This is a genomic window from Ruegeria sp. AA6 (genome assembly GCF_056542865.1).
The window spans coordinates 512,090-567,422 of record NZ_JBQGAN010000002.1 but is presented as its reverse complement, the minus strand read 5'-3'; the positions used below and the strand labels follow the sequence as shown (position 1 = coordinate 567,422).

The window sequence follows — 55,333 nt, the reverse complement described above, 5'->3', positions numbered from 1 at the left end:
ATCCAGACGGTTCTGGACGATATCGCCGCCCGAATGGCGAGCGAGACTGATCGCGGTGAGGCGGCAAGCTATATCCCGGAACTGGCGCGTTTCCCGCTGAACCGGTTTGGTATGACGTTTGCACCGTTGAACGGAGAACCGATCATTGCGGGTGACGCTGAGGTGCCGTTTTCCATCCAAAGCATCTCTAAAGTGTTCGCTCTGGTCGTGGCGCTTGGGCATGTTGGGGCGACGCTGTGGCGGCGCGTAGGGCGCGAGCCGTCGGGTGATCCGTTCAACTCGATCGTTCAGCTTGAATTTGAGCGCGGCAAACCCCGCAACCCGTTCATCAACCCCGGCGCGATTGTCGTCTCGGACGTGATTCTGGAGCATCAATCCTGCCAGGCTGCATCCCATCCGGTTCTTGAGATTTGCCAACGTCTGGCAGACGCACCGGATATCGCGGTCGACGAAGACGTCTTTGCCTCCGAGGTTGCGACGGGAGATCGCAACCGAGCCTTGGCTTACTTCATGCTTGCCGAGGGCAACATTCGTGGCGACGTAACCGAGGTTACCGAAAGTTATTTCCGCCAATGCAGCATCGAGATGAGCTGCTATCAGCTCGCGATGGCCACACGGTTTCTGGCAACCGGGGGGAAAGGCGCTGACGCCGAAAACGCGGGCGTCACACCAGAACGTGTCCGACGCCTGAACGCCCTGATGATGACCTGCGGCTGCTATGATGCCTCGGGCGAGGTGGCGTTTCGGATTGGATTGCCCTGCAAAAGCGGGGTCGGCGGGGGGCTTGTCGCCATTGTCCCCGGCGTAGGATCTATCGCCGCATGGAGCCCCGGGCTGGACAAGAAAGGCAATTCTGTTCTGGCTATTAAGGCCGTCGAAGAATTGGCACATCGGCTTGGCTGGTCGGTGTTCTGAACCTGATCAGCCATCTTGGCATGGGCAAGAAAGGATCGAGCGAATGAAACTCATCAAGGCGATCTCAGTTGCGCTGCTGTTTCTGTCAAACATCGCGCATAGCGCCGAGTATGAAGAGCCGCCCCTATTGTCTGCGCAAAAAAGCGTTCCGGACATTCCGCTTTCGACAGAGATTTATCGCATTGAAGAACAGGTTCCGACTGATGGGTTCATGGCGACCTACCGCATCGATACCGGGTTCGGACAATTTTCGGCTTCGGGCCCGGGCATGTTGCAGGCGCGGTTGACCGAAATCCGCGCTTTGGCCGCACTTGATCACATCCAGAACGATCAGCAGTTCATCAATGCAGCTGAGGAAACAGCCGGAGAAACCTTCGAAAACCTGCGCCAATTTGCCAAGCAGCCCAAGGAAACTCTGAAAGGTGTGCCAGAAGGGATCGGGAGGTTTTTTAAACGCACAGGACGGTCGGCCAAGACGGGACTGCAAAAACTGGGGGATGTCCGAGAGGGCAATTTGCCGGGCGTTGATCCCGAGAGCGTTTCCCAACTTCCCGGCGGCGCAGCGGATCAACAGGCCGGCCCGCAGGGCAGCTTTACTGAGAACGTCGCGCGCGCTGGCGGCGATGTTGCGGTCAATATCCTCGGGTTTGACAAACAACGCCGCCGGTTGGCCAAGGAATTGGGTGTCGATCCCTACACCACCAATCAATTGCTGGCCACGCGTCTGGACGAGGTCACATGGGCCGCCTTTGCCGGCGGGCTTGGCGTCAACGTATTGACCAGTCTTGTTCCGGGCGGGCTGATCCTGTCATCATCCTCGCGGCTGAGCGATTGGGTCTGGGACACCGCCCCCGGAGATCTGCGTGTGCAGGTTGGGGAAACGCTGTTGTCCATCGGTGTACCGCGCAATCAGGTCGACCGCTTTTTACGGCACAGTTATTACACGCTCAGTATGCAAGCCGTGGTGGCGGCTTCATTGCATTCGCTTGACGGCGTGCAGGCCAGGGCAGAAGTTCTTCCGTTGATCCTGAGTGTGGGTTCCGAAGGTCAGGCGCGTTTCCTTGTGCAGACGTTAGACATGTTCAGAACATATCATTTAACCAAAGAACCGCTGAACCGTTTGCAAGTACAGGGCACAATCATTGGCGTTGGCGGACATGGGAATTCTGTGGTCATGGCCCCGGTGAATTACCTGAGTTGGACTGAAACGCTGGATACATTCTCTGCAAATCTTACAGAGGTGAGCGAAGGCTCGGTCGCGCTCTATGTGTCGGGCGAAATATCCAGTTCTGCAAAGGACAACCTGATATCACGTGACTGGATCGTGGAAGAGACAGGTCTAATCACCCCGGACGCCTTCCCGCTGAGATGATCACAGAAATAGCTAATTGAACGTACCAAGAGCGCCCTTGTGCTATTCAAACAAAGAGCCCTGGATATGGTCCCCACCGCTCATCTGATTATGCAGGTACTCGTTCCAGTAAGGAGTCCATGACACCAGCGCCTTTCCGGTTCCTTCAAACAACCGCAGCCGGGTCTGACCGGAAATGAGGTTCCTGGGAAACCTCGCCGATCGCACGGACCGAAACTTCAACCCCGTGGTACGGCCCAAAACAAGGCGGCCCTGCACTTTGAGCTCTCCATCCGTAACCGAAATCTCTTCGACCGGTCCCGGCGCGTTGATCGCTACTTTGCCGGCACCGCGCAATGTTGTCTTCCAGGCGAATAGGCCATCACCGGCCCACCAGCTTGCCAGCATCGGGTCTCGGTGCAGGCCAAGCTTTACCGATCCTTCGCTCGCCCAGTATTCGCCGGGCTCCAGTATCCACTTCTCATCGGGCTGAATGTCGAACACGTGAAACCCGGCAAGCGATGGCTGTAAATGGATTGTCCCGGTCCCGCTGTAATATGGCCTGATCCGGGATTCACGGGCGAAGATATTGCGAAAAATATCACCCACCCCGGGCAGCCTGGGCGTAAAGGAGATGTCACCGCGAAAGTTCGACAACGCGCCCCGGGCGGCCTGAACCGTTTCCTCATCCAGATGCATACGCAACTGGCGCATCCCCTCAACATTTGTAACGTCGAATTTGGCCATGTCAGAACCTCTCGCCCGGGGGTTCATCCCAGACCATCAGGCGACTCCAGAGAAGCCTGAAGGGTTCAGGTTGCAGCGCCGCGCCACCGCGCAAGGGTCGGTCAAGCGTTACAATAACGAAGAGGATCACACCCAGAAAAACCGCCGTGATGCTGCCCAGAACAAGGTGCTGCCGGATCCTGATCCGAAACATGGTCATCAACAGAATGCTGATTACGGCACCTACCAGAACAGCCTGCCAAAGCACGTCGGGAATTGCCGTTCCAACTCCGGCCAATCTCAACTGCCGTGCGTCGGAAAAGTCCTGAAAGGATGACACAACTTCGGTGTGCACGATTTGCTCGGCCCCGGTCTCGGGGGAATACTCGGCCAGCTTGCGGCGAATAGCCTCTGCGCGATTGTAACCGCCGTTCAGAATCTGGCCTTCTTGGTGGGCAGGCCACTCAGTGTGGATGGTGTAGAGCACATAGTCCCGCATGATCAGCTTCACTTCGCTGCGGTAGGGTTCGGCATAGACGTTGAGCTGCGCATAAAGCGATCCGAGCGATGTTGCCTCGAGCAGGATGCTTTCCTTGGTGCGTTCGGAATTCTGGTAAGCCGCAACCGTCAACAGACCGAGCAAAAGGCCGTAAAAAAGGCTGAACCCGGAGGTCACGTAGTTAATTGATGAGTTGAAATCAGGGCCCGTTCCCAGAAGAATACGAAGAATGGGTTTGACGATAAACAACCCGACTACAACCGCAGCAAGAGCGATCAAAACAAACCATATAGCCAAGCTTCGGGTCGGGATGTCATAAATGAAATCAGGCATATCCCTGCCACTTGTTAATACCCTTTAAATAATACGATTGGTTCGGACAATGACAAAACGGTTATTCGGCTTTTTCCTGGGTATTTCCCTTTTTTTCCCGGGATTTTTGACCGCTCAAGAGGTCAAGGTCTTCAGCATCGGATCAGGAAACGTTGCGGGCAATTATTTCCCTGTTGCCAGTGCGATCTGCGACGCTTTCAACGCACGCGACGACTCCTTGCGAAGATGCAGTCCCGAACCTACTCCGGGCAGCGTTTACAACCTAAAAATGATGCAATCAGGTGAGCTGGATTTTGCGATCGCGCAGTCGGACTGGCAACAAGCTGCGTTCGAAGGCACGACCCTGTTCGCGGAAGATGGGGCAATGGACGACCTGCGCGTCGTTACCCCCCTGTTCAAAGAGGCGGTGACGATCTTGGCGGCACCAGGCTCAGGTATCCGGACAATTCGTGATTTGCGCGGCAAGGCCGTGGATATCGGGCGATCTGCATCCGGCAGGAACGCGTCTATTCGAAGCTTTCTTGACCAAATGGGGCTCGGGCTGGATTTGTTTGGCACGACCTACGAACTGGAGCCTTCCAATGCCCTGCAAGAGCTTTGCGAGGGGCGCATCGACGCAAGTATCTTTGTGCTGGGGCATCCAAATCAACTGATCCAACAGGCGTTGGACAGGTGTGAGGCGACAATGGTCTCGGTCGTGGGCCCCGGCATTACAGAGTTCCTCAACCAAAACCCGGTATACCAAGTGGTCGAGATTGACATGGGGCCATATGGGCAACCGGGTCGACAGATCTCAACGATATCTGTCGTCGCCGCGCTGGTGGCCCGTGATGGGGTTGAAACCCGCCTTGTCGCCGATCTGGCGGATGCGATCGAAGATGCGCACCAGAAACTGACCGCTGATCTTCCTGTACTGGACGCAGGTATCTTGAAAAATCCCGAGGTTCTGAACATGCCTGTACCTGAACATCCGGGGGTTTCTTTGATTCAGAACTAAGCTGTTGGAGTCGAAGCGTTTTGTCTTCGGCAGCCGATACCGCGTCGGAAACACTCAACAAGCATGAGGCACATGTATTCCTATGAGCAAATCGAAATGTTTCGGATGCCTGACGACTTGGATCATGGCGGCCATCTGCGCGTTTCCGGTGCCAAGCGCGAATGCCGGCAATGATGAGGAAGAACTGGTGTTCGAGATTGCCGCCGATAGAGTGCCGTGCGTCGGAGTTGCGCCCATGCAGTGTATGGTGGTCAATGGCGAATTTTTCTATGACAGCATAGTCGGATACAGACATATCGACGGACAGGCCGCGAAAATCTGCGTATTGCGCACAAAGCGATCCGAGCCAATTCCCGCTGATCTTGGAGCGTTCCTATTCACACGCGTGCCCTGCGAAGATTGAAACACACATGGTGTCATAGGTCCTTCAAATCAGGACCAGTGGTCATCGGCGTAGCGCTTCGTTTGAGAATTCATTGACGTAGTGATCACCCTCTTGGAATACGATCAAATTGTTAACCGCAGACGGAAATGCCATCGGGCGTGTCGGGACATCTTCCAAAACACCCGGAATTCAAACAACCTCACATCCATGAAGAGTACAAAGTTGACACCAAAACCTTGCTCTTGAATTACTTAAGCATTTGAGCATGATCCGCCATGAAAGAAAATCCAGAGACCAAAGATCGCCCGATTTTCCTTTTACCCTGGCGCCTTATCTTTATGCTGTTCGCTGCGCTTTGTCTGGTAGCGATTGCGACGACGGCAGCCACCGGTCCTTTTTACATCCCCGGAGCCGTATCTGGACTGATCCTTGGTTTCTTCGGAACTGTCTTTGGTGGACGAGTAAAAACAATCTGCGCGGTTGTGAGCGTTGGTCTCGCGAGTGCGGTCACTGTCTCAATCCCGGCTTGGCTAAGCTTCTACGTGTTGGCACCGGCTTTCGCGATACTTGCAGGGACGGAATTGGCACGTTTCGGCACAAGGGTCACCGTATTTGCAATCATGTCATGGATCACTCTGTACAGCCCTGTGACATTTGGAACTGAAGTACTTCCGTTGCTGCTCGTGTTTTCTGCATCAGCTGCCGTTGGAACCATCATGGCAGTGTTGCTTGGCGTAGAGGGGCGTATTGAGCCATCGGAAATTGAACGCGGGTACGCTATCACGCATGGAATTGCACTGGCCATTGGATTGGTTTTCGCACAATTGATCGCCAGTCAGTTCGAAAATGCACACTCACATTGGGTCGCATTGCTGTTCACAGCGCGGGCGCTGGATCCCCCTGGCAGTCATGTCGCGCAGGCGAGGCGGAAGGGGTTGGCGATGGTGCTTGGCGCGGGAATGGCATCTGCACTTGTGGCGCTTCCTCTGACGACTTTGCATTTCAAGCTTGTCGCAGTTGTGTTCTTGTTAATTGGCCTGCGGTATTTGCCATCGAGGAAGTCCGTTTCGCCAGCTTTGATATCGGCCGGGATCGTCCTGATGTCCTCTCCCACAACCGAGACGGCGTCGTTTCGGGCGGAAGCCGCCATGTTGGCTTGCGGGCTCGTTTTGCTGGTGTTTTTCGGAGCCCGCGTCATCCGCCAAGCCGTTTTTGAAAAACACGGCATTTGAACTCATGGAGATGGCAATTCCAAATGTAGCGGGTGAGTACCGCAACGAAGTTTGAAAGTCTGCTTTGAAGAATTTCACCCTCGCGACACTCCGAGCGGTGAACGGCTGGTTTGGGCCGTCTGCGTGATCAGCTGGCGGCCGGGCAGGGGCCTGTGCTGCAACGGCACAGAGGTCCGGAATGAGCCCCTTAGCGGGCATTGGCTCTGATCCCGCTTGGCATGGCCAAAGTTGCCTTTTCGAAATCAAGGTGCGACAGTTTTTTGGGCAGCGGTTGGGGCTATCTACTATGATCTCGGATGTTTCTTTTGTCTCCTAAGTGTCTGACGTGGCGGCATTCGAGGTGTTGTTGTTCGACTATTAAAGCGTCGTCCTTAAAGCGTTTGAAGCTGCCGGTGGACCAGTCCTGGCACCCGAAGATTTGGTGCGCAGTTCTATCGACAATCTTGAGGAGATGTTGCCACCAGATGGGCGTCTGGCGTTGGCTCGTGACCAAGATGGGCATCTGCTGGGCTGCGGTGCTATGCGCCGGATCAGGCAAGACGCCGTCGAGATGAAACGCATGTTTGTAAGGCTCGAAGTACAGGGACAGGGACTTGGGAGACGTTTGTTCGAGATGCGCATAGCAGAAGCCAAGGCCATGGGGTGTCGAACAATTTACGTGGATACAGCAAGAGGCAATCGCTCGATGCTCTCAATGTACGAGAAACACGGCTTTCAATACATTCCGCGCTATCCTGAAAACGCGAACCCCCCCGAGTTCGAACCATATTTGGTCTATATGAAGTACGACTTCTGATCATCGGTTGACTTCCCTCGATCTCCGGAATTTTGGCGTGAACGGTGCACCACCAGCGCACTCAAATGCCGGCTTTGTCCGTAGACTGTAAGTTCGACCGGCCCCCGTTTTAGCGCTCGCGGCGAATGCCTCCTCGGTCTTCCTGATCCGCAAGGATGGCACCACGGAAGTGTTCAACCATTACGAGGCAGCTTGATCGGCAACGTTAACGTATACTGCAAACGGAACCGCCGTGCGTTTGAATCTCTTTACGGTTGCCGCGAATGGCGGCGATTGAATCGTACCTCGAGATGTACAGTTGGTTGAGAATAGTTCGGTAAGTCATCAGCAAAAAAAGAAAGCCAAGCCGCTAAAATGTGTTAGTCGCCTTCTTTTTCTGATTTAAGCCAATACTGCTTTCCGCGGACTATAAGGAGGGCAGATAGGCAAACCCGGCAGAGCAGTCTTTCGAAGAGTGCTTTCGCCACGTTAAGTTGCTGGAGCGTGGAGATATGACGGTCGAAAGAAAGGAACACTGGGACGTCGTCTATGGCGAGAAGTCCGAGGCCCAGTTGAGTTGGCATCAGGATGATCCACGTCTCTCACTCGAACTGATCGAGATGTCTGGCGCAACTGCGAATTCATCAGTCATCGACATTGGCGGAGGAACATCCCGTCTTGCGAGCTCTCTACTCGCTATGGGGCTCCACGATATCACAGTCCTCGATATATCGCAGGCCGCCTTGGATACAGCCCGGAACCGGCTTGGACAGGCCGGTGAAGCAGTGAAATGGATTTCGGCAGACATCACTTCTTGGGTGCCTGATCGCCATTACGATCTGTGGCACGATAGGGCGGTGTTCCATTTCCTTGTCGATCCAGCGGAGCGGGTGGCCTATCTGAAAAGTCTACCAAGAGCGGTGAGTGTTGGCGGCCATGTGATCATTGCCACCTTTGCGGCAGATGGGCCGGAGAAGTGCAGCGGCCTGCCGGTCGTCCGATATAGTCCAAGCGACCTCGCCGAGATACTGGGCGAACGCTTCGAGATCGTGGCGCACCGCCATCAACTGCATCAAACTCCCTCTGGCAAAAGACAGTCCTTCCAGTTCAGTCTTTTCCACCGCCTCCGCTGAAGCCGCAGATGAAACTTGTCGAGAAGCGAACTACCGAAAACGCCTTCAGGACTTGGCAAAAAAACAACTTGCCAGATATGTGATCGGCAAGTTGCATTTGCTCTATTTCCAATTTTGAAAAGACGGAGGTTAACAATCGCTGGGGCTAAGCGAATACTCCATCAAATCCGCCCAATGGCTTCGAATTGAATGCTGTTAACATCCAGCCTTCTGCCTCTTCAAACACATAGAGTTTCTCGGGTGCCAAACGTTCTCGCAGAACGTCATAAATGGTTTGCATGAACTCCTGCGGCAAGTTGGAGTGTTCGACCGAGAAGTTTACAACTCCATCGAACCTCACTTTTTCAATCAAGGGCATCAGACCAGGGCGACCAAAGTTATCGCTCCAATCGCCGCGGAAACAAAGCAATCCCAAAACGGAACACTCGTTCATTGATAGCGTGAACCGAATGGTCCGGCCATCTTGGTCCAGGAGCAATGCTCCGTTGGCAATGGTATTAACCATAGATTTCGACAGGTACTCTTTTAAAGTCATGGGTTTCTCTTTGATTGCGGTTTGTCTCGTAAACAGGAAGTGGGATCAGAACTGGAAGCGAGAAGTAATTTTTTGAACATTTTTGCTCGACGGTTGTCAGTCCTGAAAAAATCCAAACCCAAATGGGCCGCAGGCCATTTGTTGATTTCCTGATTTCAGGCACTTCCAAGACTTCGTGGTCAGAAAATATGTTTATTGTCGTCAGCTTATAGAACCCTGCGTCGCATCGATCCGGGATGATTAAGCGATCCTCCGGGTGACCAAGATCACGCTCCGGGTCTCGCGCACCGTCGATCCGGTGTTTTCACACACCTATCAAACCGTCTTTGGAGCGGGCGTGTCGGTACGACTTGTTCGACATACGAAATACGGAGAACGACATGCCCGAAGACAATGGCCGCTTCATCATTTCTCGTCCGATGGCTGAATACATCAAACTATCGCCGCTGGGACCCAGTGCAAAAAAGCTGCTGATCGCGCTAATATATCTGCAGCATCTTGAAGAGGATGAATGGCCGAAGGTCGTGCTCTACGAGGAGCCGATCAGGTATGAATACGCAGACAAGTACCTTTGACGGCACTACCACACGGTGAATACATTTCGGAAATTGGGTTTTGCGCCAAAGTCCAAAAGTGCTCGTTTCCTCGACAATGCGATCCACGATCTGCAAATGAAGACGGATCTCTTCGACGTGTTGGAAGTTCAGGCGGGCAAACCAACAGTCCTTGTCTGGCAGTTTTCTATTTATGCCGCCGCAATGATGTCCACGCGAAGACCCTATGCACTCATGCACACCAAAGACATCGCCCGCATGAACACCGATTTAGAGCCCGGTTTCATCACCTTGTTGATACTGCACGAAAAAATGGATTGGCCGGAATTCTCGCTTTTTAAAGCGGTTCTTCACAATCGTGGTTGGGAAGGTTTTCGCGACGCTCCCATACCTGACATGCGAGGATTCAAGCCTAAACTGAAGCGGCTCCTGAGAAAGTGGAGCGCTCTCAAGTCTCATGAATACGCTGCCGTGATCTGTCAAAACGGTGAACGTCCGGGCGTCACCGATGTCCGCATCCGTGTTCGCCACGCAGGAACAAAGTGGTCCGAAAACAGTTTTCACAAAGTCTCCATCCGCGACGAGTTAATAAAGATCCCCATAGTTCCTAATTGTTAGGCACCGGTCTTCCACGGCGATTGGAGAAAAGGTTTCGGCAATTTTTTCCCAGATCGGCGTTGTGGACCCATCTGATCTTTATGAAGCGACTATCCACACTCAGAACCCACTCCGCCGCGCTGGCCGGTTTGCCAAGCTTGTCCCAGACCCAGGTATCGAAACGTTGGCAACTGCATTCGGACACGGTGCGCCGGGTACTGCGCGAATTGAGTATTCGTCCCGCGCCCGGGCCATGGAAGCGCCCGCGCTATGCCATCACGGATGTCTGGCGGGCCGAAGGCGTGCCTCATGCAGAGATGCTGGATCAGGATCTACATCTGGCGCTGCTTGAACCACTGCTGACAGGCAAAGACCTTGCTGCGGAACTCGGCTGCGTTCCGGCAACCATCCGCAATTACGCCCGCGATAACATCATTCCAAGCCTCCGGATTGGTGGCTCGATCCGGTTCCGGAAGCACCAGATTGAGGGGCTTTTTGATGCTGTGTGAGGCCGAAAACACCGCAATTCGCACCTTTGCCCGATTTGGAAAATATGAGGAATACGCCCACAAAACCTCACCTCAATACGTTTTGGAGCCCTTTTCCTCATTTCGTTTCCAGAGTGCCGAAATTCGAAAAAAGAACCTCAAAACGCATCTCAGAAGATCACCCGAATTTCCAAGAACAACCGCGTCACTAACGCCAAAAACAACACCAATGATGGAGGCACTAATGCAGATGACCCTCGAGCAAGCCGTCGAAAAACTCGACGCCGGAGATTACCCATATTCGCATGCAAACGCGAAAAAGATCCGGGGATCCGCAAACAAATGTAGGAAATTGCCAGCGTATAATTGTCCGCTGGCGATGATCCCGATCGATGTCGATGCCTTCGTCAAACGATGGTCAAGTCACATCGCCAACAAGGATGCGCCCGAAGGATTCGACACTTTCAAACAGTTTGAAACGTGGCACGGCAACGTAAAGAGCCTGATGGCGCACGCGTCAGGATTGCGCGCCGAGGAAAAGCGTTTGCGCGGGCTGGAGGACGACTGGTCACAGCTCCAGAAAGCTGCGACCGCTCTGATCCAACCGCGTAGAAAAGGCAACAACATCCAAACACCAGAACTTATTGCACTGACCGTTCTGACAAGCCTGGCAAGAAGCAAGGGCGTACAGCCGGCGCAGCTGAATATTGATATGTTGCACCTCTGGATGAAAGACTGTCACGATCAGGGCCGCAAGAACGCAATTCGTAAAGCTGCGCGTCTGCTGGATCGCCTGCATGGGTTCCCGGAGACTGTCGGACCCTCGCTTTTGCCATCTGTTATCGGTGAGATTCCCAAGGCCACACGTCACCGCGTGACACCAGATTTACCGGCCGAAGTCATCTTGGCTATTAGACAATACCAGGCGACGATGCGCCTCGGTCGACCTTATGATGGGCTCCTGGCAGGCCGCCGTCGCGCCCCGCTTTCTCCGCAGACTGTCAAATCTGCTGGGGAAGATCTGAACTGGTACTTCACCTGCCTTTGTGAACTCGGTCGATTGGATTTGAGCGGTGGCCAATCCATTGCGAAGTTGACCACGGCGGATAACCTGTTTGCGGCCTTCGATGCGGAAGTAGGCGGCGAATACTACTGGAAACCGCTCGGTGCCAGAACGCTCAAAAAGAATATGGGCACAGCATTTCGTTTCGCCCGTGAGTTTCACCCTGAACTCTCAAAAGTTCAAAAAGAGTTCTTTGAGACCGATTATTTCAAAAATTGGGACACCATGACGGAGGCAAACCAGGCGTTCTGCCGGCGCCTTGTCACGTCACCTCGGCGTGTCGAAAAGTTTCTGTCTCTCGCAGGTGAATTTCATAGCCAGGCTATGCCGCTTATCCAGAATTACCGTGATCTGTCGATGGGCGATCAGGCTCGTGCTGTAAGGCTGTCGCTTGCCGCTGCCATGGCCGCTGTTTTGACCTTTATGCCACTTAGGGTCGATACACTCGTCAATCTGTCAGTCACTGGCGAGAAGGCTAATGTTTCCTTCCCGATTGGTTCGCGAACCGTCAGCTTCGCCATTCCAAAGGAAATGATGAAAAACAAGAAAGCTCTGACAGCGTTGATCAAGAAACGCGGCAAGGTTGATCCTCGTTGCATCCTGGAATGGTGGCTAAACAAAGCGCGTCCACTCTTCATGAAGCGGCTTCACAACCCGGATCCACGTCTGCTGCTTGGGGGAGCCCGCTACAGCAACGCGGCTGATGCCTGGCGTTACGCCACCGCATCGGCCGATGCATACATGAAGTTGCATCAGGTGCGTCACGCCATCGCCTCGATCCTGATCAATCAGCCCGGCGCCGATCTGAACGTCATATCCGCACTTCTCAACAACTCTCCAGCCACGGTTTCGAAGACTTACGCATTCTTTGACCAAACTGCAGCCATTGAACGTGGCCAGGATGGATTGGATGCCGTCAACAAAGCACTCGCAAAAGGGAAAAACAGATGAAGTATCTGATCACGGAACAGGAATTGCCGCCGCCTATGCGTCGGTATCTCGCCGATGTCGATACCGGACGGGCCTATTATGCAAAAAGTCTTCACCCGAGTAGGCATGCTCTTTCCTCAGCCTTTCGCGGTCTCATCGAGACCGCGCGACATCATGGTTATGCGGAAAAGCTATCGCGGGAGACTGGAGTGGCTTTTTTTGATCGCCTGAGGGCGGACGGGTGGCAAGAAAACAGCCTGAGTAGTCAGGCAGGGCTGCTTCGGAAATACGCGTTTGAAACCGAAGAGGGCATGGAGTGGGCGATCGAGAGCGGCGCATTTGACCGCCGCCCACTCGAACTCGTCTTTCGTGCACCGCATTGGTCGCGATTTCTCGCAGTCCAATCGGAGTTGCAGGAGGTCTGCGAGCCTTCGCTGATCCGTCTTGCCGATCGCTGGATGCGCTGGCGTCAGTCGATGCCTCGACTTGATGATGCCACAATGCAAAGCTTCAAGGCAGACGCGCGTAACCTCGGGCTTCTGGCTGAATTGATGTCGGAAATTGATCCAGAGAACCCGGACACAATCTTCCTACAACAATGTCAACGCATACGTAGAACGGTTACCCGCCCAAAATCGCCTTCGCATAAGAAGCCCTCGTTTCATGACCTTCCGGAACCTTTCTATACGGAAATGGCTCGGATCGCCGCGCGGTCCGATAAGCCCAACGGGTTGTCCAGTGCCCGGATCGAATTGTTGTCCTGCGCTCTTCGACGCTTGGTTCGGATCACCAATAGCAGGCAAATGCCAGTGGAGCTTTCGATGGAGACGGCGAAAGCCTTCGCCGAAGACGTCTTCGACAGCGACATCAAAACGCGAAGCAAAGCAAATTACTGCGACGCACTCGCAGGCTTTGCAAAACACGCCAACTATCCCAGCGAAATTCGCGAGGCGCTTATGAAAACGCACAATGCATTGAAACTGGAATCTTCGTCTGATCTACGTCGGAAGGAGGTGGCGTTGGCGCAAAACCCATTGAATCTGGTTGACCTCGCAGAAATTGCCCATGCGCGACTTCGACAGGCTCCTCACCAGGATCATATCCGTACCCGTCGTCGTGACTACGCGCTTGCTGGCGCTATGGCTTTGTTGGCGAAACTGCCATTGCGCTCTCTCGACCTGCGGACCGGGCGGATCGGTAAGGAATTCCATAGAGATAGTGAAGGTTGGCGCGTGGAGATCGAGACGTCCAAGACCGGAACATTCATCAACGGTCGACTTGCAGATTGTCTGATCCCTTATCTGGATGCGACGCTACTAATGGGAGTCGGCGAAATGCATCTCTGGAGCGTCTATGAAGCGCGGATCGGAACGGCACTATTTGGCAATCCTGCTCGCGGTTGGAAACCTTTCGGTGACAATTGGCTATGGGAAAACATGCGGCGACTGACTGGCCACGGGCCACATATCGCTCGTAGTCTCACATATGATGCCGTGGTGGAGGACCCCGATCTGGATCTACGCGTCGCGCAAGCGCTCTGCGGTCACGCCCACGAGACAAGCCGACATTTCTATGAGCTGAACGCAGATCGCTACCGGCGATTGGAAGCGCAAGACATCCTCGCGGAAATTGCTGAATCGAGACCGAACAAAAAAGCCTTCGGCGCCTTTGTTGAAAACGCGCTTCTACAGCTGGATCGAGAATGCAAGACCCAAACAATACTAACGTAATCGCGATACAATTCACCGCGCCCCAGATTGATAACAAGTGCGGCATAGGAGGCAAGATCGACTCAATAGCTGCTGGCTACTCCTCACTTCGATCGGTCGCGTGTCCAATAGGGTGAGAAGTATCCCATCCCTGACTTCCTCTCATATTGCTACGTCTTTGTGAGCAGCAAGATGAGAGAAAGCTCAGAGCTCAGATCAACAGAAACTACGTGCAGGGTGAAAGGAGAGCGCCCCCGCCTGCGCGCTTGTCGTCCGATGGGGGCGGCGTAAACACAGGGAAATTTCCCATGAATAAAAACCAAATCCTGACCCAGGTCGGCGAATTCCTCGAATCTGCTGATCTCGATCTTCAACATGCAGTGTTGCTGCTCGGTGGATCCGCAGCCCTGATGCGACTACAGCGACTGCGCGCGTCGGTCGCAACTGCCAATGCCTACACAATCTGGCATCGCCGCGGTTTGGGGTGGCTGCACGACCTTCTCGCACTCGAACACGTCGGTGATTTGGACCGCGACGAGAGCGGGCATTTCGCCGAGATTTCACCGGAAGATCCGGCGGTGATGGTCATCTGCGGGCTGACTGACCAGCTGAAAGCTTTGATCGCCAGAATTGATGAACCAACGCTCACGCCTGTAGTGGCTGAGACTGAAGCGGCGGCGTGAGGAGATCGTGATGAGCTACACATACATTCGCCGGGAACAAACGCTCGAGGAGCTGGGTGCTTGCGTAATCTCGCAAGCGGCCGCTTTTGCAGACGACTGCGCGCGGCATGGGCCAATTCCGCGCGGGCTGATGCGGCGCAGCTTTTCGCATATGCTCGAGCGGCTGGAACGCGGCGACGTTCTCGATGAGCGGGACGATGCGTGTATCGCAATGATCGGCAAAGATCTCGTCTCCGCTGCAAACGCTCGGTGCGCGGGGTACGGAAACAAGGTTCTCGAGATGGACACTGAAGAAGATGTACTGATCGACAGCGAACTGGAGCGGCTACGTCTCCAAATTCTGGCATGGAGCCAGTTTCAGTTTCTCCGAAATCGCCTGAGAGCGCGAGTGAAGGCGCAATTGCTGATTGGTGCGTCGTCCTGACAAGATGCGGAGCGGCGTCGCGCAACTGCGCCGCTCGCAAACCAAGATAGAAAGTGGAGCGCGATCAAATGAACGGCAAAGTGACCAATTCAGAACAGAAACATTTGAAGGAAGAAGTTCGGGCATTGGAAAAGTTACTGTGGCAACTCCCCCGCAAGATAGTCATCGACCTTTTGCTCGAACAGCGTGATAAGCTGACCGATGCAGATGCTGACACCCTGGATAGGCATGTTTCAGAACTTATTGCGACGAAAGAAGATCGTATGAGAGACTGGCTCGAAGAGAACGCGCAATCTCTTGAAGAGTACGCGCAATGCCACCAAAAGAAGTCGGTTTAAGGTCTTTCCGGTGGAAATTGTTGGTCAGCATGAACAGGTGCGCAAAACCACCACGTGCCTAAACTGTAAATCCGATTTTTCATGTTCGACACCTATCAAGTGTGGAGGAACTAAGATGACGATTTGGGAAATCGCTCTTATTGTTGCCAGTGCCGGAGCGACAATCGCGCTTCTTCTTTTCGTGCGTCATCTTCTGAAAACCTACGGACGGGATCGCTTGAGTGATCCTGAACTCGTGCGACGGCTTCGGGACACCGCACCGTATCACCTCCTCGAGGATTTGTATGCACGCAAGAGGTGAACAACTACGTTTTTCCGGTCTGTTTTTTTCAACCTGAACGCTCGGTCCAACTTTGTTTCGGCTGATCCCATCACGCCGGGTGAGCTGAACCAATCCCAAAAGGCGACCAGCCTCCAGTGCAGTACACAAGCTGCTGAATCAGAAAATTACTGACGATCCCGAACACCGCGAATCCATCTTTGTGAGGTGGAATCGAACCAGTCGATTCAGTTTCGGTCTTAAAATAGGGATTCAAACCAATCTCCCAGCTTTGAGTTGCCGCGCCTAACTGCTCCTTACACGCAAACGAAGTTGCGAGGAGAAAATGAAAACTCGTTCATCAGAAAACACAAGAAATTTCGGGGCAGGGATGCCTGAAATGCAATTGGGCGTTCACCAGGAGATCGAAGCGGCTCCGCCAGATTGGTCATCTTGGCCGCAAGCTCTGCCGCTTCAACCTCTCAGTTTCCACTGACAGCACAGGACAGGGCCGTAAACAACAATAATGGGACATGAAAACAATGGCTAAACGAGCAGTCCGAAGCCCTGCTTCATTCGAAAACCTTGAGCTGATTGATGGGCTGGCCAACCGGCCTCCTCCCATCAAGACAGCAGTCGTCGCGCGCCTCAGCGGATTCTCCCAAAGGAAGATCACTGACCTCGCAAGCAAGCAGGAAATCCCTGGCGCCACAAAACGTGAAGGTCTCTGGCTTTTTGACCAACACGCAATTCACATCTGGCTCAATGAAGGAAACAAAAAATGTCGAGCAACATCTACAAGCAATCGGGCAGCAAAAACTGGCATCTCCGTGTCACGATCAACGGAGTCCGCCACAGAGAGTCGCTTCGAACAACTTCGAAGCGCGTCGCGGAAAAGAAGGCGAAAGACCGCATAAAGGAACTGCGGGCGAAAGCCGATAAGGGAGAAGACGATTGGTTGTTTCAGGTCGGTTACGTCAAGTTCTACGACGGAATGGGGCAGGGAGATACCGCCTGGTCGGACGAGACCGTCAAGCGCTACAAGACGAGCCTGCGCCAAATACTCAACATCCTCGATGAGCTTTGTGAAGATGAGGACCGTGATATTCGCGATCTCTTTGCAACGGATATTACAACGGCCGTGGTATCCGAGTACGTCGAGCGAAGGAAAGACAAAGGTGTCACTGTGTCTACGATCAACCGCGATCTGACCGCGTTCCGGCACCTGATGGCTGAGATGAAAAACCAAGGTTGGGTTAATGAGAACCCAGTCGTGTCCTATGAACGACAGGGAATGAAAGAGAATTTGCCAGACATTGAAATTCCAACCGATGAAGCAATCAGGAAATTGGGGGCCAGAGCACCGGGAACACTGGCGTTCTTTCCGGAGTTCCTAAACGAAACCGGGGGGCGGGTCACCGAAACGGCGATGCTCAAGTGGTCCGACATAAAGGGATTGGAGCGGCCGACTGAAGGCAACGTTAAGGTCACCTATCGGAATACCAAGGGGGGTAAGATCCGCGTCGTATTATTGCGACAAGCGGCGATCGACATCCTCCTTCGCATTCCGAGCTCCAATTCGTCTCCATACTTATTTTGGAACCGGAGCGATCACGGCTACTACAAGGATGCCTCGAACCTGTTCTGGGAATACGGGCAAGAAACTGGATTTGGCTCACGCCTGCATGATATCCGGCACAAGTTCGCGATCGAACGTCTGCAGGAAGGCTGGAGCATCTACCGGGTCAGCCGCTATATCGGCCATGTGTCGGTGAGGACGACCGAGCGCTATTACTTCCGGTATCTGACCCAGGAAGAGCAAGATGCCGCGAGTTCCGATGGGGACAACGGCTTCCGGTAAGTCTTCGCTGGCTCATGACCTAAAGACGGGCCTCGCAGATCTGTGGGGCCCGTTTCCCTTTGTCGATCTTCGATCAGCAATGGCTGTCTGAACGACGCATTTGCCGTGAAAATTGGATTGGACCGATGACATAGCCGGCGCAATCGGAGCTCGAAATGTGACATAGTATGTCAAGTTTCGGGATTGTAAGGTCTGGCATGGGCACCTGATGAGTCGCCGTGTTGGCGATAACTATTCTTACTTATCAGGGATATAGTGGCGGAGAGACAGGGATTCGAACCCTGGGTGGGCTTGCACCCACAACGGTTTTCGAGACCGCCCCGTTCGACCACTCCGGCACCTCTCCGCGGGGGTCTGTGAGGGGGGGATTTAGTGAGGAACGCGCAGGGGTGCAAGCAGAAATTTCCAGAAAATTACCAAGACTGGTTTTTCCATTGCCAGACGGCACAAATCGCCTAGGGTTTAAAGTATGACATATCACATCCGCTGCATCGCTCTTTCTTTTTCTGTCTTGCTGACTGCGCTGGCCATGATGACCACGTCATCCTTGGCCGCGGGGCGGGACCGGATCGAGGCATTTCTGACAACGACTGGTTTTGATGTCGCGCTTGAGAGTATCGCTCTGGCCTCAGCTTCGGCACCGCAGATGTTGGGAATCGATCCGGATGGTTTTGGCTCAGACTGGAGGCGTCTGACCGACGAAGTATTCGATACCGAAGATATGCACCAAATTGCCGTGTCTATTCTGGAGCAGACGCTGAGCGATGAGGCGTTGAACCACGCGGTTGATTTCTATGCGTCTGACTTGGGGCAGCGATTGGTCGAGGCCGAAAACGCCTCGCACCTGATCGAGGATGAAGATGCCAAGCAGCAGCAGGGGCAGGAGATCGTCGCCGATCTGATCAAAGAAGGATCGCAGAGGGTTGAGAACCTGAAACGGATGAACGCAGCAATCGATTCCAGTGGGACGGCGTTGCGGGCCTTGCAGGAAATTCAATTGCGGTTTCTGCTGGCCGCGAGCGCTTCGGGTGTGATCGATCTACAGCTGGATGCTGACGACCTGCGCCAGATGATGAAACGGAACGAAACTGGCATGCGGCAGGCGCTGCAACTGTCCGCGCTGGCCGGGGCGGCGTACACTTATCAGGACTTCTCAGACGACGATGTGATCGCATACGCCGATGCCTTGGAACAACCACTGATGCAGGAAGTTTATGAACTTCTGAACGCGATACAGTACGAAATCATGGCGATGAAATTCGAAGATCTTGCCGAGCGGATGGCCGATCTACATCCGGCCCAGGACATCTGATGCGACTGTTTGCGGCTTTTGCGGCATTGGTCTTATTGGCGGTGCCAGTACAGGCCGAGGAAAAGGTCGAACGCCTGATGCAGGCCCTCCAGATGTATGAAATCATCGACATCCTTCGCGACGAAGGCAAGGCGATGGGGGAGGAGCTGCAAGAGACTTTTCTGAACAATAGCGGCGGCCCCATATTTCTAGCAGAGGTCGATAGGATTTACTCGGCGGATACGATGCGCGAGCAGGTCGAGCTGGTGTTTGAAGAAAACCTCTCAGACAGCCAACTAGATCGCGCAATCCTGTTTTTCGAAAGCGATCTGGGACAGACCATCGTGTCGCTTGAGATTTCAGCCCGCGTCGCACTTTCTGATGATGCAATCGAGGAAATGGCCGAAGAGGTCTATAGAAACAGTGACCGAGACTCACAGCTGTTCCAGTTGGTCGATGAATTTATCAAGGTCAACAACCTGATCGAAGAGAATGTTCAAAATTCCATCAGCTCGGATTTCAACTTTTTTCGCGGACTGAATCTCGACATCGGAGGCGATGATACTGAGTTGCTAGCTCAACTGCTTTCGCAAAAAGACAGCATTACGGAAGATACCCGAACGTGGTTGTATTCCTTCTTTTTGATGGCTTACCAGCCGCTCAACGACGCTCAGATGCGCGAGAATATCGCGTTTTCCCGAACGGAAACGGGAAGGGCGATCAATGACGCGTTGTTTGAAAGCTTTGACCTGATGTTCGATACGATCTATTTCCAGCTTGGTCAGGCGGTCGCCCAGGTTTTGAAGGGGTCGGACCTTTAGGTCGGCATTTCATGTTGACATTCACGTGCAATATTTGGATAAGCGCGCATCCCGGCCGGAATCTCCGCGCCGGGTATCGTTATTATTGACCCATCGGGCTTGTCCCGGGGTCGTCACACAGCCCGAAAAGGGCGCGCTGTTCGAGGTGGCCTAGGCCAGCAACTCCCAGACGGGGACCACAGAACGCGGTTTGGAAAAGGAAAGACGCATGTTTGCGGTCCTCAAGACTGGCGGCAAGCAGTACAAGGTTCAGGCGGGCGACGTGCTCCGCGTTGAAAAACTGGCTGCCGACGCAGGTGAAAAAGTTCAATTCAACGATGTTCTGATGCTGGGCGGTGACGCTCCGGTTGTTGGCGCACCTTTCGTTGAAGGCGCAGGCGTACAGGCCGAAGTGATCGAACAGGTCAAAGGTGACAAGGTCATCAAATTCGTCAAGCGTCGTCGTAAGCACAGCTCGAAGCGTACTGTTGGCCACCGTCAGAAACTGACCTTGGTCAAAATCACCGACATCCTGGCGTCGGGCGCTGATAAATCGGGCATCAAAGCTGCAACCGGTTCTGCTCCGGCTGGCGAAGCGGCACCTGCTGCAAAGCCTGCTAAGAAAGCTGAAGCCAAAGCAGAGGCACCCGCCGCTGCAGCTGCCGCTGACGATCTGACCAAGCTGAACGGTGTCGGCCCTGCCGCCGCCAAGAAGCTGAACGAGGCCGGTATCGAGAGCTTCGCCGCTCTGGCTGCCTTGTCGGACGAGCAGATTGCTGCTATCGACACCATCAAAGTGAAACCCGAATGGGTTGAGCAAGCCAAAGAGCTGGCTCAGGGCTAAGGAGAGAGAGAATGGCACATAAAAAAGCTGGCGGTTCCTCCCGTAACGGTCGCGACTCAGCTGGTCGCCGCCTTGGCGTGAAACTGTATGGTGGCCAAGCAGCCATCGCAGGCAACATCATCGTACGTCAGCGCGGCACCAAGTTCTGGCCGGGCGAAGGCGTAGGCATGGGCAAAGATCACACCATCTTTGCAACTGTTGATGGCGCCGTGAAGTTCCACAAGGGACTCAAAAACCGCACCTTTATTTCGGTCCTGCCAGTGGCGGAGGCCGCAGAGTAAGCCGAAACCCATAAGGTTTGAAAATTCATGGGGGACCGGCAGAAAATGCCGGTCCCCTTTCTCGTTTTAACGCAGTTTTGATCTATGGCACCGATGACAAGCGCAGCAAGCATAATTCCTTCCCTGATTCAGGGACGGATCGCCCATGCGGTTGAAGATCGTATGGGCCGCAAATATCTGACGTGGACGTTATTTAGTTTTTCTTTGGCGTCCTTAATTTACGTGTTGTTCGGAGGAGGAACGAACTCATGAAACTGGAGACAATCATCAACCAGCCGGTCATAGAAACCGAGCGGTTCGATCTGCGCCCACTGCGCCGGTCGGATATGGGTCTCATTGAACATTATGCAGGCGATGAACGCGTGGCGCGTATGACCACGTCGATCCCACACCCTTTGCCGCCCGGCTCGATCGAGGCTTACGTGACCCGGTCAATGGCCGAAGACCGTGACGAGGATGTGTGGGCAATGGACGCCACCAAGGATGGCGGACCCGAGTTGATCGGCCTGATCTCGTTGACCCGTCTGGACCGCAACCAGACCGAGGTTGGCTATTGGGTTGCGCCTGTCTATTGGAATACTGGCATCGCCTCGCTGGCGGTGGAAACACTTGTCACCGCGAACCCGCTTGAGAACGCAACTATGTTTGCCAGCGTGTTCCAGGATAATCCGGCCTCGGCCCGCGTGCTGACCCATTGCGGGTTCCAATACCTTGGTGATGCCGAAAGCTATTCGGTGGCGCGCGATGCAAACGTGCCCACCTGGACGTACAGTAAAAAACTCTGACTTGTGGCCGATGGGGCCTTTGCAGTAGGGGACAGACCATGAAATTTCTCGATCTTGCAAAGGTCTACATCCGGTCCGGGGCCGGAGGTGGCGGCTGCGTCAGCTTTCGGCGCGAAAAATACATCGAATACGGCGGACCCGATGGTGGCGACGGCGGTAAAGGCGGGTCCGTCTGGGTTGAGGTTGTGGACAGCCTGAACACCCTTATCGACTTCCGCTATCAGCAGCATTTCTTTGCCAAAAACGGCCAGCCCGGCCGTGGTCAGCAACGCACTGGCAAGGATGGCGATGACATCGTTCTGCGTGTTCCGGTTGGCACTGAGGTTTTAGACGAAGACGAAGAGACCGTCATTTGTGACCTGACAGAGGTCGGCCAGCGGGTCTTGCTGGCCAAGGGCGGCAACGGTGGTTTTGGCAACCTGCATTTCAAATCAGCCACCAACCAGGCGCCGCGCCGGGCCAATCCGGGGCAGGCGGGGATCGACCGCACCATATGGCTGCGGCTGAAGCTGATCGCCGATGTCGGCCTGCTGGGGATGCCCAATGCGGGAAAGTCGACCTTTCTGGCCGCTACATCGAACGCACGCCCGAAGATCGCAGATTATCCCTTTACCACACTGCACCCCAATCTGGGCGTTGTTGGCGTCGATAATGTGGAGTTCGTCGTGGCCGACATTCCCGGCCTTATCGAAGGCGCGCACGAAGGCCGCGGGATCGGTGACCGGTTTCTCGGACATGTGGAACGCTGCGCGGTGCTGCTGCATCTGGTTGATGGCACTTCTGAGACCGTAGCTGACGATTACCGAACGATCATCCACGAACTTGAGGCATACGGCGGTGAGCTGGCCGAAAAGCCCCGCATCACAGTGCTGAACAAGGTCGATGCGCTGGATGATGAGGAACGCGATCTGGCCAAGGCCGAGTTGGAAGAAGCTGTCGGCGGTCCCGTCATGACTATGTCCGGCGTGGCGCATCTGGGCGTGACCGAGGTGTTGCGCGCTCTGCGCGCTCAGATCGACGAAAACCGCCTGCGCCAAAAACCCGCCGAGGAGGCGAAGACGTGGCAACCCTGACCTCTGCCAAGCGACTTGTGGTCAAGATCGGGTCCGCTTTGCTGGTGGACCGAGAAACTGGATTGTTGCGGTCGGATTGGCTGCATTCACTGGCACAGGACGTGGCGTGGCTGAAGGGGCAGGGGACGGATGTCATTCTGGTCTCGTCCGGGTCAATCGCCCTGGGTCGCGGCGTCTTGGGTTTACCGATGGAGGCATTGGCGCTTGAAAAATCTCAAGCCGCAGCTGCCGTGGGGCAAATTCGACTGGCCCGCGCTTATGAAGAGGCGTTGACCCCACACAGGATAACCACCGCTCAGGTTCTGGTCACACTGGAAGACAGCGCGGACCGTCGTCGCTATCTGAACTCGCGCGCGACGCTAGAAACATTGCTGAGCCTCGGTGTCGTTCCAATTGTCAACGAAAATGATACAGTTGCGACCGATGAGATCCGTTATGGCGACAATGACCGTTTGGCAGCGCAGATCGCTGTGACCGTTGGCGCCGACCAACTGATCTTGTTGTCGGACGTTGATGGTTTCTACACCGGCAACCCGAACGAAGACTCGTCCGCAACGCGCTACGACGTGATCAGCGAAATTACTCCTGAGATCGAGGCGATGGCAGGGGACGCGGGATCAGGCCTGTCCAAGGGCGGCATGAAGACCAAGCTGTTGGCCGCTAAGATGGCGACAGCGGCTGGCTGCGACATGGCGATCACCGAAGGTTCACCACTGAACCCACTGAAAACGCTTGAGAATGGCGCAAACTGCACATGGTTTACGGCAACACTGGACCCACATGCAGCCCGGAAGCGTTGGATTTCGGCCATGAAACCGCGCGGCGAAATCGTGGTAGACGCGGGCGCGGCACAAGCGCTCGGCAATGGTAAAAGTCTGTTGCCAGCGGGTATCGTCGAAGTGACCGGAGATTTCGGTCGCGGCGATCCCGTGGCGATACTGGACCCATCAGCCCGTCGTCTGGCGCAGGGGCTAAGCCGCTATACCGCGCAAGAGGCGGATGCGATCAAAGGCCGTAAATCCTCGGAGATTGAAGAGACTTTGGGCTATCCGGGACGGGCCGTTTTAATCCACCGGGACGATTTGGCGCTGTAACCGCGCAATGCTACAAACACTAAGACCGACCGAAAGGCACATGAGATGAAGGATTTCGACAGCATTCCCACACTGATGGCCGATCTTGGAAAGCGCGCCAAAGCAGCCTCGGCCGATCTGGCTTTTGCCAATGCCGAGCGCAAACACGCCGCGCTGATCGCGGCGGCGGATGCAGTTTGGGCGAACCGGGCTGACATTATCGAAGCCAACAAGAAGGACCTAGAGTTCGGCCGCGAAAAGGGGCTGAGCCCGGCCATGGTGGACCGCCTGATGTTGGACGAAGCGCGCGTTCAGGGCATGGTTGACGGTCTGCGTGCTGTGGCAGATCAGGCCGATCCGGTGGGGGAAGTGCTGGCGGAATGGGATATGGCGTCGGGTCTGAACATCCAGCGAGTGCGCACACCTTTGGGCGTGATCGGCGTGATTTATGAAAGCCGCCCCAACGTGACTGCAGATGCTGGTGCGCTTTGCCTGAAATCCGGCAACGCGGTAATCCTGCGCGGCGGGTCTGAGAGTTTTCATTCCTCCAGCGCCATCCACGCCTGTCTGGTCGAGGGGCTGAAGGCCGCGAACCTTCCCGAAGACGCGATCCAACTGGTTCCCACACGGGACCGCGCCGCCGTTCAGGAGTTGCTGACGTTGACGGACTATGTCGACGTTATCGTGCCCCGTGGTGGCAAAGGTCTAGTCGGATTGGTGCAGCGTGAGGCCCGCGTGCCCGTTTTCGCACACCTCGAAGGCATCGTGCATATTTATATCGACAAGGATGCCGACCCTCAGAAAACGCTGGATGTGGTGCTAAACGCCAAGACACGTCGCACAGGTATCTGCGGCGCGGCTGAGTGTCTGCTTATCCATCAGGACATTGCGGAAACGCTGGGGCGGGACGTGATCGCCACGCTGCAAGCCGCCGGTGTTGAGGTTCACGCCGAAGGGGCTTTGGCGAACGCAAACACTATCGCCGCAACGGTTGAGGACTGGGGCAAGGAATACTTGGACAGTATTATTGCTGCCAAGCCCGTGGCCGATATAGACGACGCAATTGCTCATATCCGTCAGTACGGCTCGAACCATACCGACTGCATCCTGACCGAAAACACAGACGCCGCCGCTCGTTTCTTTGAACGGCTGGACAGCGCGATCCTGATGCACAACGCCTCAACTCAATTCGCAGACGGTGGCGAGTTCGGTATGGGCGCCGAGATCGGCATTGCGACCGGCAAGATGCACGCCCGTGGCCCGGTGGGTGCGGCGCAGCTGACCAGCTTCAAGTATCTTGTACGCGGAAACGGGACGACCCGGTCCTAAAACCGGATCACCACGCGGGTTGAGGTGGTCTCTGCCGCAACCCGCCGCCCCATCGAAGACGCAGCCTCTGGTAGCAGGGCGAATTGCACCTGTGCTGGCGTTACCTTGTTGGCAAAGCGCCCCCTTGGCAGGTTGTTCCACAGATCAATGTCCACGTTCAGCTTGTCGGCCGAACCTGTGATGGTCCAGCTTTCTCCGAATTGGTCAATCGTGACCTCGCCCCCAAAAGGCATCGCACTTTCACAACACATCAGGGCCAGAAACGCCAGTTTGACCTGATTGCGCGGCACCGCCCCGGTCAGATGCCAATTGACTCGCACGCGACCCGCGCGCTCCACGTCTTTCAGCAATTCCGAGACTTCGGTACGCCCCAGAGGCTGATCACTAGCCGAGCCGAAAGCCACGCGAAAGAAGCGAATGCGCGCGCCCGCACTTCCGACACTGCCTGAGATCAGTTCCATCTCGGGGCCTTGGACCGCGCCAACCATGTCCAGCAGCTCAAGACCATTGGTGATCGCACCAATTGGACTAATCAGATCGTGTCAGATCCGGGAACCGATCAGCTCGGCCAGGTTGACTGTGGTGTCGCTCATGCGTACCTCCTGCTGTATCTGCCACCGGACCGGAGCCCCTGATGACAGACCTCAATGCTATTTTTGCACCGGGCATGTATGTCCGCCACCCCGATTTCCCCGATTGGGGCGTTGGACAGGTGCAGTCCAACATCGGGGGCAAGATCACCGTGAACTTCCGCGAGCAGGGGAAAGTGGTGATTGACGGAACACGCATCGCCCTGATGCCGGTCTTTGATCCGTGAAACTGGTTTAGGAAAGGTTAACAGCCCCGCATATCCGCTCTTGTTGCCATCCCACTGAAAACTGCGGTATCAGCACGCAAACAAGAACGGAACCAACAATGCCGGATGCAGGCCCTTCTTTTACCATCAAACTCGCCGAGACAGACGACGAACTGCGTGCAGCCCAGCGTCTGCGCTATGACGTGTTCGTTCGCGAACTGGGCAGCGGTGGTGAGATGGTCGATCACGAGGCTGGGCTAGAGCAGGATAAGTTCGATCCGTATTTTGACCACATGCTGGCAATTGACGACCGGACGGGTGAAACTGTGGGTGTTTACAGGCTGTTGCCGGGCGAACGTGCAGCGGAATTGGGGCAGTTTTATTCCGAGGATGAGTACGATCTGACTGTCCTGAAACAAAGCGGCCGCAGGCTGTTGGAATTGGGCCGGTCCTGCCTTCATCCCGAATATCGCGGCGGCACGGCGATGTACCATCTGTGGAACGGTCTTGCTGCTTATGTCACCGAGCGCGGGATCGAAGTTCTGTTTGGCGTCGCCAGCTTTCACGGCACAGATGTTCAGGAATTGGCGCAACCTTTGTCGATGTTGCATCATAACCATCTGGCACCGCCCGATCTGAGGGTGAGGGCGCAGCCTGAAGTGTTTGAATCCATGGATCTTGTCGCACCGGAGGCCCTGGATCGTCGCGCGGCGATGGTGCAGGTTCCGGCTCTAATCAAGGCCTATCTGCGCCTCGGGGGGTTCGTGGGCGAGGGTGCCTTCATCGACCATGCCTTCAACACCACTGATGTATGTCTAGTCCTTGATACCGCCCGCATGAACGAGCGGCAGAAGCGTATCTATGGCGGAGCGTGAATACGTGAGCGACGCGTCCTGGCACAGTGAAGACGCACCAGATCCTGTAAACCTGGGTCTGGTCGGTTGGGTTCTGGTCCTATTACGCGGGCTGCCTCTGGCCGTGTTGGTGTTCGGAGGCCTGATCATCCTACTAGCCCTTCGGCTTTTAGAACGACCCTTGTTTGGTGTAAGACGCCCTATAACACCGTTCATTTCGCAGTTTGTGTGCCGAAATGCATTTCGTATCCTCGGGATGGGCTTTCGAACCTCTGGCGAATTGATGCAGCAGCGGGGAGCCGTGGTTGCGAACCATACATCTTGGCTGGACATATTTGCGTTAAACGCGCGGAAACGGGTCTATTTCGTATCAAAAGCTGAAGTTGCGAAATGGCCTGGCATCGGCTGGCTGGCCCGCGCAACCGGCACAGTATTCATCGAGCGGGACCGCAAGAAAGCCAAAGAGCAAACCAAAGTGTTTGAGACCCGCTTGAAAGCTGGCCACAAATTGCTGTTTTTCCCCGAAGGGACATCGACAGATGGCCAGCGGGTTTTGCCATTTAAAACAACGCTCTTTGCCGCGTTCTTCGCAGAAGAACTAAGGGACTTCATGTATGTGCAACCAGTCTCGGTGATCTTTCACGCGCCTAAGGGTCAACCCGACCGGTTCTATGGCTGGTGGGGAGACATGGACTTCGGTCCACATCTGCTAAAAACTCTGGGTTCCCGCAGGCAGGGGACTGTAGAGTTGATCTATCACGCCCCGGCCAAAGTCAGCGACTTTGAGAACCGCAAGGCGCTGGCCGCACATTGCGAAGAGGCTGTGCGTCATGCGCACAGCTTGGCGCGACTTGAAAAATAAGGGCGATTGGCCCTTGCGCTGCATCTAAACCTGCCGTATACGCGCGCCATTCAAACCCGCAGGCGGGGTTTGGCCTTTTTGAGGGAGACATCCTCATCAAGACCGCCGGTTGGAGCATCCGCTTCTTTCACCCCCGCCGAGGCGTAAACCGGAAAAGGAAAGTAAAGCATGGCTCTTCCCGAGTTCACCATGCGTCAGCTGCTGGAAGCTGGCGTTCACTTCGGTCACCAGACACAGCGTTGGAATCCCCGCATGGGCCCGTTCATCTACGGCTCGCGCAATGGCATCCACATCATGGACCTGACCCAGACCGTTCCGATGCTGGACCAAGCTCTGCAGGCTGTTCGTGACACCGTCGCAAAAGGTGGCCGCGTTCTGTTCGTTGGTACTAAGCGTCAGGCCGCTGGTCCGATTGCTGAAGCCGCCGAAAAGTCGGCTCAGTACTACATGAACCACCGCTGGCTGGGCGGGACCCTGACCAACTGGAAAACCGTTTCCCAGTCGATCAACCGTCTGAACCAAATCGACGAAGCCATGGAATCGGGCGCCGAAGGCCTGACCAAGAAAGAGCGTCTGGGCATGGAGCGTGACCAGTCCAAGTTGCAGGCTTCGCTTGGCGGTATCCGCGAGATGGGCGGCGTTCCTGACCTGCTGTTCGTCATTGACGTCAAAAAAGAAGCACTGGCCATCGCCGAAGCCAACAAGCTGGGTATCCCGGTTGTGGCAGTTGTCGATACCAACTGCTCGCCCGACGGCGTTGACTACATCATCCCCGGCAACGACGACGCAGCTCGCGCAATCTCGCTGTATTGCGATCTGGCCGCACGTGCTGCGCTGGACGGCATGACCGCTCAGATGGGTGCAGCAGGCGTTGACCTGGGTGCGTTCGAAGAAGCTCCGGTTGAAGAAGTCGTTGCAGAAGAAGCCCCAGCCGAAGCAGAAACACCTGCCGAAGCGTAAGCTGCCCGTCACGTAAATGACATATGGGGCAGGGTATGACCTGCCCCAATTCCGTTTGAATTGAGGAGAGCCAAGAGATGGCAATCACAGCAGCAATGGTTAAAGAACTGCGCGACCAGACCGGCGCAGGCATGATGGACGCAAAAAAAGCGCTGACCGAAACCGAAGGCAATATGGACGAAGCCGTTGACTGGCTGCGCACGAAGGGCCTGGCTAAAGCGGCCAAGAAATCGGGCCGTACCGCAGCAGAAGGCCTGGTTGCTGTTCACGTCAACGGTGGCAACGGTGTTGCTGTCGAAGTGAACTCGGAAACCGACTTCGTTGCGAAAAACGCTGAGTTCCAGGAAATGGTCGGCAAGATCGCATACGCTGCTGAAGGCGTCGACAACGTCGAAGCTCTGCTGGCTGCTGATCTGGGCGGTAAGAACGTTGCTGATACCCTGACTGACAAGATCGCCACCATTGGTGAGAACATGTCGGTTCGCCGTATGGCTAAACTGTCGGGCGACACCGTTGTGTCCTACGTCCACAACGCGGCAACCAACGGCATGGGCAAAATCGGCGTTCTCGTTGCTCTGTCGGGTGGCGACGAAGCCATCGGCAAGCAAGTTGCGATGCACATCGCTGCAGTGAACCCAGCAGCTCTGTCCGAGGCCGACATGGACCCGGCTGTTGTCGAGAAGGAAAAGCAGGTTCAGATGGACATCGCCCGTGAATCCGGCAAGCCGGAGCAGGTGATCGAGAAGATGATCGAAGGGCGCATGAAGAAATTCGTCGCGGAATCGACACTGCTAAACCAGCAGTTCGTTGTGAACCCAGATCTGACTGTTGAAGCAGCAGCCAAAGAAGCAGGCGCTACCATCACCGGCTTTATCCGTTTGGAAGTTGGCGAAGGCATCGTGGTTGAAAAAGAAGACTTCGCAGCCGAAGTCGCCAAAGCCGCTCAGGGCTAAGCAGATTTTCCCGGACATCATGGTCCGGGATACTTCTAATAAACCGGTCGCGCGCTGCGTGGCCGGTTTTTTTGGCTCTTCATACTGACAGGTACAAAAAAAGGACGCGATCGCGTCCTTGCCTCCCTTGGTGAAGTATGAGGGGCCCCGCATGATGGGGATGGTCGAGGCCCCTCAAATTTCCAGCAACCAGACGCGGACAAATAGACGCCTAGGTGTCAGAACGATCGGAGAGCCCTGTTATTGCAAAGATCCGACCAAATGTTCCCTGGCTAAAGCCACCACTCACGGAACAATATCACTTTGCAACTACAGCCCTAGATTCGAAAGTCATGTTTTCCTTACCTGGGGTAAATTGACGCAAGTTGGCGTCAAATTCTTGGCAACTATGCCTCCATGACGAACATCTGGTTCTGCAATGAAGCTTTCAGGACTGCCTGAGCTGTGGTCTCAACAGAAAGAGATTCACGGGCGAGTCGCAGATGCTTTTCAACCGTGGCCGCGGTCAGCCCCATCAACAACGCAATATCCTGTGTGGTTTTGCCGTCGCCTACCCACTGAAGAGCCTCACGCTGGCGTTTGGTCAACGCCCTGTTTGGCGCGTTGTAGGGCAGGGTAAGAATTTTTAGATGCGCCATGTTGTTCATCAGCAGAATATCATCACCGTGCTCGGCCCAAATTTCGTCCACTTCCGCTTGAGTGGCAGCTCCACCAGCGGAAAGCGAAATCGCTCCTTTCGACCTCATAGAGACTGATGTGAAGCTAACGGTATAGCCGCAGGAAACGCCATGCGATTTGTTGAACTCAAGCACCTGCAGCTCTTGCGCAGTTAGTTTTCCGTTAGCCACCATATTCCGCGCCACACTCCAACTGGCCGCGCCTTCATTGTACAACGCCCATTTCAACATAGGAGCGTGAAAATACAGGCCATCGCGTAGGAAACCGTCTAAGTACGGCTTGTCGTGATTAGTAAGGATCAGAAAGTCCTCGGGGTCTCCGAGGGATGTTTCCGTACGGTACTGCGTGTGCCCGTAAATAAGGCGGTCGAACCCGTATTTCCCCATTTGGCGGCAATGGGCATCCCAAAGCTCTTCCAGAGTTTTGGTGTAGCTGAGAAAATGTAAGTATTCGATCAGCTTCATGCAGTGGACTCTGATTTTAGATGAGCTGCCAACGCATCCAGTGCCAACACATATCCTTGGGCACCAAAGCCACAAATCTGGCCGACCGCGACCTTGGAAATATAGGATACGTGCCGAAATTCTTCGCGCGCATGAATGTTGGACAAGTGAACTTCGATCATCGGCAAGTCTACGGATGCGATCGCATCCATGAGTGCGATGGATGTATGCGTAAAAGCACCTGCGTTCAGGATTATGCCATCCTGATCCTTTTTTGCGCCATGAATTGCGTCAAGCAGAACACCTTCATGATTGGACTGAAGGCACGAGACCTCAACCCCTATGGATGCCCCGTGGCTTACACATAGGTTCTCCACCATCTCCAGCGTGGTGCTGCCGTACACTTCGGGTTGCCGTGTTCCCAGCAGATTCAGGTTCGGCCCGTTTAAAATCAGCGCTTTGTGCATTAATTCACTGTCCCTTTAAAAGGTTCATAAACGCGAAAGGGTGGGAATGTCCACCGGCCAATGCGCGCTTAGGGCGAGCCGCAGTCTTCCCATCAGAAGGTTTCGGCCCCTGTGGGCATAGTTACCACGGTTTTACCTAGCGCCGACCGGCTTGCCAGATGGATCAGTGCCTCGTCCGCGCGATCCAGGGTATAGCTTGCGCTGATCCGCGGCTTTATCTGAGAATTCCCGTATAGCTCAATCAAATCGCGAATGTTTTCCTTATGGCCTTCAGGATTGTGTAGAACCGACGCACCCCAGAAAACACCAACGATCTGACATCCTTTCAGCAACGGCAAATTCAGTGGAATCTTCGGAATGCCCGCAGGAAACCCAACCACGAGATAGCGACCATTCCATGCAATGCTGCGCAGTGCCGGTTCGGCATAGCTTCCACCCACCGCGTCATAGATCACATTCACACCAAGCGGGCCTGCCAGTGTTTTAATCTCGTTGGTGAATGCCTTCTGACCGTCTTTGTCTATTTCTTCGGCATAAAGCACGGTTTCATCGGCCCCTAGGCTCTTACAGAAATCTGCTTTTTTTTGGGAAGAAACCGCCGCAATTACCCGCGCATCCATCGCTTTTCCTAACTCAACCGCAGCCGAACCAACCCCTCCGGCAGCCCCGAGCACCAACAGCGTTTCCCCGGGCTGCAATGCGGCGCGGTCCTTTAATGCGTGATACGAGGTGCCGTAGGTAAAGATGAAGCAGGCGGCATCCTCGAACGGCATGGTAGATGGAAACTTGATGGCTGTTGCTGCGGGCAGTGTCACATGCGTGGCAAACCCGCCGTGGCCTGTAAGCGCCATGACGCGATCACCAATGGCGAACCCCGCGACACCTTCCCCGACGGCAAGAACTTCTCCGGCGATTTCGCCACCGGGCGCAAAAGGCCGGGGAGGTTTGATCTGATAAAGGTCTTGGATGATCAGGGTATCGGGAAAATTGACTCCGGCTGCCTTAATGCCAACCAGCAATTCGCCCCGTCCTGGTTGCGGGTCTGGTAGAGTGGTCAGCTCTAAAGTTTCCGGGCCTCCGGGCGCGACGCTGAGTAAAGCTTGCATATCAGCCTCAATGTCCATGTTATTCAGTCAGTAGAAGCTTTGGCGCCGCAGCATGTGTTGTCAAGAAACCAACGCGCGCCAAGGACGAACGGAGTGAGGATCAGACTATGACGCCCGACACATTGTTCTCTTTGCAGGGAAAGACCGCACTAGTGACAGGTGGTGCGACGGGCATTGGCCGCATGGCTGCCGAGGCGCTTGTGCGGGCTGGCGCGCGCGTTCTGATCGCGTCCAGAAAGGGCGAAGCGTGCGAAGTCGTGGCAGCAGAACTGAACGCCATGGAGGCTTCAGGTCAAGCAGAAGGTTTTGGCGGCGACGTTTCCACCCAAGAAGGAATTGATGCGCTTGTGTCCGAGATTAACAACCGCACAGAAAGCCTAGATATTCTTATGAATAATGCGGGGATATCCTGGGGTGCTCCGATGGGGCAGTTCCCGCATGATGCCTGGGACAAAGTGATGTCGGTCAATGTCGCAGGGCTGTTTGACCTGACGCAGAAACTGTTGCCCCTGCTGGTGAAATCTGGCTCGGCAGAAGATCCGGCAAGGGTGATCAATGTCGGGTCGGTTATGGGAGAGGTTCCGATGGGCGATGGTGCTTACAGCTATTCGGCTTCGAAAGCGGCCGTGTTGCACCTGACCAAGATCATGGCCAAAGAGTTCGCGCCTTTTCATATCACGGTCAACGCACTGGCTCCGGGGCCATTCGTATCCCGTATGACGGCGTTCGCCACGGCCGATGAAGAAACACGCGAAAGGGTCGGCAAGTCTGTCCCTTTGGGGCGCGTTGGTCGAGACGACGACATCGCAGGCTGCATGCTGTTTCTGTGCGGACGAGGCGGAAGCTATGTTACCGGAGCGATCATTCCGGTTTCAGGTGGCATCAACGTGGTAACAGCCGGAAACATCTTTGCCGAAACCTTGTGAGGACGCAGCATGACGAATTCGAACTTGGACCTAAGCGCCATTGATGCGTACCTTAGTCAAAACTTGTCCGGTTATCGCGGCCCTTTAGAGGCCGAAAAGTTTGCCATAGGCCAGTCCAATCCGACCTATAAGCTGCAAACACCTACCCAAACCTATGTGCTGCGCCGAAAGCCGCCCGGTGTACTTCTCAAATCGGCCCATGCAGTCGATCGCGAGTATCGTGTCCAAACTGCGCTGGCCGATAGCAACGTGCCGGTCCCCAAGATGTTTATTCTCTGCACCGACGACAGCATCATTGGATCAGAGTTCTATGTGATGGAACATCTCGAAGGGCGGGTCTTTCTTGAACCAACAATGACCGGTGAATCCAATGAAACACGAACTGCTGTCATAGGTGAAATGAACCGCGTTCTAGCCGCGCTGCATATGGTTGATATCGAGCTAGTCGGCCTGTCGGACTACGGTCCAACCGGAAACTACTTTGAACGGCAGATTGCACGTTGGACCAAGCAATACCGCGCCTCCGAAACTGCCCAAATTGCAGAAATGGACGCGTTGATTTCCGCGCTGGCGCAAGTCGTTCCGGAAGATGACGGCCAGCGAACACTGGTGCACGGCGATTATCGCATCGACAATCTTATGTTCGAAAAGAACGGCACGCGCTGCATTGGCGTTTTGGATTGGGAGCTGTCAACGATCGGGCATCCCTTTGCCGACCTCGCAGCCGTCATTATGCAATGGAGGATGCCTCCGGGAACCGAGGGGCGCGGCCTGCATGGTATCGACCGAGACACTCTGGGATTGCCATCGGACCAAGCTTTCATCGACCAATACTGTCATCGGCGCGGTCTGTCTGGGATCGAGAATTTTGGGTTCTATCTGGCGTTCAATTTCTTTCGAATGGCCGGCATTTTACAAGGTGTCTATAAGCGAGCCCAAGACGGCAATGCATCAGACCCAGAGCGCGCTGTGGCTCTTGGCTCATACGTTCCGATGTTCGCCAAGCAAGGGCTGGCGGCACTAGAAGATTAGGACGCTTTCGACAGTTCCAGCCCCAGGTTTCCCATACTGTTTTTGCCAAAGAACATCTCGGTGCCCACAAACATGCTGGGTACACCAAACACACCGCGTTTTACGGCCGCTTTGGTTTGATCCTTGAGTTGCTGCTTGATCTCAGCACTGGTCATTGCCTCTCGGATTTTTCGCACCGGTAATTCGTGTTCGTGCAGTATCTCGGTTAAAACGCCAATTTCATCAACCTTTTGGCCATGCACCCAGATCGCATCAAAAATTGCGTCTATATATCTGCTTTCCCATGGTTTTTCGGATGCGTATACAGCACCGCGCATGGCAAACCGAGTGTTGACCGGAAAATGCGGGCTCATATGAAAACTTAACCCTCGCGCGCGCGCAAACCGGTGAAGATCATGCGTCAGATAGGCGGTTTTCTGACGGTTCTCTGAAAACGCCTGAAATGGACTTTGGTTGTTGGTCACTTTGAAGATCGTGGACAGCTGCACGGGCATATAACTTACGTGTACGTCGTGTTTTTCCGCCAATGTCGGCAGTGTCTTGTAGGCAAGAAAAGCATTCGGGCTGCAGAAATCGTATACAAATTCAACATGTTGCGCCATAGTGCTCCTCCTGAATATGGACAATCAAATCTGTACCAACTCGTGACAAGCGAATCCGCTACACTCTAATTGTAACAGCCAGTTCGGATATCACGCAGCACCGCGGTCGATTTCCCTGTTATTTCAGCGTGTAAATTCGCAAAATCCGGCTGAGAACCAAAGGACTGACCTGAAATGACCAAGTTCGATCCTGCGCGATTACAGCGTATTTCCACCTGGATGCAGCGATACGTCGATGAACGGAAATACGCGGGCAGCTCATTGCTGGTAAAACATCAAGGATCTGAGGTGTTTTTTGCTTCTTGCGGCCAACAAAGCATCGAAAACGGTCTACCGTTTCAGCGCGATACAATTGCCCGTATCTACTCGATGACAAAGCCCATCACCACAGTCGCGTTGATGATGTTGGTCGAACGCGGTTTGTTTCACCTCGACGCGCAAATATCTGATTTCATACCTGAGTTTTCTGACATGCAAGCCCTGATACCGGGGGCGCAGCGGCTGGAACAGACTGAGGCGGCACCGACGCCAACGTTGCATCAATTACTAACACATACCAGTGGTCTCAGCTATCCGTTCAATCCAGGGCTATTGCCAGCGGCGATGGACGAACAAGACCTGATGTTTAAGCCAAACCAAGGTCTGTTGAAAAACCGCGTGGAAGATCTGGCGCAGTTACCGCTGGCATTTCAGCCTGGATCGCGGTGGGAATATTCCGTTGCCATAGATGTCATTGGGCGCGTGATCGAGGTTGTATCTGGCCAAACGTTGGACAAGTTTTTCGCACAGGAAATTTTTGAGCCACTCGGGATGCGCGAAACAGGCTTTTCGGTGCCATCAGGGGCAGGGGACCGGTTTGCGTCCCTCTATACGCCTTTGGCCGGTGATGCGATGGCCTTGAATGCGGCAAGGACCGGAGGAGAGACGCTGCGGTTAGTCGATCAGGCCGGAGGGTCTCCATTCGAATCCACCACCACATTCTCGGGCGGTGGCGGTCTGGTCAGCACCATCGACGATTACTCTCGATTTTCTGAAATGCTACGAAATCGGGGGCAGGGCAATGGACACCGTTTGTTAGGGCCTAAAACGGTAGATTATATGCTTTGCAACCACTTACCGGGCGATATTGCTTCGATGGGGCCACAAAGTTTCGCCGAGCAACCGATGGAAGGCACCGGTTTCGGATTGGGCGGTGCAGTCATAACGAACCCGGGCAGAACACGCGTGCCGGGCTCGCTGGGTGATTTTAGCTGGGGCGGTATGGCGTCGACTTTTTTCTGGATCGACCGGGTCAATGATCTGACGTCTATCTTCTTTACTCAGTTGTCGCCCTCCAGTTCTTATCCCTCGCGGGCGGAACTAAAAGCACTTGTCCTTGGGGCAATGATTGAATGATGCCATATCAGGCTGATCGGAGGCCGAAGATGACAGATGCTGAACGTATCTTGCTGGAACTTTTGAACATCGAAAGGCTCGAGCTTGACCTGTTTCGCGGCACTGGATCTGGCGGAGAAACACCAACGCGCATTTTTGGCGGCCAGGTTATTGCGCAGGCTTTGGCGGCCGCATACCGAACTGTCGAAGATCGCCTATGCCACTCGCTTCATGCTTATTTCATCCGTGCAGGCGACCCTTCTATTCCCGTTATTTATCAAGTTGATAGAGCACGGGATGGAGGTTCTTTGACAACTCGGCGCGTCGTTGCGATCCAACATGGAAAGCAAATATTGAATATGTCGGCGTCCTTTCATGTTCAGGATGAAGGCTGGAGCCACCAACACGCTATGCCAAAAATAGAAGCCCCTGAAGTCTATCCAGCCAGAGAAGAATTGAGAAATAGATACGTTGATCTGGTCCCGGAAAAGGTTCGCGGAGAACTTTTGCGCGAACGACCAATCGAAGTTCGTGAGGTTAACCACCTGAACCCATTCCGCCCAGATAAATCAGATGATCGAAACCAAATCTGGTTTCGTATGAAAGCCGCAGTCGAAACCGACCCCGTGACGCAGCATCTTATTTTGGCGTACGCATCCGATATGTATCTGATGTCATCCGGCATGCGGCCACATGGGATCAGTTGGTTTACCGGGAACGTCAATGGCGCCAGCCTTGATCACGCATTGTGGTTTCACGCACCGGTAAACCTTGGGAACTGGCATCTTTACTCGATGGATTCACCTTGGAGCGGACAAGGTCGCAACTTTAACCGAGGGTCGATCTACGCAGAGGATGGAACTTTGATTGCTTCGGTGGCGCAAGAAGGCCTAATGCGCAAATCGCGCTGATAGGCCTTGCTGCATGTCAAAGTTTCATCGCAAGCCGTTGATAAACATAGGTAAAGCTGTAGTTTTCAGCCCTATCTATTTACCATAATACAGATTACACGATTAACTGGTGACATTAATAAAACGCCTGCAATCCAGTCTGAGCCCGCCCCAAAATCAATGCGTGAACGTCATGAGTCCCTTCGTATGTGTTCACAGTTTCAAGGTTGACCATGTGGCGAATAACTTGGAACTCAAGTGAAATACCATTGCCCCCATGCATGTCACGCGCCATCCTGGCAATGTCCAACGCTTTACCGCAGTTGTTGCGTTTGACAATTGAGATCATCTCGGGCGCGGCATGGGCTTCGTCCATCAAACGCCCAACGCGTAAGCTTGCTTGCAGCCCCAAAGCAATTTCAGTTTGCATGTCCGCCAGCTTGCGTTGGAACAACTGTGTCTGCGCCAAGGGTCGATTGAACTGTTTGCGATCCAGTCCGTATTCGCGCGCGGCGTGCCAACAGCCTTCAGCAGCGCCCATAACGCCCCAACTGATGCCATACCTGGCGCGGTTCAAACAACCGAACGGGCCCTTCAAACCCTGAACATGAGGAAGCAAAGCGCTTTCATCAACCTCGACTCCTTCCAGAACGATCTCACCGGTTATCGAGGCGCGAAGGCTCAGTTTGTTCTGAATTTTCGGAGCACTCAGTCCTTTCAGGCCCTTGTCCAAAACAAAGCCTCTGATTTTATCGTCATGCGCGTCGGACTTTGCCCAGACCACAAACACATCCGCAATTGGCGAATTAGAGATCCACATCTTGCTGCCTGTCAAACGGTAGCCACCGTCGATCTTTTCCGCGCGCGTCTTCATTCCGGCAGGGTCCGATCCTGCGTCGGGCTCAGTTAGGCCAAAACAGCCGATCCACTCACCGCTGGCCAGTTTCGGAAGGTATTTTCGGCGCTGTTCCTCGCTGCCATAGGCATAGATCGGGTACATCACCAACGAGCTTTGAACCGACATCATCGAACGATAACCGGAATCTACACGCTCAACCTCGCGCGCGACCAAGCCGTAGGATACGTACCCTGCCCCAAGGCCCCCATACTCCTCGGGGATTGTGGTGCCCAGCAAGCCCATTTCGCCCATCTCCCGAAAAATCTCGGGGTCGGTTTCTTCGTTTTGAAACGCCTCGGCCACACGTGGTTGCAGTTTGCCCTGCGCGTAAGCCTGCGCGCTGGCCGCAATCATGCGTTCGTCTTCAGTTAGCTGATCGGACAGTCGAAACGGGTCGTCCCAAGCAAATTGCCCCATGTCGGGCGCATCTTTGGCGCGCAATGCGGGCTTGGTGTCTGGGGCGTTCATGGTGCATCTCCGCTTAATCAGCTTCGACGCAACCTAACCCGGCCCCATACTAAAAAACAGTAAGAGTTTCGCATCTGACCATGAGCAAAACTCATACCCCTGCCCCTGATTTATCCCAGAGCGTACCCTGCTCCGCGGACGGTGCGAACCGGGTCTTCGCCGCCATGCTGAGTCAGCGCTTTGCGCAAGCGACCAATATGGACATCTACCGTGCGCGTATCCACATATATATCCCGGCCCCAAACACGGTCGAGCAACTGTTCGCGGCTCCAGACCCGTCCCGGTTTTTCCATGAAGGTACTAAGCAGACGAAACTCAGTCGGACCTAGTTTCAGGGGTTTGCTGTCGCGGCTGACCTTATGCGTTTCCGAATCCAAAATGATATCATCAAACTCAAGACGCAGACCGACGGTTGCCGGACGGACCCGGCGCAACTGGGTACGCACGCGAGCCATCAATTCCACGACCGAGTAAGGCTTGACCACATAGTCATCGGCACCGGTTTCCAGCCCCCGCACCTTGTCCACCTCTTCAGTGCGCGCCGACAACATGATGATCGGGATCGACCGTGTATCGGGGCGTGATTTCAGCCGCCGACACACCTCAATTCCGCTGAGGTTTGGCATCATCCAGTCCAGCACGATAATGTCCGGGTGCTCTTCATCGACCAGCAACAGGGCTTCGTCGCCGCTGCCTGCCTTGGACACGCGAAACCCTTCGGCTTCTAGGTTGTAGGCCAGGACTTCGCGCTGTGCCGGTTCATCTTCAACGACCAGAACGGTAGGCTGATCCGCAGACATTGATCAGATCTCCTGAGGGGTATGCGAGGTTATATCCGCTTTCGGTCGCGCCTCGGTCGGGCGTTCACCGGTGACAAGATAGACAACCTGCTCGGCAATCGAGGTGACGTGGTCGCCCATTCGCTCGATATTTTTGGCAATGAAATGCAGGTGCATACAGGACGAGATGTTGCGCGGATCCTCGGCCATGAAAGTCAGGAACTCACGGAACAGACCGTTATACATCTGGTCCACCTCCTCATCGCGATTGATGACATCGGTGGCCAGTTCGGCATCGCGTTGAATATAGGCATCCAGCGCATCGCGCAGCATCCTCTCAACCTCACGCGCCATTCGGCGCAGGGCTGCGGCGCTGCCGTTGATTTCGCCCGCATTTACGAGAACCGTTGTCCGCTTGGCGATATTCTTGGAATAGTCGCCAATCCGTTCAAGGTTGCCCGACACTTTCAGAACCGACAGGACCAGACGCAGATCGCTAGCGGTGGGTGCCCGCAGCGCGATCAAACGTGCGGTTTCTTCGTCGATCAGCTCTTCCAACGCGTCGATCGCCTTGTCGCCCTGCCGGACCTGCTGAGCCAGCTCTTCATCGCGGGATTCCAGCGACCGCGCGGCGTTCATGATCGCCGCCTCGACCAAACCGCCCATTTTCATAATATGGGCCTGGACCGCTTCGAGGTCGCGGTCGAATGCCGATGCAATATGTTGTTCGCTCATTTTCAAAAACCTGTCCTCAACCAATACGGCCAGTAATATAGCTTTCCGTGCGGGGATCTTCGGGGTTGGTGAAGATTTGCCCGGTCTCGCCGAATTCAACCAGATTGCCCAAATGGAAGAATGCGGTTTTCTGGCTGACCCGCGCGGCCTGCTGCATCGAGTGGGTCACGATCACAACCGAATAGCGCGAGCGAAGTTCGTCGATCAGTTCCTCGACCTGCGCTGTCGCAATGGGGTCCAGTGCCGAACACGGCTCGTCCATCAGCAGAACCTCGGGTTCCGTGGCCACGGCGCGCGCGATACACAGGCGCTGTTGCTGACCGCCCGACAGACCAGTGCCTGGGGCATCCAGACGGTCTTTAACTTCGTCCCAGATCGCGCCGCGACGCAGAGATTTTTCAACGATCTCATCCAGTTCTGCCTTATTCTTGGCAAGGCCGTGGATACGCGGACCATAAGCGACGTTGTCATAGATCGACTTGGGGAACGGGTTTGGTTTCTGGAACACCATCCCCACCTTGGCACGCAACTGCACCGGGTCGACGCGTTTGTCATAGATGTCCTCGCCATCCAGCAGAATGTCGCCCTCGACTCGGCAGATGTCGATCGTGTCGTTCATCCGGTTAAGGCAGCGCAGAAATGTGGACTTCCCGCAGCCGGACGGGCCAATGAAGGCGGTGACCGTTTTGTCTTCGATCTGAACGTCCACGTCTTTGATGGCGTGGGTTTCACCGTAGTAGACCTGTACCTTTTTCGCGGCGATCTTAATGTCTTTGGAGTCCACGGCTCTCTCCACTCGTGTCATGTCATTCATCATAGGCCCCTCTTACCAGCGGCGTTCAAAGCGGCGGCGCAAGATGACCGCAATGGTGTTCATTGTCACGAGGAAGATCAACAGTATGATAATGCCCCCCCATGCGCGTTCATAAAAGGCTGGGTCGGCGCGCTTGGACCATTCGTAGATCTGCGCCGGCATGGCCGAGTTCGGTGACAGGAAGCCAGCAACGATCCCGTCGGGTGGGTTTGAAGCGATAAAGCCCACCATCCCGATCAGCAGCAGCGGGGCGGTTTCACCCAGCGCCTGCGCCAGACCAATGATAGTACCAGTCAGGATGCCAGGCGCGGCCAGTGGCAGCACGTGATGGAACACGGCCTGCATTTTTGAGGCCCCTACCCCCAGCGCAGCATCGCGGATCGACGGCGGCACAGCTTTCAGCGATGCACGGGTCGAGATGATGATGGTCGGCAAGGTCATCAGCGTTAGCACCAGACCGCCCACCAGCGGCGCCGAAGTTGGCAGGTGCATATAGTTAATGAACACGGCCAGACCGAGGATACCGAACACGATGGACGGAACAGCGGCCAGGTTCGAGATGTTCACTTCGATGATATCCGTCAGCCGGTTTTGTGGCGCGAACTCTTCCAGATAGATCGAGGCGGCCACGCCAATCGGAAGGGCCAGCGCCAGCACCACGAACATCATGAACAAAGAGCCCAGCATGGATACACCGATCCCCGCAGCCTCGGGCCGCTGGTCAGAGGCATCCGAGCCAAATATGAAGTCCGGGTTGAAGGTTTTGTACAAAACTCCAGCGTCCCGTAGCTGGTCCACAAAATCCAGTTGTTCGGCTGTGATGCTCTTGTCGTTGGCAATGGAGTCACGCGTTACACGGCCCTTCATGTAACCATCGACGCGACTGTTGACCAAAAAGCGGAAGCTGACCGTTTTTCCGATCTCGTCAGGGTTCGAGATGACATAATTCCGCAGCTCGGCCTGAGCTGCCTTCGACAAAATGCCGCCCATCTGTTTGGGTGTCAGCTCTGTCTGGATACCCAGCTTAGCAACTTCGCTTTCCAGTGCCGACGCGATCAAAGGAGCGTAACCGAAGGTCGAGACTTTCTTGATATCGTCGATGTTTCGGTTGCCGTTTTTGTCCAGCTTGTCTTCTTTCAGTTCGACATTCAGCTCGATAAAGCTCTGCTGGAACGCACCAAGGCCAGCCGTCACGATATTGGTGACCAGAACAATCAGCATCAGCAGGCCGATACCGATGGCCACGATGCCATACATTTTGAACCGGCCTTCGGCGGCGTTGCGGCGCTTGGTGCGCGCGTCTTTCTCGAACAGCGATCCTTTTTTTGGCTTCGCAGCAGGAGCAGCGCCAGGGGTTTGGGAAATATCGGTCATTCGTACTGCTCCCGGTATTTGCGTACGATGTAGAGGGCGAAGATGTTCAGCCCTAGTGTGATGACGAAAAGCGTCAGACCCAGAGCAAAGGCAACCAGCGTTTCGGGACTGGCAAAGTCGGTGTCGCCGGTCAACTGGCTAACGATCCGCGTGGTGATTGTGGTCATAGCCTCAAACGGGTTCAACGAAAATTTGGCAATGGCGCCAGCGGCCATGACAACGATCATCGTCTCGCCAATGGCGCGGCTCGCCGCCAGTAGGATCGCACCCACGATACCCGGCAAAGCAGCCGGCAAAACCACCTGACGCACGGTTTCGGAATGTGTTGCACCAAGCCCCAGCGACCCATCTCGCATAGACTGCGGTACCGCGTTGATAATGTCATCGGACAGCGAAGACACAAACGGGATCAGCATGATACCCATAACCAGACCGGCAGTGAGGACCGCGTTGGAACTGGCCATCCAGCCAAGACCCAGTGCGCCACCGTCTCCAAACAGAGACACCAGCGCCGGGCCGACCGTCAGCAGGGCAAACAGACCATAAACGATGGTCGGAATACCCGCGAGAATCTCAAGCAGCGGTTTGGCGACCGACCGAGTTGCGCCAGAGGCGTATTCCGACAAGTAAATCGCTGCAAACAGGCCAATCGGCACAGCAACCAACAGCGCAATGAGCGAGATATAGAGCGTACCCCATAACAGCGGCAGGATCGACAGTTCACTACCGCCGCGGAAGTTCGGAGCCCATGTCGGACCAAAGAAAAAGTCCTTCCACGAGTGCAACTGGAAGAAGTTCATGGTCTCGAACAGCATCGACAGTACGATGCCTACGGTTGTCAAAATGGCGATCGACGCCGCCAGCAGCAACAAGGCCAAAATACCCTGTTCCACCACATTTCGGGCGCGGAATTCTTTGTGCGTGCGAATGTAAGCGAACGCCGCCCCCAACAGAGCAACAGCGAGAACCGCGATTTGCATCATAACCGTACCAGCGGCGTTCATCACACGGTACTGCTGTGCGGCACGCAGAACTGGCGTTGTCACGTTCTGGGTAATGACCTGACCGGCTTCCTTCAAACGGGCAGTCATGTCAGTTATGTCTGCACGGGCGCTGCGCGCAAATTCCTCGGTCATGGCACCGGCGGCAACCGCACCGTCCAAACCATCTGCGACTCTGCGAACTTCGCTCATCAGCAGGCCACGGGTCGACCCCTCGGGGATCGCTGTGTCAGGGATCATACCGGACGCAGAGTTGTTCACGACCAAAGGCTGCACCAACAACCAAATGATCAGCAGCATCAGGGCCGGAACCAACGCCATCATTGCAACGTTGTAGCCATAGTAAGAAGGAAGAGAATGCAGATCGCTTGCGTTGCCATTTGCGCTGGCCAATGCGCGGGATCTACCCACAAAATAACCGATAACAGCAAGCGCCAGCAGGATGAGCAGCAGCCAGGATAATGCCATGGGAACTCCGTCGAGCGGCAGGAGTAGAATCAATAGGAACCGGGGCGCAAATCGCGCCCCGGTTCAATAGCGTCAGCTATTAGGAGCCACCACCCAGAACGGTTTCGTTGGCAACAGCTTCCTGAACTTTGCCCAGCTCAGGATCGGAAACCAGACCATAGGCAGCCAACGGACCGTCGGGGCCTGCGATCTCGTCAGCGACGAAGAACTCAGCATATTCTTTCAGGCCGGGGATCACGCCGATGTGGGCTTTCTTCACGTAGAAGAACAGCGGGCGCGAAACCGGGTATTCACCCGAAGCGATCGAGTCGGTCGAAGGAACGATGCCCGACATGGTCGCGACTTGCAGCTTGTCAGTGTTGTTCTCGTAGAAGGCCAGACCAAAGACGCCGATGCCGTCTTTGTTGCTGTCGATGCGTGCCAGAGTTTCGGTGTAGTCGCCGTCGATGTCGACCGAAACGCCGTCGGTACGCAGAGCGATACATGCTTTCTCAGCAGCTTTCTTGTCGTCGCCGTTGGCAGCTTTGTAAACGTCGAAGTCGCCCAGGTGCTCACAGCCAGCGAGGATCACTTTGTCTTCAAACACTTCACGGGTGCCGTGCTTGGTGCCCGGAACGAAAGCAGCAATCGGCTGCGCTGGGAAGTTCGGGTTTACGTCGGCCCAGGTTTTGTTTGGGTTGTCGACCAGCTCACCGTCTACAACGATCTGAGCGGACAGAGCTTTGTACCAGTCTTCCGGCGTAAACTCGAACGAGTTGCCGTTGATGTCGGATGCGAAAACGATGCCGTCATAACCGATCTGAACTTCGATGATGTCGGTCACACCATTTTCTGCACAAGCTTTGATCTCTTTTTCGCGGATGGCGCGCGATGCGTTTGCAACGTCGATGGTGTTCTCGCCAACGCCTTCACAGAAACGCTTCAGACCAGCCGACGAACCGCCCGATTCAACAACCGGTGTCGGGAAGTCAAAGTTTTCACCGAAGGCTTCTGCAACGATCGAAGCATAAGGCAGAACGGTCGAAGAACCGGCAACCTGAACCTGGTCACGAGCGGAGGCCGCGGTGGCCGATACAGCAGCGATAGCGATTGCCGAGGCCGACAGTTTTACAAAAGACATTTCAGTCTCCCTGAAAAGGATAGTTTGTGATCACCCCCATGATGATCTTGCGGGCACCTCTAAGGTCCGTGCGTAAGCCTTTTGTGACAGGTTTGTAACAGCTTTATGACAGTCGTTAAGAAACTGGGCTGACGTGGCGCAAAGCAGCCATGCTCTTGTTACATAGGTGCGGGTGTTAAAGAGCCTAAATGATGGGTTCGCCCGATTATCGCGGCAAAATAACCGTAAATACCGTGCCTTTTCCCAGAACGCTTTCCACACGCAACCGACCGCGATGGCGGTTGATAATGTGCTTCACAATGGCCAATCCCAAGCCCGTGCCACCCAACTGGCGCGATCTGTGGCTGTCTGCGCGATAGAATCGCTCAGTCAGACGTGGCAGATGAATGGGATCGATTCCCGGCCCCTTGTCGATCACCTGAATTCGCACCGCAGGACCACGCGTCGCCGAATCCCGCTCGGATGAGGACACTCGGACCTCAACAGTGCCACCGCTGCCACCATACTTGATGCCGTTTTCGACCAGGTTGGTGAAAACCTGACGCAGTTGATCGCTATCGCCCGTCAGTGAAACCGGGTCATCGGGCGCGTTTAGGGACAGTTCGACCTTGGCATCCTCGGCCAGCGGACGCAGAGAGTTCAACGTGGACTGCAATAACCCCGTCAGTTCCAGCTGCTCCTTCGGGCGCACACGCTCTTCACTTTCGACGCGGTTCAGTGACAGCAGATCACCAACCAACCGGTTCATACGATTGGACTCATCAGTCATAATCTGAAGAAACCGGTCCCGGGCGGCGGCATCGTCTCGCGCGGGGCCACGCAGTGTTTCGATGAACCCCATCAGGGCGGTCAGCGGGGTTCGCAATTCATGGCTGACATTGGCCACGAAATCCCGCCGCATCTGGCTGGCCTGTTCCACATGCGTGACGTCCTGAAAAGTCGCCAGCATCGCGCCACCTTCAACCGCCCCGACCCCGTTCATATAGCGGCATTCCACCTCGAATGTGGTGTCTTGTGCGCCATCGTTCGACAAGTGACGTGTCTTGGAGGGACCCTTTGTGTGCAGGCTCTGTTCAATCGCGTCGATCACCTGCGGCTGTCGCAGGATCGTTGCAAAATGGCGGCCAACGATGTTTTGCGCCAACAGGGTTTTGGCATCAGTATTGGCGGCGATGATCCGCTCGGTCTGATCGATCATCAAAGCCGGCATAGGAATGGCCGAGACAAACTCGGCTAGCAGGTCGTCAGACATTCTTTTGATCTTTCTGAACGCTTCAGTACACAGGCATCATCTCGTTACGAAACCGGCGCATGTTCTGCTGGTAGTGTAGCGCGCTGAGCGTAATTTTCTGCGCTGCGGCCTCATCCAGTTGCCGCACGACCTTGCCCGGCGAACCCATGACCAAAGAATTGTCAGGAATTTCCTTTCCCTCGGGGATCAAGGCCCCTGCCCCGATCAGGCAGTTTTCTCCGATCTTCGCACCGTTAAGAACGATGGCTCCCATCCCGATCAGAGTATTGTTTCCAATCGTACACCCGTGCAGCATCACCTTATGCCCGATCGTGCAGTTCTTGCCGATGGTCAGAGGGAACCCTGCGTCTATATGCATGATACATTCTTCCTGAACATTGCTGCCCTCGCCCACACGGATCTCTTCATGGTCCGCGCGGATGGTGCTGCCAAACCAGACCGAAGCGCCCTGCTCAAGCACCACTTTTCCGATCAGGTTAGCGTCTGGTGCAACCCAGGTATCTTCATGGATTTGCGGCGTGTGATCCCCCAAAGCGTAAATGGTCATGACAGCCCCTCGAATTCGTTTTGCAGAGTGCGGACGTGATTTTGAAGCTTGGGCTGCTGGATACGTCGCATCCGCTCGGCGCTGACAATCGTCTTCAGCTTTTCTTCGGTCGCGTCCAGATCATCATTGACCAACACATAGTCGTAATAACCCCAGTGGCTGATCTCATCCCAGCTTTTCAGCATCCGCTTGGCGATCACGTCTTCGCTGTCTTGACCACGGGTTTCCAGACGGCGTCGCAGCTCGGGGATCGAGGGCGGTAGGATAAAAATGGACAACGCGTGTTTCCCCAGATCCGAGTTCCTTATTTGCACTTCACCCTGCCAGTCCACATCAAACAACACGTCACGACCCGCATCGATCGACTCGCGCACAGGTCCCGCCGGAGAGCCATAGAAATTGCCAAAGACGTGGGCATGTTCCAACATTTGCCCCTCGGCGACCTGCTGTTTGAATTCGTCTTCAGACAGGAAATAGTATTCCCTCCCGTGCTCCTCGCCCGGACGAGGCGCGCGGGTTGTGGCCGAGATTGAAAACTCAAGACCTTCGTCCCATGCCATCAACCGACGGGCCAGTGTGGATTTTCCCGCGCCGGAAGGCGAAGACAGGATGATAAGTAGGCCGCGGCGGTCCGCCATGTCAGTTGTTCCCTTAGTCACTCAACGTTTTGCACTTGCTCGCGCATCTGGTCTATTACGGCCTTCAACTCAAGCCCTACCGAGGTCAACTCGGCGCTTTGCGCCTTGGAACACAGCGTATTGGCCTCACGGTTGAACTCTTGCATCAGAAAATCCAACTTGCGACCAACGGCCACGTCCTGTGACAGCAGATCACGCGCGGCAGAGACGTGTGCTTTCAGACGGTCAATCTCTTCGGTGATATCCGATTTCACTGCGAGCAGTGCCAGTTCCTGCGCGACGCGGTCCGGGTCCGCGCCTTGCGCGTTGTCCAGCACCCGCGCGAGGTTTTCACGCAATGCTTCGGCGGTCTTTTCCTTGCGCTGTTCAGCCAGTTCAGCGGCCTGCGAAGTCAGGGCCGAGACCTGCGTGAGTTGACCGTCGAGGATTTCCGCCAAAGCCTGACCTTCGGATTCGCGCATTTCAATGAATGCGGCCAGAAGGTCGGCAAATTCGTTCGTCAACTCTCCAACCAGCGGCGCGGGATCATCTACGTCGTTGCCTGCATCCAACATGCCTTTGATGGCAATCAATTCGGCTGCAGTCGAAGGTGCCAGTGTAACACCACTGGCGGCAGCCATTTCCTGAGTTTTCAGCAGCGCGGTCAGCGCCGCAGTCATCGCGGCCTCATTCAGAACCAGATCAGGTGCCGTTTCGTCGCGACTTAGGCGCAAGGACAAAGTGACATTGCCCCGGCCAAGCACCTTGGTCATTTGGCCACGCAAGGCGGCCTCAAGCCCGGTCAGCCAATCTGGCACGCGCAGGCGCATATCCAGCCCCTTGCCATTCACACTGCGCAATTCCCACGTCCAGCTATGAGGGCCAAACGCCCCTTTGCCCGAGGCGAAACCGGTCATGGATCTGATCATGGTGAATGTCCTTGTCTGCTGACTTGCAGCACCTAAAGCCATCGGCAGGCGCAGGGCAAGAGCTTGCTGACTTTTGACAAGCTCTCAGGAAGTTAACCATTCATTAAAGAATTCCTCCAAAATTGACTAAACCCGTGTCAATTTGAACTTGGTCAGGGCCGGTTGGGAACAAAAACCCGATGTTCGGCATTTTATGAAAATCGCGATCGATTGACGCTAGGGTGATGAAAATGAAAACCTTTTTCGGGAACGGTTCCGGGTCAAACATTGGAAAGATCGTCGCAATGGATCGTTTTACCAGCGGGCGCAGCCTGTCACCGCTTCGTCAGGCCGAGGCATATTGGACCGCATTGCTGACTGGCAACGGTGTGCCGATGCGGTCGCAAATCGATCCGCGCGGACTTGAGAATATTCTGGAATACACTTTCATTCTGTAACGCATCGCCCCCGGTCTGGCACGGTTTCGACTGGCAGGTAGTCACCTGAATAAGCTGGCGGGTATGGAAGTACGCGGCATGCCCCTGACTGCATTTTTTGAACCAAGCGCCCGTGCAGGCGTCACGGATGTTTTGGAGCAGGTTTTCGCGAAACCCTCTGTCGCCGAGCTTGGCATGGTGTCTGCAGGAAAACTGGGTCGAACCCAATTGCAGGCGCGCATGATCTTGCTGCCGCTGAAAAGTGATCTGAGCGACGTCAGCCGTGTGTTGGGTGTCTTGGTCAGTGATGGTGCGGTCGGAGCAACCCCACGCCGATTCTCTGTTCCAGAAGTAAAAGTACGCCCAGTGTCCGAGGTTCAGGCACCAAAAGAGTCGACACGTCGGGCCTCTGCCGGTTTTGCCGAAGATCAAAGCGAATTCAAGACACGCGGATCGCATTTACGATTGGTTGCGTCACGTGACGACTAACAAAAAAGGCGGGCCAAATTTGCCCGCCTTTCTATTTTGTTAGCTCCCGACTTTAGCTTGCCGCGCGCTTATTACGGTCACGACGCAGGTTGGTCAGTTCCTCAGCCACGAGGAAGGCCAATTCAAGCGACTGCGATGCGTTCAGACGCGGGTCGCACGCGGTGTGATAACGATCCGAGAGATCCTCTTCGGTCACAGCACGCACGCCGCCGGTGCACTCGGTGACGTCCAGACCGGTCATTTCAAAATGCACACCGCCGGGGATTGTACCCTCGGCCTGATGCACACCGAAGAAGTCGCGTACTTCACGCAGAACCGAATCGAACGGACGGGTTTTGTACCCTGTCGCCGACTTGATCGTGTTGCCATGCATCGGGTCACACACCCAAGTCACCTTCGCGCCTTCTTCCTTCACGGCTTTGACCAGACGCGGCAGATGCTCGCCGGCTTTGCCTGCACCGAAACGCGCGATCAGGGTAAGACGCCCTTCTTCGTTCTCGGGGTTCAGCTTGGACATCAGAACCTTGAGGTCTTCGGCGGTGGTCGTCGGACCACATTTCAGACCAATCGGGTTCAGAACGCCGCGGCAGAATTCAACGTGAGCACCGTCCGGTTGACGTGTACGATCGCCGATCCAGATCATATGGCCCGAACCCGCCAGCCAATTGCCCGAGGTCGAATCAAGGCGGGTCAGCGCCTCTTCGTATTCCAGCAGCAGGCCCTCATGGCTAGTGTAGAACTCAACGGTCGAGAATTCATGCGTGGTGTCCGCTGTAATGCCAGCCGCGCCCATGAAGTCGATGGTGTCTTGGATACGGTCGGCGATTTCCGAGTATTTCTGCACGTCCTGTTCGTCGGTGAACCCGAGGGTCCAGGAATGTACCATGCTCATATCGGCGAAACCACCGGTCGAGAACGCGCGCAACAGGTTCAGCGTGGCCGCCGCCTGAGTGTAAGCCTGCAGCATCTTGCCGGGATTCGGAATGCGGGCTTCTGGGGTAAACGCCAGCTCGTTGATGATGTCACCGCGATAGCTGGGCAGCTCGACGCCATCCACCACCTCGGTCGGGGCACTGCGCGGCTTGGCGAATTGGCCCGCCATACGGCCAACTTTGACCACCGGCACTTTGGCACCGTAGGTCAGAACCATCGCCATCTGCAGCATCACCTTGAACGTGTCGCGGATCGCGTCCGCGCTGAACTGTTCAAAGCTTTCCGCACAATCCCCGCCCTGCAACAGGAAGGCTTCGCCGCGACCAGCGGCACCCAGATGTTGCTTGAGACGCCGTGCTTCGCCCGCAAAGACCAGCGGGGGATACTGCGAAAGCTGCGCCTCGACTTTGGCCAGCGCGGCCGAGTCGGTATAGTCTGGCATCTGAACCCGGGGCTTGTTGCGCCAGTTCGTTTTTTGCCATTCAGTCATAGCTTTGATCTCCGCTGAAGTATTCAGGTTGCCTCTATACAAAAAGCATTGAAGACTGACCATATACGATTTGCGACCCTTGACGTCGGAAACAAGCTTTGAGCATGTTGTCGGCTACAAACTTCGCTGTGTTCGCACAGCAGCCAACGAATCAAGGACAATTCGCCATGCAAGAGCAACGCCAAGTTGTCACGGTGGAAGACTCAGCGGGCAATCCCCGTAATTTTGTGTTTGTCCTGCTGGACAAGTTTTCACTGCTATCCTTTGCGTCCGCGCTGGACAGCCTTCGGATTGCCAACCGCATGGCTGACAAGAAACTTTATTCTTGGGCGCTTATGGGTGAAGGCGGCGAAACGGTCACCTGTTCCGCAGGGACAACCTTCACGCTTGATTCGGACTTGATCGAACTTCAGCGCGACGATGTGGTGCTGATCTGCGGCGGTGTCGACGTTCAAACGGCGACGACCAAAAAAGTGCTGAACTGGGTGCGTCGTGAGGCGCGTCGGGGTCTTCGGATCGGCGGGCTGTGTACGGCGGCTTATACTCTTGCCAAAGCCGGGTTAATGGACGGCAAACGCGCCACGATCCACTGGGAGAATGCAGATAGTTTTGTCGAGGAATTCGACGAGGTTGAACTGACCAAATCCGTCTTCCAGATTGATGGCAACCGTATGACCACGGCGGGCGGCACATCATCCATCGACCTTATGTTGAAGATCATCGCTGATGACTATGGCGAGGACCTCGCGAATGCAGTCGCCGACCAGATGATCTATTCCTCGATCCGCACTGATCAGGACACTCAGCGTTTGTCGACCCCGACGCGGATTGGCGTGCGCCACCCCAAACTCAGCCAAGTCATCCTGATGATGGAAAAGAATATCGAAGAGCCGATCTCGCCTTCGATCCTCGCCAAGGATGTCGGCATGTCCACCCGACAGCTTGAACGCCTGTTCCGCCGTTACCTGAGCCGCTCCCCCAAGCGTTATTATATGGAGTTGCGTCTGCACAAAGCGCGCAACTTGCTGATGCAGACGGATATGAGCGTGATTAACGTGGCGTTGGCCTGTGGCTTTGCCAGCCCGTCGCATTTCTCGAAATGCTACCGGGCGCATTACAATACGACGCCTTATCGTGAGCGCGGCGCACAGGGCGACCGCCTTTCGGTTTGAGTCGGGTCTAGTTGCCGGGGGTCATTCGATACACGGCCCCCTGACCCACCGAGATAAACCAGATAGATCCATCGGGCGCTTCGACGATATCGCGCACGCGCTCGGTTTCAGGTCCTTTGATTTGCTCGACCTCCCTCAACGGAGAACCAGCCAGCCGGGCGATATAGTCAAACTTGAGCGAACCGACAAAAATATCGCCCTTCCATTGCGGCCACAGCTTGCCGGAATACACCAGCAACCCCGACGGCGCGATGGACGGGTCCCAATAGTGCTTTGGTTGTTCCATGCCGGGTTTATGGGTCCCCTCACCGATTTTTTGGCCCGAGTAATGCTTGCCGTAGGAAATGACCGGCCAGCCATAATTCCGGCCGGGCTGAACCAGATTGACCTCATCCCCGCCTCGCGCACCGTGCTCGGAAACCCACAGTCGCCCACGAGCATCCAAACCGGCCCCTTGAGGGTTACGGTGACCATATGACCAGATTTCCGGACGAGCTCCGGCTTCCTGAACAAACGGGTTGTCGCCAGGCACCGAACCATCGCGGTTTACACGGATCACTGCCCCCATATGATTTGACTTGTCCTGAGCCGAGGGCCGATCCCCTCGATCACCTATCGTCAAAAACAAAGTGCCATTATTGGCTTCTACTACACGTGAACCGAAATGGCGGCCCCCTGAACCTCCGGGAACAGCTTCGAAGATCACTCGCAGGTTTGTAAGTTTGCCCCCATTCTCAGACAATCGCGCCACCGCAAGTGCTGTCCCTGCGCCGCCCTGTTGTCGTTTTGAGAACGTCAGGAAAATCTCTCTGGTGCGGTCAAAATCTCGCGCGACAGTAACATCCAGCAGACCGCCCTGTCCGTTGGCCACAACTTTCGGAACTCCTGAAACACGTTTTATCTGACCATTTTCGATGTGCCGAAGCGTTCCATCGCGCTCGGTCACCAGAAAACCACCGCTGGGCAAAACCCCGATCGCCCAAGGTGTATCCAGCCCACCAACCATTTCGGTGAGAGTTACAACACCCTGTGAGGTCTGCAAGTTTTCGGCCCAACCGATCCCCGCCCACATTAGGAACACCGACAAAACTGAGCGGATCATACCTGTCCTCCGACGTTTTCGAACCTGCTCTTCAACCATATTCCGCTATCAGACCAAATAGAGCTCTGCGCCGCAAAGACACTTTTTCGTTAGGACTTTTCATTTTCCCAAAGCTTGCCTAGGGTCGTGCCCAGATCAAAGATCACTTCAGGGAGTAACCACATGAAAAAGCTGCTTACTGCAACCGCAGCAACCGCGCTGTTGGCTGGCACAGCGATGGCCGAAGACGTCAAGTTGGGCATTATGTTCGGCTTCACCGGCCCGATTGAATCGCTTTCGCCCGCAATGGCCTCCGGCGCAGAACTCGCGATGAAAGAAGTGTCGGATTCCGGCAAACTGCTTGATGGGTCCACTGTCACCCCGGTGCGCGCCGACACCGGCTGTGCTGACAACGCGCTGGCCACCGCAAACGCCGAGCGTTTGGTTGCCGAAGGTATCAACGGCCTTGTTGGTGGCGACTGCTCGGGTGTTACCGGCGCAATTCTGCAAAACGTAGCTGTGCCGAACGGTATGGTGATGATCTCGCCGTCGGCGACGTCGCCGGGTCTGTCGGTGATGGAGGACAATGGCCTGTTCTTCCGCACTTCGCCGTCGGATGCGCGCGAAGGTGAAATCATGGCCGACATTCTGAAAGAGCGTGGCGTGAATTCGATTGCTCTGACCTATACCAACAACGATTACGGCAAGGGCCTGTCCGAGGCGATCAAGTCATCCTTCGAAGCGCTGGGCGGTGAAGTGACCATCGTTGCAGCACATGAAGACGGCAAAGCAGACTACTCGGCAGAAGTAGGTGCTTTAGCCTCGGCAGGCGGCGACATTCTGGTTGTTGCTGGCTATTTGGATCAAGGCGGCCTTGGTATCATCCAGTCTTCCCTCGATAGCGGCGCGTTCGACACGTTTGGCCTGCCGGGTGGTATGATCGGAGACTCGCTGCCCGAGAACGTCGGCCCCGATCTGAACGGCTCCTATGGTCAGGCCCCGGGTTCGAAGAGCGAAGCCGCCGACGCGTTCTTTGCAATGGCCGAAGGCGAAGGATTTGATGGTTCCTCAATCTTCGTTCCTGAATCCTACGACGCCGCAGCCCTGTTCCTGCTGGCCATGCAGGCCGCAGGCTCCAGCAACCCGGCGGACTATGGCGGAAAGATCATGGATGTCGCCAATGAGCCGGGAGAAAAGATCTATCCGGGTGAGCTTGCCAAAGGTCTGGAACTGCTCGCCGCCGGCCAAGAGATCGACTATGTCGGTGCCTCCGGTGTTGAGCTGATCGGCCCCGGTGAAAGCGCTGGTGCATATCGCGAGATCGAGGTCATTGATGGCGAAATGAAGACGGTCAACTACCGCTAACCAATCGCCAGACAGGTCGAAACCAAACAGCCCGGGCCTTGTGTCCGGGCTGTTTCAGTGACAAAAGGCTGCACCTCTGTTTTCGCGGATTTGACAAGGGAAAACCATGATCGTCGTTGAGGACGTGCACAAGCACTTTAGCGGTTTCCACGCCGTGGACGGAGCATCGCTTGAGATCGAAAAAGGCTCGATCACCGGCCTGATCGGGCCGAACGGCGCTGGCAAGACCACTCTGTTCAACGTGATCGCGGGCGTCTTGCCTCCGACCAGCGGCAAAGTCATCATGGATGGCGAGGATATCACTGGCTTGCCCCCGCATGAGTTGTTCCACAAAGGTCTGCTGCGCACGTTCCAGATCGCGCACGAGTTTTCCTCGATGTCCTGCCGCGAGAACCTGATGATGGTACCCGGCGCGCAATCGGGCGAAACGCTGTGGAACACGTGGTTCGGTCGCAAGCGTATCGCAGATGAAGAACGTGCCCTAAAGGCCAAAGCGGACGAGGTTTTGGAGTTCCTGACCATCGAACATTTGGCCGACCACAAGGCCGGTCAGGTCTCGGGCGGGCAGAAGAAACTGCTGGAGCTTGGCCGCACCATGATGGTCGACGCCAAGATTGTGTTTTTGGATGAGGTCGGCGCGGGCGTGAACCGTACTCTGCTCATGACCATCGCTGACACAATCCTGCGCCTGAACAAGGAACGCGGCTATACCTTTGTGGTCATTGAGCACGATATGGATTTCATCGGCAAAATCTGTGACCCGGTCATCTGCATGGCCGAAGGCAAGGTTCTGGCCGAGGGCACACTGGACGAAATCAAAGCCAACGAGCATGTGATTGAGGCTTACCTCGGCACCGGCCTGAAGAACAAAGACAAGCTGGAGGCCGGGGCATGAGTGACAATCCCTATCAGGATGACCACGGCAACAAGGACGCCACGATCACCAACACCCACGGCGTTGGCACCATGACGCCTGCGCATCCGACCAGCGGTGAGACCTATAAGGTCAGCGGCGGCCCTTTTCTGATCGGCGACACCATGACCGGCGGCTATGGCAAAGGGCCGGACATCCTGCACGACTGCACAATTGCCGTCGACAAGGGTGAAATCGCCGTGATCGTCGGCCCCAACGGTGCTGGTAAATCCACAGCGATGAAAGCCGTGTTCGGGATGCTGGAC

59 protein-coding genes, 1 tRNA gene and 1 pseudogene (2 of these 61 cut by a window edge) are annotated in these 55,333 nt (G+C 55.2%); 39 read left to right on the top strand and 22 right to left on the bottom strand.

Going from position 1 to position 55,333, the window contains the following annotated elements; all coding sequences use genetic code 11:
- Together ACR0LN_RS05815 and ACR0LN_RS05810 are read left to right on the top strand one after the other, a co-directional pair.
- Positions 1–915, top strand: the 3' portion of a protein-coding gene (locus tag ACR0LN_RS05815; protein WP_480428337.1) for a glutaminase. 27 nt of this gene lie to the left of the window's left edge; the window shows 915 of its 942 coding nt (coding positions 28–942); the start codon falls outside the window, past its left edge; it ends in the stop codon at positions 913–915.
- A 43-nt stretch (positions 916–958) separates the two neighbouring features.
- Positions 959–2,287, top strand: a complete 1,329-nt coding sequence (locus ACR0LN_RS05810; protein ID WP_480428336.1) for a hypothetical protein — start codon at positions 959–961, stop codon at positions 2,285–2,287.
- 42 nt (positions 2,288–2,329) lie between these two features.
- On the opposite strand, the gene ACR0LN_RS05805 is transcribed toward ACR0LN_RS05810, so the two are convergent.
- Both ACR0LN_RS05805 and ACR0LN_RS05800 read right to left on the bottom strand, forming a co-directional pair.
- A complete protein-coding gene (locus tag ACR0LN_RS05805; RefSeq protein WP_480428334.1) occupies positions 2,330–3,013 on the bottom strand; it encodes an AIM24 family protein in 684 nt (227 codons plus the stop codon).
- Between the two features lies 1 nt (position 3,014).
- Positions 3,015–3,824 carry a bestrophin-like domain gene (locus tag ACR0LN_RS05800; protein WP_480428333.1) on the bottom strand — a complete coding sequence of 270 codons (810 nt, stop codon included), beginning with the start codon at positions 3,822–3,824 and terminating at the stop codon, positions 3,015–3,017.
- 49 nt (positions 3,825–3,873) lie between these two features.
- Here ACR0LN_RS05800 and ACR0LN_RS05795 point away from each other — a divergent pair, with 49 nt between their 5' ends.
- The 5 genes from ACR0LN_RS05795 (at position 3,874) to ACR0LN_RS05775 (ending at position 8,346) form a co-directional block, all read left to right on the top strand.
- Positions 3,874–4,821, top strand: coding sequence for a TAXI family TRAP transporter solute-binding subunit (locus tag ACR0LN_RS05795; protein ID WP_480428332.1), 948 nt, complete (start codon positions 3,874–3,876; stop codon positions 4,819–4,821).
- Between the two features lie 82 nt (positions 4,822–4,903).
- Positions 4,904–5,224, top strand: coding sequence for a DUF4377 domain-containing protein (locus ACR0LN_RS05790; protein ID WP_480428330.1), 321 nt, complete (start codon positions 4,904–4,906; stop codon positions 5,222–5,224).
- Between the two features lie 257 nt (positions 5,225–5,481).
- Positions 5,482–6,438, top strand: a complete 957-nt coding sequence (locus ACR0LN_RS05785; RefSeq protein ID WP_480428329.1) for a hypothetical protein — start codon at positions 5,482–5,484, stop codon at positions 6,436–6,438.
- A 421-nt stretch (positions 6,439–6,859) separates the two neighbouring features.
- Complete coding sequence (locus ACR0LN_RS05780; protein ID WP_480428327.1) at positions 6,860–7,234, top strand: GNAT family N-acetyltransferase; 375 nt, start codon at positions 6,860–6,862, stop codon at positions 7,232–7,234.
- Positions 7,235–7,725: 491 nt separating this feature from the next.
- A complete protein-coding gene (locus ACR0LN_RS05775; RefSeq protein ID WP_480428326.1) occupies positions 7,726–8,346 on the top strand; it encodes a class I SAM-dependent methyltransferase in 621 nt (206 codons plus the stop codon).
- A gap of 145 nt (positions 8,347–8,491) precedes the next feature.
- Here the strand turns inward: ACR0LN_RS05775 and ACR0LN_RS05770 are convergent, their stop codons facing one another.
- Positions 8,492–8,881: a hypothetical protein gene (locus ACR0LN_RS05770; protein WP_480428325.1), complete on the bottom strand. Its 390-nt coding sequence runs from the start codon at positions 8,879–8,881 to the stop codon at positions 8,492–8,494.
- 380 nt (positions 8,882–9,261) lie between these two features.
- Between ACR0LN_RS05770 and ACR0LN_RS05765 the strand changes: the two genes are divergently transcribed.
- The 10 genes from ACR0LN_RS05765 to ACR0LN_RS05720 all read left to right on the top strand — a co-directional run bounded on the left by ACR0LN_RS05765 (position 9,262) and on the right by ACR0LN_RS05720 (position 17,787).
- On the top strand, positions 9,262–9,456 hold the full coding sequence (locus ACR0LN_RS05765; protein ID WP_480428323.1) for a hypothetical protein: 195 nt from the start codon (positions 9,262–9,264) through the stop codon (positions 9,454–9,456).
- 96 nt (positions 9,457–9,552) lie between these two features.
- A complete protein-coding gene (locus ACR0LN_RS05760) occupies positions 9,553–10,053 on the top strand; it encodes a hypothetical protein (RefSeq protein ID WP_480428322.1) in 501 nt (166 codons plus the stop codon).
- An 80-nt stretch (positions 10,054–10,133) separates the two neighbouring features.
- Positions 10,134–10,541 carry a helix-turn-helix domain-containing protein gene (locus ACR0LN_RS05755; RefSeq protein ID WP_480428321.1) on the top strand — a complete coding sequence of 136 codons (408 nt, stop codon included), beginning with the start codon at positions 10,134–10,136 and terminating at the stop codon, positions 10,539–10,541.
- Entirely contained in the window at positions 10,531–12,534 is a 2,004-nt protein-coding gene (locus tag ACR0LN_RS05750; protein ID WP_480428320.1) for a hypothetical protein, read from the top strand. The genes ACR0LN_RS05755 and ACR0LN_RS05750 overlap by 11 nt, the downstream gene beginning before the upstream one ends.
- A gap of 188 nt (positions 12,535–12,722) precedes the next feature.
- The gene (locus tag ACR0LN_RS05745) at positions 12,723–14,243 is read left to right on the top strand and encodes a hypothetical protein (RefSeq protein ID WP_480428318.1); all 1,521 of its coding nucleotides are present in this window, start codon (positions 12,723–12,725) and stop codon (positions 14,241–14,243) included.
- A 287-nt stretch (positions 14,244–14,530) separates the two neighbouring features.
- Positions 14,531–14,905 carry a hypothetical protein gene (locus ACR0LN_RS05740; protein WP_480428317.1) on the top strand — a complete coding sequence of 125 codons (375 nt, stop codon included), beginning with the start codon at positions 14,531–14,533 and terminating at the stop codon, positions 14,903–14,905.
- 10 nt (positions 14,906–14,915) lie between these two features.
- Complete coding sequence (locus tag ACR0LN_RS05735; RefSeq protein WP_480428315.1) at positions 14,916–15,329, top strand: hypothetical protein; 414 nt, start codon at positions 14,916–14,918, stop codon at positions 15,327–15,329.
- Positions 15,330–15,397: 68 nt separating this feature from the next.
- Positions 15,398–15,667, top strand: a complete 270-nt coding sequence (locus ACR0LN_RS05730; protein ID WP_480428314.1) for a hypothetical protein — start codon at positions 15,398–15,400, stop codon at positions 15,665–15,667.
- Positions 15,668–15,782: 115 nt separating this feature from the next.
- A complete protein-coding gene (locus ACR0LN_RS05725; RefSeq protein WP_480428313.1) occupies positions 15,783–15,968 on the top strand; it encodes a hypothetical protein in 186 nt (61 codons plus the stop codon).
- Positions 15,969–16,707: 739 nt separating this feature from the next.
- Positions 16,708–17,787: a tyrosine-type recombinase/integrase gene (locus tag ACR0LN_RS05720; RefSeq protein WP_480428312.1), complete on the top strand. Its 1,080-nt coding sequence runs from the start codon at positions 16,708–16,710 to the stop codon at positions 17,785–17,787.
- A gap of 256 nt (positions 17,788–18,043) precedes the next feature.
- Here ACR0LN_RS05720 and ACR0LN_RS05715 read toward each other — a convergent pair.
- Positions 18,044–18,133, bottom strand: a tRNA-Ser gene (locus ACR0LN_RS05715).
- Between the two features lie 123 nt (positions 18,134–18,256).
- Here ACR0LN_RS05715 and ACR0LN_RS05710 point away from each other — a divergent pair.
- From ACR0LN_RS05710 to ACR0LN_RS05675, 8 genes are all read left to right on the top strand, one after another.
- Complete coding sequence (locus ACR0LN_RS05710; protein ID WP_480428311.1) at positions 18,257–19,099, top strand: DUF2059 domain-containing protein; 843 nt, start codon at positions 18,257–18,259, stop codon at positions 19,097–19,099.
- Positions 19,099–19,899, top strand: a complete 801-nt coding sequence (locus ACR0LN_RS05705) for a DUF2059 domain-containing protein (RefSeq protein ID WP_480428310.1) — start codon at positions 19,099–19,101, stop codon at positions 19,897–19,899. Before ACR0LN_RS05710 ends, ACR0LN_RS05705 begins: the two co-directional genes overlap by 1 nt.
- Before the next feature lie 208 nt (positions 19,900–20,107).
- Positions 20,108–20,722, top strand: a complete 615-nt coding sequence (locus ACR0LN_RS05700; protein WP_480428309.1) for a 50S ribosomal protein L21 — start codon at positions 20,108–20,110, stop codon at positions 20,720–20,722.
- 11 nt (positions 20,723–20,733) lie between these two features.
- Complete coding sequence (gene rpmA, locus ACR0LN_RS05695; RefSeq protein WP_010440093.1) at positions 20,734–21,003, top strand: 50S ribosomal protein L27; 270 nt, start codon at positions 20,734–20,736, stop codon at positions 21,001–21,003.
- A 248-nt stretch (positions 21,004–21,251) separates the two neighbouring features.
- The gene (locus ACR0LN_RS05690) at positions 21,252–21,788 is read left to right on the top strand and encodes a GNAT family N-acetyltransferase (RefSeq protein ID WP_480428308.1); all 537 of its coding nucleotides are present in this window, start codon (positions 21,252–21,254) and stop codon (positions 21,786–21,788) included.
- 38 nt (positions 21,789–21,826) lie between these two features.
- Positions 21,827–22,861, top strand: coding sequence for a GTPase ObgE (gene obgE, locus ACR0LN_RS05685; RefSeq protein ID WP_480428307.1), 1,035 nt, complete (start codon positions 21,827–21,829; stop codon positions 22,859–22,861).
- A complete protein-coding gene (proB, locus tag ACR0LN_RS05680; RefSeq protein ID WP_480428306.1) occupies positions 22,849–23,955 on the top strand; it encodes a glutamate 5-kinase in 1,107 nt (368 codons plus the stop codon). Before obgE ends, proB begins: the two co-directional genes overlap by 13 nt.
- Positions 23,956–24,000: 45 nt before the next feature.
- Positions 24,001–25,263 carry a glutamate-5-semialdehyde dehydrogenase gene (locus tag ACR0LN_RS05675; protein WP_480428305.1) on the top strand — a complete coding sequence of 421 codons (1,263 nt, stop codon included), beginning with the start codon at positions 24,001–24,003 and terminating at the stop codon, positions 25,261–25,263.
- On the opposite strand, the gene ACR0LN_RS05670 is transcribed toward ACR0LN_RS05675, so the two are convergent.
- Positions 25,260–25,799, bottom strand: a complete 540-nt coding sequence (locus ACR0LN_RS05670; protein ID WP_480428371.1) for a histidine phosphotransferase family protein — start codon at positions 25,797–25,799, stop codon at positions 25,260–25,262. The two genes, ACR0LN_RS05675 and ACR0LN_RS05670, sit on opposite strands and share 4 nt — an antisense overlap.
- 98 nt (positions 25,800–25,897) lie before the next feature.
- Here ACR0LN_RS05670 and ACR0LN_RS05665 point away from each other — a divergent pair, with 98 nt between their 5' ends.
- From ACR0LN_RS05665 to tsf, 5 genes are all read left to right on the top strand, one after another.
- The gene (locus ACR0LN_RS05665; RefSeq protein WP_480428304.1) at positions 25,898–26,080 is read left to right on the top strand and encodes a DUF3553 domain-containing protein; all 183 of its coding nucleotides are present in this window, start codon (positions 25,898–25,900) and stop codon (positions 26,078–26,080) included.
- Between the two features lie 98 nt (positions 26,081–26,178).
- Positions 26,179–26,934, top strand: coding sequence for an L-ornithine N(alpha)-acyltransferase (gene olsB, locus ACR0LN_RS05660; RefSeq protein WP_480428303.1), 756 nt, complete (start codon positions 26,179–26,181; stop codon positions 26,932–26,934).
- Positions 26,921–27,775, top strand: a complete 855-nt coding sequence (gene olsA, locus ACR0LN_RS05655; protein WP_480428302.1) for a lyso-ornithine lipid O-acyltransferase — start codon at positions 26,921–26,923, stop codon at positions 27,773–27,775. The genes olsB and olsA overlap by 14 nt, the downstream gene beginning before the upstream one ends.
- Positions 27,776–27,943: 168 nt before the next feature.
- Positions 27,944–28,735, top strand: a complete 792-nt coding sequence (gene rpsB / locus ACR0LN_RS05650) for a 30S ribosomal protein S2 (protein WP_480428300.1) — start codon at positions 27,944–27,946, stop codon at positions 28,733–28,735.
- A gap of 77 nt (positions 28,736–28,812) precedes the next feature.
- A complete protein-coding gene (gene tsf, locus ACR0LN_RS05645) occupies positions 28,813–29,688 on the top strand; it encodes a translation elongation factor Ts (RefSeq protein WP_480428299.1) in 876 nt (291 codons plus the stop codon).
- Between the two features lie 386 nt (positions 29,689–30,074).
- Here tsf and ACR0LN_RS05640 read toward each other — a convergent pair whose 3' ends face one another.
- The 3 genes from ACR0LN_RS05640 to ACR0LN_RS05630 all read right to left on the bottom strand — a co-directional run bounded on the left by ACR0LN_RS05640 (position 30,075) and on the right by ACR0LN_RS05630 (position 32,382).
- Positions 30,075–30,830 carry a helix-turn-helix transcriptional regulator gene (locus tag ACR0LN_RS05640; protein ID WP_480428298.1) on the bottom strand — a complete coding sequence of 252 codons (756 nt, stop codon included), beginning with the start codon at positions 30,828–30,830 and terminating at the stop codon, positions 30,075–30,077.
- Positions 30,827–31,276, bottom strand: coding sequence for a type II 3-dehydroquinate dehydratase (gene aroQ, locus ACR0LN_RS05635; protein ID WP_480428297.1), 450 nt, complete (start codon positions 31,274–31,276; stop codon positions 30,827–30,829). The genes ACR0LN_RS05640 and aroQ overlap by 4 nt, the downstream gene beginning before the upstream one ends.
- A gap of 92 nt (positions 31,277–31,368) precedes the next feature.
- The gene (locus ACR0LN_RS05630; RefSeq protein WP_480428295.1) at positions 31,369–32,382 is read right to left on the bottom strand and encodes an NADPH:quinone oxidoreductase family protein; all 1,014 of its coding nucleotides are present in this window, start codon (positions 32,380–32,382) and stop codon (positions 31,369–31,371) included.
- A gap of 107 nt (positions 32,383–32,489) precedes the next feature.
- Between ACR0LN_RS05630 and ACR0LN_RS05625 the strand changes: the two genes are divergently transcribed.
- Positions 32,490–33,308, top strand: coding sequence for an SDR family NAD(P)-dependent oxidoreductase (locus ACR0LN_RS05625; protein ID WP_480428294.1), 819 nt, complete (start codon positions 32,490–32,492; stop codon positions 33,306–33,308).
- A 9-nt stretch (positions 33,309–33,317) separates the two neighbouring features.
- A complete protein-coding gene (locus tag ACR0LN_RS05620) occupies positions 33,318–34,340 on the top strand; it encodes a phosphotransferase (RefSeq protein WP_480428293.1) in 1,023 nt (340 codons plus the stop codon).
- Here the strand turns inward: ACR0LN_RS05620 and ACR0LN_RS05615 are convergent.
- Entirely contained in the window at positions 34,337–34,942 is a 606-nt protein-coding gene (locus ACR0LN_RS05615; RefSeq protein WP_480428292.1) for a DsbA family protein, read from the bottom strand. The genes ACR0LN_RS05620 and ACR0LN_RS05615 overlap by 4 nt on opposite strands.
- A gap of 174 nt (positions 34,943–35,116) precedes the next feature.
- Between ACR0LN_RS05615 and ACR0LN_RS05610 the strand changes: the two genes are divergently transcribed.
- Together ACR0LN_RS05610 and ACR0LN_RS05605 are read left to right on the top strand one after the other, a co-directional pair.
- Entirely contained in the window at positions 35,117–36,337 is a 1,221-nt protein-coding gene (locus ACR0LN_RS05610; RefSeq protein WP_480428291.1) for a serine hydrolase domain-containing protein, read from the top strand.
- Between the two features lie 29 nt (positions 36,338–36,366).
- The gene (locus tag ACR0LN_RS05605) at positions 36,367–37,227 is read left to right on the top strand and encodes an acyl-CoA thioesterase (RefSeq protein WP_480428289.1); all 861 of its coding nucleotides are present in this window, start codon (positions 36,367–36,369) and stop codon (positions 37,225–37,227) included.
- A gap of 115 nt (positions 37,228–37,342) precedes the next feature.
- On the opposite strand, the gene ACR0LN_RS05600 is transcribed toward ACR0LN_RS05605, so the two are convergent.
- From ACR0LN_RS05600 to ACR0LN_RS05550, 11 genes are all read right to left on the bottom strand, one after another.
- Positions 37,343–38,572, bottom strand: coding sequence for an acyl-CoA dehydrogenase (locus ACR0LN_RS05600; protein WP_480428287.1), 1,230 nt, complete (start codon positions 38,570–38,572; stop codon positions 37,343–37,345).
- A gap of 110 nt (positions 38,573–38,682) precedes the next feature.
- Positions 38,683–39,372, bottom strand: coding sequence for a phosphate regulon transcriptional regulator PhoB (gene phoB / locus ACR0LN_RS05595; RefSeq protein ID WP_480428286.1), 690 nt, complete (start codon positions 39,370–39,372; stop codon positions 38,683–38,685).
- 3 nt (positions 39,373–39,375) lie between these two features.
- Positions 39,376–40,086, bottom strand: a complete 711-nt coding sequence (phoU, locus tag ACR0LN_RS05590) for a phosphate signaling complex protein PhoU (RefSeq protein WP_480428284.1) — start codon at positions 40,084–40,086, stop codon at positions 39,376–39,378.
- A 16-nt stretch (positions 40,087–40,102) separates the two neighbouring features.
- Positions 40,103–40,900 carry a phosphate ABC transporter ATP-binding protein PstB gene (gene pstB / locus ACR0LN_RS05585; protein ID WP_480428369.1) on the bottom strand — a complete coding sequence of 266 codons (798 nt, stop codon included), beginning with the start codon at positions 40,898–40,900 and terminating at the stop codon, positions 40,103–40,105.
- Positions 40,901–40,912: 12 nt separating this feature from the next.
- Positions 40,913–42,274, bottom strand: coding sequence for a phosphate ABC transporter permease PstA (pstA, locus tag ACR0LN_RS05580; RefSeq protein WP_480428283.1), 1,362 nt, complete (start codon positions 42,272–42,274; stop codon positions 40,913–40,915).
- Entirely contained in the window at positions 42,271–43,743 is a 1,473-nt protein-coding gene (pstC, locus tag ACR0LN_RS05575; RefSeq protein WP_480428282.1) for a phosphate ABC transporter permease subunit PstC, read from the bottom strand. Before pstC ends, pstA begins: the two co-directional genes overlap by 4 nt.
- Before the next feature lie 79 nt (positions 43,744–43,822).
- On the bottom strand, positions 43,823–44,863 hold the full coding sequence (locus ACR0LN_RS05570; RefSeq protein WP_480428281.1) for a substrate-binding domain-containing protein: 1,041 nt from the start codon (positions 44,861–44,863) through the stop codon (positions 43,823–43,825).
- A 205-nt stretch (positions 44,864–45,068) separates the two neighbouring features.
- Complete coding sequence (locus ACR0LN_RS05565) at positions 45,069–46,115, bottom strand: sensor histidine kinase (protein ID WP_480428280.1); 1,047 nt, start codon at positions 46,113–46,115, stop codon at positions 45,069–45,071.
- Between the two features lie 22 nt (positions 46,116–46,137).
- Positions 46,138–46,662: a gamma carbonic anhydrase family protein gene (locus tag ACR0LN_RS05560; protein WP_480428279.1), complete on the bottom strand. Its 525-nt coding sequence runs from the start codon at positions 46,660–46,662 to the stop codon at positions 46,138–46,140.
- Positions 46,659–47,300: a guanylate kinase gene (gene gmk / locus ACR0LN_RS05555; RefSeq protein ID WP_480428278.1), complete on the bottom strand. Its 642-nt coding sequence runs from the start codon at positions 47,298–47,300 to the stop codon at positions 46,659–46,661. The genes ACR0LN_RS05560 and gmk overlap by 4 nt, the downstream gene beginning before the upstream one ends.
- Positions 47,301–47,317: 17 nt before the next feature.
- The gene (locus ACR0LN_RS05550) at positions 47,318–48,208 is read right to left on the bottom strand and encodes a YicC/YloC family endoribonuclease (RefSeq protein WP_480428277.1); all 891 of its coding nucleotides are present in this window, start codon (positions 48,206–48,208) and stop codon (positions 47,318–47,320) included.
- A gap of 224 nt (positions 48,209–48,432) precedes the next feature.
- Here ACR0LN_RS05550 and ACR0LN_RS05545 point away from each other — a divergent pair.
- A pseudogene (locus ACR0LN_RS05545) lies at positions 48,433–49,113 on the top strand (PAS domain-containing protein).
- A gap of 52 nt (positions 49,114–49,165) precedes the next feature.
- Here the strand turns inward: ACR0LN_RS05545 and ACR0LN_RS05540 are convergent.
- Positions 49,166–50,536, bottom strand: a complete 1,371-nt coding sequence (locus ACR0LN_RS05540) for a class II 3-deoxy-7-phosphoheptulonate synthase (RefSeq protein ID WP_480428276.1) — start codon at positions 50,534–50,536, stop codon at positions 49,166–49,168.
- A gap of 167 nt (positions 50,537–50,703) precedes the next feature.
- Between ACR0LN_RS05540 and ACR0LN_RS05535 the strand changes: the two genes are divergently transcribed.
- The gene (locus ACR0LN_RS05535; protein ID WP_480428275.1) at positions 50,704–51,708 is read left to right on the top strand and encodes a GlxA family transcriptional regulator; all 1,005 of its coding nucleotides are present in this window, start codon (positions 50,704–50,706) and stop codon (positions 51,706–51,708) included.
- Between the two features lie 7 nt (positions 51,709–51,715).
- On the opposite strand, the gene ACR0LN_RS05530 is transcribed toward ACR0LN_RS05535, so the two are convergent.
- Positions 51,716–52,810, bottom strand: a complete 1,095-nt coding sequence (locus tag ACR0LN_RS05530; RefSeq protein ID WP_480428274.1) for a PQQ-dependent sugar dehydrogenase — start codon at positions 52,808–52,810, stop codon at positions 51,716–51,718.
- 162 nt (positions 52,811–52,972) lie between these two features.
- Between ACR0LN_RS05530 and ACR0LN_RS05525 the strand changes: the two genes are divergently transcribed.
- From ACR0LN_RS05525 to ACR0LN_RS05515, 3 genes are all read left to right on the top strand, one after another.
- Entirely contained in the window at positions 52,973–54,154 is a 1,182-nt protein-coding gene (locus ACR0LN_RS05525) for an ABC transporter substrate-binding protein (RefSeq protein WP_480428273.1), read from the top strand.
- A gap of 106 nt (positions 54,155–54,260) precedes the next feature.
- Positions 54,261–55,049, top strand: coding sequence for an ABC transporter ATP-binding protein (locus ACR0LN_RS05520; RefSeq protein WP_480428272.1), 789 nt, complete (start codon positions 54,261–54,263; stop codon positions 55,047–55,049).
- Positions 55,046–55,333, top strand: partial view of an ABC transporter ATP-binding protein gene (locus ACR0LN_RS05515; RefSeq protein WP_480428271.1) — the 5' portion only. 543 nt of this gene lie beyond the right edge of the window; the window shows 288 of its 831 coding nt (coding positions 1–288); it begins with the start codon at positions 55,046–55,048; its stop codon lies off the right edge, out of view. The genes ACR0LN_RS05520 and ACR0LN_RS05515 overlap by 4 nt, the downstream gene beginning before the upstream one ends.

Bases quoted from the DNA above. Each gene is read 5' to 3' on its own strand.
- ACR0LN_RS05625 (WP_480428294.1), top strand. From the start codon at position 32,490: ATGACGCCCGACACATTGTTCTCTTTGCAGGGAAAGACCGCACTAGTG.
- ACR0LN_RS05605 (WP_480428289.1), top strand. From the start codon at position 36,367: ATGACAGATGCTGAACGTATCTTGCTGGAACTTTTGAACATCGAAAGG.
- ACR0LN_RS05720 (WP_480428312.1), top strand. From the start codon at position 16,708: ATGTCGAGCAACATCTACAAGCAATCGGGCAGCAAAAACTGGCATCTC.
- ACR0LN_RS05800 (WP_480428333.1), bottom strand. From the start codon at position 3,824: ATGCCTGATTTCATTTATGACATCCCGACCCGAAGCTTGGCTATATGG.
- ACR0LN_RS05700 (WP_480428309.1), top strand. From the start codon at position 20,108: ATGTTTGCGGTCCTCAAGACTGGCGGCAAGCAGTACAAGGTTCAGGCG.
- phoU (WP_480428284.1), bottom strand. From the start codon at position 40,086: ATGAGCGAACAACATATTGCATCGGCATTCGACCGCGACCTCGAAGCG.
- ACR0LN_RS05690 (WP_480428308.1), top strand. From the start codon at position 21,252: ATGAAACTGGAGACAATCATCAACCAGCCGGTCATAGAAACCGAGCGG.
- pstA (WP_480428283.1), bottom strand. From the start codon at position 42,274: ATGACCGATATTTCCCAAACCCCTGGCGCTGCTCCTGCTGCGAAGCCA.
- ACR0LN_RS05615 (WP_480428292.1), bottom strand. From the start codon at position 34,942: ATGGCGCAACATGTTGAATTTGTATACGATTTCTGCAGCCCGAATGCT.
- ACR0LN_RS05725 (WP_480428313.1), top strand. From the start codon at position 15,783: ATGACGATTTGGGAAATCGCTCTTATTGTTGCCAGTGCCGGAGCGACA.
- ACR0LN_RS05705 (WP_480428310.1), top strand. From the start codon at position 19,099: ATGCGACTGTTTGCGGCTTTTGCGGCATTGGTCTTATTGGCGGTGCCA.
- ACR0LN_RS05530 (WP_480428274.1), bottom strand. From the start codon at position 52,810: ATGATCCGCTCAGTTTTGTCGGTGTTCCTAATGTGGGCGGGGATCGGT.
- phoB (WP_480428286.1), bottom strand. From the start codon at position 39,372: ATGTCTGCGGATCAGCCTACCGTTCTGGTCGTTGAAGATGAACCGGCA.
- ACR0LN_RS05540 (WP_480428276.1), bottom strand. From the start codon at position 50,536: ATGACTGAATGGCAAAAAACGAACTGGCGCAACAAGCCCCGGGTTCAG.
- ACR0LN_RS05565 (WP_480428280.1), bottom strand. From the start codon at position 46,115: ATGTCTGACGACCTGCTAGCCGAGTTTGTCTCGGCCATTCCTATGCCG.
- ACR0LN_RS05790 (WP_480428330.1), top strand. From the start codon at position 4,904: ATGAGCAAATCGAAATGTTTCGGATGCCTGACGACTTGGATCATGGCG.
- ACR0LN_RS05535 (WP_480428275.1), top strand. From the start codon at position 50,704: ATGCAAGAGCAACGCCAAGTTGTCACGGTGGAAGACTCAGCGGGCAAT.
- olsA (WP_480428302.1), top strand. From the start codon at position 26,921: ATGGCGGAGCGTGAATACGTGAGCGACGCGTCCTGGCACAGTGAAGAC.
- ACR0LN_RS05600 (WP_480428287.1), bottom strand. From the start codon at position 38,572: ATGAACGCCCCAGACACCAAGCCCGCATTGCGCGCCAAAGATGCGCCC.
- ACR0LN_RS05760 (WP_480428322.1), top strand. From the start codon at position 9,553: ATGAAGACGGATCTCTTCGACGTGTTGGAAGTTCAGGCGGGCAAACCA.
- ACR0LN_RS05740 (WP_480428317.1), top strand. From the start codon at position 14,531: ATGAATAAAAACCAAATCCTGACCCAGGTCGGCGAATTCCTCGAATCT.
- ACR0LN_RS05735 (WP_480428315.1), top strand. From the start codon at position 14,916: ATGAGCTACACATACATTCGCCGGGAACAAACGCTCGAGGAGCTGGGT.
- ACR0LN_RS05570 (WP_480428281.1), bottom strand. From the start codon at position 44,863: ATGTCTTTTGTAAAACTGTCGGCCTCGGCAATCGCTATCGCTGCTGTA.
- ACR0LN_RS05630 (WP_480428295.1), bottom strand. From the start codon at position 32,382: ATGCAAGCTTTACTCAGCGTCGCGCCCGGAGGCCCGGAAACTTTAGAG.
- pstB (WP_480428369.1), bottom strand. From the start codon at position 40,900: ATGAATGACATGACACGAGTGGAGAGAGCCGTGGACTCCAAAGACATT.
- ACR0LN_RS05795 (WP_480428332.1), top strand. From the start codon at position 3,874: ATGACAAAACGGTTATTCGGCTTTTTCCTGGGTATTTCCCTTTTTTTC.
- ACR0LN_RS05805 (WP_480428334.1), bottom strand. From the start codon at position 3,013: ATGGCCAAATTCGACGTTACAAATGTTGAGGGGATGCGCCAGTTGCGT.
- aroQ (WP_480428297.1), bottom strand. From the start codon at position 31,276: ATGCACAAAGCGCTGATTTTAAACGGGCCGAACCTGAATCTGCTGGGA.
- ACR0LN_RS05755 (WP_480428321.1), top strand. From the start codon at position 10,134: ATGAAGCGACTATCCACACTCAGAACCCACTCCGCCGCGCTGGCCGGT.
- ACR0LN_RS05730 (WP_480428314.1), top strand. From the start codon at position 15,398: ATGAACGGCAAAGTGACCAATTCAGAACAGAAACATTTGAAGGAAGAA.
- ACR0LN_RS05810 (WP_480428336.1), top strand. From the start codon at position 959: ATGAAACTCATCAAGGCGATCTCAGTTGCGCTGCTGTTTCTGTCAAAC.
- rpmA (WP_010440093.1), top strand. From the start codon at position 20,734: ATGGCACATAAAAAAGCTGGCGGTTCCTCCCGTAACGGTCGCGACTCA.
- ACR0LN_RS05750 (WP_480428320.1), top strand. From the start codon at position 10,531: ATGCTGTGTGAGGCCGAAAACACCGCAATTCGCACCTTTGCCCGATTT.
- ACR0LN_RS05785 (WP_480428329.1), top strand. From the start codon at position 5,482: ATGAAAGAAAATCCAGAGACCAAAGATCGCCCGATTTTCCTTTTACCC.
- ACR0LN_RS05620 (WP_480428293.1), top strand. From the start codon at position 33,318: ATGACGAATTCGAACTTGGACCTAAGCGCCATTGATGCGTACCTTAGT.
- ACR0LN_RS05550 (WP_480428277.1), bottom strand. From the start codon at position 48,208: ATGATCAGATCCATGACCGGTTTCGCCTCGGGCAAAGGGGCGTTTGGC.
- ACR0LN_RS05520 (WP_480428272.1), top strand. From the start codon at position 54,261: ATGATCGTCGTTGAGGACGTGCACAAGCACTTTAGCGGTTTCCACGCC.
- ACR0LN_RS05560 (WP_480428279.1), bottom strand. From the start codon at position 46,662: ATGACCATTTACGCTTTGGGGGATCACACGCCGCAAATCCATGAAGAT.
- obgE (WP_480428307.1), top strand. From the start codon at position 21,827: ATGAAATTTCTCGATCTTGCAAAGGTCTACATCCGGTCCGGGGCCGGA.
- ACR0LN_RS05775 (WP_480428326.1), top strand. From the start codon at position 7,726: ATGACGGTCGAAAGAAAGGAACACTGGGACGTCGTCTATGGCGAGAAG.
- ACR0LN_RS05640 (WP_480428298.1), bottom strand. From the start codon at position 30,830: ATGAAGCTGATCGAATACTTACATTTTCTCAGCTACACCAAAACTCTG.
- ACR0LN_RS05765 (WP_480428323.1), top strand. From the start codon at position 9,262: ATGCCCGAAGACAATGGCCGCTTCATCATTTCTCGTCCGATGGCTGAA.
- rpsB (WP_480428300.1), top strand. From the start codon at position 27,944: ATGGCTCTTCCCGAGTTCACCATGCGTCAGCTGCTGGAAGCTGGCGTT.
- tsf (WP_480428299.1), top strand. From the start codon at position 28,813: ATGGCAATCACAGCAGCAATGGTTAAAGAACTGCGCGACCAGACCGGC.
- ACR0LN_RS05675 (WP_480428305.1), top strand. From the start codon at position 24,001: ATGAAGGATTTCGACAGCATTCCCACACTGATGGCCGATCTTGGAAAG.
- ACR0LN_RS05525 (WP_480428273.1), top strand. From the start codon at position 52,973: ATGAAAAAGCTGCTTACTGCAACCGCAGCAACCGCGCTGTTGGCTGGC.
- ACR0LN_RS05610 (WP_480428291.1), top strand. From the start codon at position 35,117: ATGACCAAGTTCGATCCTGCGCGATTACAGCGTATTTCCACCTGGATG.
- ACR0LN_RS05665 (WP_480428304.1), top strand. From the start codon at position 25,898: ATGACAGACCTCAATGCTATTTTTGCACCGGGCATGTATGTCCGCCAC.
- gmk (WP_480428278.1), bottom strand. From the start codon at position 47,300: ATGGCGGACCGCCGCGGCCTACTTATCATCCTGTCTTCGCCTTCCGGC.
- ACR0LN_RS05770 (WP_480428325.1), bottom strand. From the start codon at position 8,881: ATGACTTTAAAAGAGTACCTGTCGAAATCTATGGTTAATACCATTGCC.
- olsB (WP_480428303.1), top strand. From the start codon at position 26,179: ATGCCGGATGCAGGCCCTTCTTTTACCATCAAACTCGCCGAGACAGAC.
- ACR0LN_RS05710 (WP_480428311.1), top strand. From the start codon at position 18,257: ATGACATATCACATCCGCTGCATCGCTCTTTCTTTTTCTGTCTTGCTG.
- pstC (WP_480428282.1), bottom strand. From the start codon at position 43,743: ATGGCATTATCCTGGCTGCTGCTCATCCTGCTGGCGCTTGCTGTTATC.